The sequence below is a fragment of the Ornithinibacillus proteolyticus genome, assembly GCF_039581225.1.
Classification (GTDB): Bacteria; Bacillota; Bacilli; order Bacillales; family Amphibacillaceae; genus Ornithinibacillus; species Ornithinibacillus massiliensis.
Genome location: NZ_JBCPXV010000002.1, coordinates 1 through 57,671, shown reverse-complemented (window position 1 = coordinate 57,671; position 57,671 = coordinate 1). Strand labels below are relative to the sequence as shown.

Here is a 57,671-nt window from a genome sequence, read left to right as displayed (position 1 = left end):
GATGGTGTTTAGCCGCACTAAAACCAATAATATAGGTGCCATGATCAGTAAACATAGGTTGATTCCACTTCACTACTGGCATTAAATTGGGAAATGTCTTGATCACCCAATTCAAAACTTCCTCCATTCTTGCTCGATGTTCTAAATTATCGATGCGGCTTAAACATTCATTAAAAATTTCCATCTTATTTTTCCTCCATCTACTCTTATTTAACAAGCTATTCATATACATGCCGTATAACGTTTACTTTCTAAAATCATCCAGAAAGTCTTTTTGAAAGCTAGTTTTAGGTTGTTGATTCACTTCCTCCTTCACCTCAACGAAGGGGTTTTTACCAAACTTTTGTGTTAATTTATCAATAGCATCGTACAGCTTTTCTTTTTCAGCATCCTTCTTATACGTAAACAAATCCAATTGTTGAGCAATATTTTGTTTTTCTTCTATATCCTGAACGGTTACGCCAAGTAAGCGAATTGGTTCTAAATTCCAATGAAGGTCAAAAAGTTCAAAAGCTACCTTTAAAATATCCTCCTTCTTTTCAATATAATTCGGAAGCTTTTTACTTCTAGTAATAGTACTTCGATCATGATAACGAATGGTTAACTGGACAGATCGACCTGCTGCATGCTTCCGTTTCATTCTACTCTCTACATTTTGGGCCAGTGCCGTTAGTAAGCTTCGGATTTCGTTAGCATCGGTTGTATCCACCGGCAATGTCTCGGAGCTACCAATACTTTTAAATTCATTTACTGCATCCGGATCGACTGGCCTCAAGTCAATACCATTCGCACGATTCTTTAACCGTTCACCATTAATACCCAATAACTGTTTCAATTGATAAACATCCGCTTCAGCCAAGTCACCAATGGTATGAATATCCATTGTGTTTAATTTTTCCGCTGTCTTTTTCCCTACTCCATACATTTCACCGACTGGTAATGGCCACAGCTTCATAGGAATATCTCGTTTTCTTAGGATTGTAATTCCCATTGGCTTCTTCATATCCGATGCCATTTTTGCTAAGAATTTATTCGGAGCAATACCAATACTACATGGCAGATCGAGCTCTCTTTTTATTTTGTGCTGTAATTCCTCAGCTAATTGTAGCGTATTAGAAGGTGATGTGGCGTCCGTTACATCCATATACCCTTCATCAATTGATACGGGTTCTACAAAAGGCGTTATAGAATTTAGTATTTTAAATATTTCACTTGAGGCGTAGCGATACCGTTCAAAATTAGGGCGGAGGATAATTAATTCCGGGCATAATTTTCTTGCTTGCCAAATTGGCATCGTTGTCTTAACCCCTTTAGCCCTAGCTTCATAATTGCTTGTAATAATAATCCCTTTTCGCTCCTCTGGATTTCCAGCTACCGCTAATGGTTTTCCTTTATATGCTGGATGATAGGCCGTCTCCACCGAAGCATAAAAGCTATTCATGTCCAAATGAAAAATAATCCGTACCTTATTCGCTTTCATATCTCTTTACACCTTTCCGAACGGTTGTTTCTACTTTTATTATATCACAAAAACAAAAAAGCCCTTTATACTAGTAGAAAGGGTTAATTGGATTTAAAGAAAAAACATTAAAGATGCCAATAAAGGTATCTTTAATGTTCATGGAAAAATATAAAATGAATTAATTAGCAACTTCTTCAATGATTGCAGCTACTAATTCCGTTACTTTTACTAATTCCTCAACTGGTATACGCTCATTTGTCGTATGAATTTCTTCATATCCTACTGCTAAATTGACAGTCGGGATACCAAATCCTGCAATAACGTTCGCATCACTTCCACCACCGCTCTTCAGTAGCTGACTTTCTCTACCAATCGATGCGGCTGCCTTTCTAGCAACTTCAACAACTTCATCTCCAGCCTGTTGTTTGAATCCGGGATACATTACCTTAATATCCACAATTGCTTCTCCGCCCATTTCTTTAGCGGTTGTTTCATAAGCTTCCTTCATGGCCTTCACTTGAGCTTCCATTTTTTCCGGCACTAGGGAACGAGCTTCTGCTAGGATTTCCACATGATCCACTACGATGTTTGTTTGCTTTCCGCCTTCAAATCGACCAATGTTTGCTGTCGTTTCTTCATCAATTCTTCCTAATGGCATTTTAGCAATAGCTTTAGCAGCAATGGTAATAGCAGAAACTCCTTTTTCCGGTGCAACACCAGCATGGGCTGTTTTGCCTTTAATAATGGTATTGATTTTTGCTTGTGTTGGCGCAGCAACGATAATATCCCCAACTTTTCCATTACTATCTAACGCATATCCAAACTTTGCATGAATCATGGATGGATCTAGTGCTTTGGCACCAACCAACCCAGACTCCTCTCCCACTGTAATCACAAATTGTACATCACCATGTTGGATATTGTTCTCTTTTAGTACACGAATTGCTTCAAGCATAGCACTAAGCCCTGCTTTATCGTCTGAACCAAGAATCGTTGTACCGTCTGATACAATATATCCATCTTGAATAGATGGTTTAATACCTTTACCCGGTACTACGGTATCCATATGGGAAGTGAAATAAATCGGGTCAACACCATCCTTATTCCCTTTTAATGTACAAATAAGGTTATTCGCACCATGACCTGTTTTTTCTTTTGCCTCGTCTTCTAGTACTTCCAAACCTAGTTCACTAAACTTCTTTTTCAAAACCTCTGCAATGTCAGCTTCAAAGCCTGTCTCTGAATCTACTTGAACTAGCTCCATAAATTCACTAACTAATCTGTCCTTATTGACCATGTTGTTAACCTCCTAAAATTAAAGAGGGATATTCCCATGTTTTTTGCTTGGGCGATCCTCTTTTTTATATTGTAACATTTCTAACCCTTGAATAAGCTTTATCCGAGTTTCCCTAGGGTCGATAACATCATCGACCATGCCTAGCTTTGCCGCAATATATGGATTTGCGAACTTTTCTCGATATGTATTAATCTTTTCTTGACGTGTTTTTTCAGGGTCTGTACTTGCCGCAATCTCTTTAGCAAAGATAATATTTGCTGCACCTTCTGGTCCCATAACTGCAATTTCTGCATTTGGCCATGCATAAACTAAATCTGCACCAATTGATTTACTATTCAATGCTACATAGGCACCACCGTAAGCTTTTCTTACAATAACAGTTAGCTTAGGTACTATAGCTTCAGAATATGCATATAAGATTTTAGCTCCATGTCGTATGATACCACCATGTTCCTGTTTTATGCCAGGAAAGAAACCTGTCACATCTTCAAATGTAATAATTGGGATATTAAAACAATCACAAAAGCGAATAAATCGTGCTGCTTTATCACTTGAATCAATATCGAGTCCACCTGCCAAATGTTTCGGTTGATTACAAACTAATCCAACTGTTTGACCTTGTACTCTCGCAAAACCTACTACAATATTTTTAGCAAATTCTGCATGAATTTCATAAAAGCTATCCTCATCCACTACTTGTTCAATAACTCGTTTTATATCATATGGTCGTGTAGAATCAAATGGAACTATATCAACTAATCCTGGTCGATAATTTTGTAGGGCATCTTCTGTTACGGTCTTTACTGGTGGCTTATCGTTATTATTGTTCGGTAAATACGATAGCAATTTCTTCACATGATTTAATGCATCTGTCTCATTTTCTGCTTGGAAATGGGCATTGCCACTTTTACTATTATGAATATGTGCTCCACCTAAATCTTCAGAGGAAATTTTTTCTCCTGTTACTGTTTCAATAACTTTCGGCCCCGTAATAAACATTTGTGAGGTCTTCTCGACCATTATCACAAAATCCGTTATAGCTGGTGAATATACCGCACCACCTGCACTTGGTCCCATAATAACGGAAATCTGCGGTATATAGCCGGAATAAATGGCATTGCGGTAAAATACTTGACCATACCCATCTAGTGAGGATACCCCCTCTTGAATTCTAGCACCACCAGAGTCATTTAATCCAATAAATGGAACACCATTCTTTGCCGCAAGATCCATAACGGCAGCGATTTTCTTTCCATGCATTTCACCTAAAGCCCCACCATAGAGAGTAAAATCTTGTGCAAATAAATAGACTGGACGGCCATCGATTTTTCCATACCCAGTGATAACACCGTCCCCCATTCCACTGGACCCATTCATTTCAAAATCGGTTCCACGAGATTCAATAAACGTATTTAATTCAACGAAACTCCCGTCATCTAATAAGTAATCAATTCGTTCCCTAGCAGTCCATTTCCCTTTAGCATGCTGCTTTTCAATCCGTTCATCCCCACCACCTAATTCTGCCATTCTCCGTTTATCATAGAGCTCATTAATCCGATCAAACATATCCATCATGCTTCTTCTCCCCCTGCTTCTTCACATAGTTCAAACAGTACGCCATGTGCTGATTTAGGATGTAAGAAAGCGATTTGTGATTGATGACTGCCTTGTTTCGGTTCTGCATTAATTAATTGAACACCATTCTTAGACAAGCTGTTAATCCTTGCCTGAATATCATCCACATCTAAGGCTATATGATGGATGCCTTCTCCTTTTTTTTCAATAAATTTATGAATAGCAGAGGATTCCTCTAAAGGTTCTAGTAATTCAAAACGACTCTCCCCAATTTTAAGGAAGGCTACTTTTACTCCCTCAGACGCTACCTCTTCCATTCCCTCTAGTTCTAACCCTAATGTCTTCGTATAAAATGGTAGCACCTGATCGATTGATCTAACGGCAATACCAATATGGGATATTCTGTTAGAAATACTACCTTCCTGTACTCCTACGAGTTGATTAATATAATCTGCTAACGCTTCAATCGTAGAACCACTTGTAAAGATTTCCTTTACCCCTTTTTCTTTAAGGAATGGGATATCCTCTGAAGGTATGACACCGCCACCAATTACTGGAATATCTGCAGCATCTAACGCTTTTAATTCCTCAATTACTTTTGGAAAAAGGGTACGATGCGCACCTGATAAGGAAGATAATCCTACTACATCAACATCTTCCTGAATTGCTGCTTTGGCTATTTGAACTGGTGATTGTCTTAAGCCAGTATAGATTACTTCCATCCCATGATCTCTTAACCCTTGAGCGATTATTAATGCACCTCGATCATGTCCATCAAGACCAGGTTTTGCTATTAATACTCTTATCTTTGCCATACTATGTTCTCCTCCCCTTTTGTATTAGATGCTACCGTATTCTCCAAACTCTTGACGGAGTACATTACATATTTCCCCAACAGACGCATAAGCTTTTACGGCATTTAATATATATGGCATTAAATTCTCATCGGCTTGACTTGCTGCCCATTTCAGTTGTTTTAATGTACTTTCTACCATTTCACTATCACGTTTTTCCTTTATCGACTGGAGTTTAGCCTTCTGCTCCCGTTCTAATTCTTCATCTACCTTTAATAATTCTGGATTAACCTCTTCCTCGATTGTAAATTTGTTTAACCCAACAATTATTTCCTCATCCTTTTCAATTTTTCTTTGTGTTTCATAAGCTGTCCGATGAATTTCTCGTTGCATATAGCCTTCCTCTACAGCAGATACTGCTCCGCCAAGCTCGTTAATTCGCTTCAAGTAAATTTCTACCTCTGCTTCCATTTTGTCTGTCAATGCCTCCAAATAAAATGAGCCACCTAACGGATCAATCGTGTCTGCAACACCACTTTCATGGGCAATGATTTGTTGTGTTCGTAAAGCTATCCGTGCCGACTCCTCTGTTGGCAGAGCAAGAGCCTCATCACGAGAGTTTGTATGTAAACTTTGTGTACCACCAAGAACTGCTGCCAATGCTTGCAGAGTTACACGAACTATATTATTATCCGGCTGCTGGGCAGTTAAAGTAGAACCACCTGTTTGGGTATGAAAACGGAGCTTCCAACTCTTCGGATTTTTTGCTTGATAATGCTCTTTCATAATTTTAGCCCACACTCTTCTAGCTGCACGGAATTTCGCAATCTCTTCAAAGAAATTATTATGGGCGTTAAAAAAGAATGCTAGTCTAGGAGCGAATGAATCCACATCCATCCCTGACTCGATAGCTGCATCCACATAAGCCATTCCATTAGCAATCGTAAAGGCCGCCTCTTGAACTGCTGTAGATCCCGCTTCTCGAATGTGATAGCCCGAGATACTAATCGTATTAAATTTTGGAACAAACTTCTGGCAGTATTCAAAGATATTGGTTATTAATCTCATGGACGGCTTTGGAGGAAATATATACGTTCCACGAGCAATATATTCTTTTAAAATATCATTTTGAATTGTCCCTGTTAATTTTTCCATGGGAACGCCTTGTTTTTCTCCAACAGCAATATACATACAGAGCAAAATGGATGCAGGAGCATTAATCGTCATCGACGTACTAACTTGATCTAAAGGTATTTTCTCAAGTAGGTCTTCCATATCATAAAGGGTATCTATTGCCACTCCAACCTTTCCAACTTCCCCTTCAGCCATCGGATCATCTGAATCATAACCAATTTGTGTTGGGAGATCGAAAGCTACAGATAATCCAGTCTGACCTTGTTCCAATAAATATCGGAAGCGCTTATTTGTTTCTTTTGCCGATCCGAAACCAGCATATTGACGCATCGTCCAATATTTACTTCGATACATAGTCGGTTGTATTCCACGTGTATACGGGTATTCCCCTGGAAAACCTAGCTTATCCATATATGTACTATCTACTTCTGATGGGTAGTACAGCCTTTCTACTTCAATATCTGAACTAGTTAAAAAAGTTTCCTTCCGTTCAGGAAAGCGCTTTAATATTTCTGCAACCGAATCTTTCCACTTCTTTTGAACCTCTTTTTCATCGATATTCATACTTGTTCCCCCATTCTGTTAAACTCGAATCTTCCCATCTGTTAAAATAAGGAAAATATTAAGATAATTTATACTAAAAAAATAGGATTGAATTTATTACTTGTCCTATTACTATTTTAACGTTAAAATAAGTAGAGCATATGGATTGAAGGAGGGCTAACAAATGTCTGCAAACCAAACTACCAAACCTGTACCAAAACGAAAATCCAAACGCGAACGTCGTATGAAGCTAGCAGTATATATTATGATTATTGCCATGGTTGTTTCTACAATAACTTATGGTTTAGCTGTGTTTGTTGGTTTATAAAGGAATGGTAAGACTGGATTACAGATTCAAGTAATCACAGTCTTTTTTATTTTGCTACTTTTGGGTTCCTCCATAAGCTTACATCACTATCTTTATATCGCTTCTTGATGATAAGGTAACCCTCAATTTCATGTAATAATCGAAATAAATTTGCCCGTGTTTCAAATTCCTCTTGCGTTGTTGGTAAATCCTCGTTATGAAACTCATCACGTAATTCCTTCAATTGCTCGAGAAATACAATGGCCGTATTCTCAGGATGAACAGAATCAGCTAATCCCTCGAAGAAATCTGCAATTTTTAATGATATTTCATCGCGATTCGGTAGTTTTGTCACTAAAGGAAGCATCCTTCTAAGTAAATCTAATTGCTTATTACGCATGTAAAAATAGTCATAATAAGTATGCTGGGATCGTAACAAGTGATTTTCCCTATCAATTTCAACTAATCGAGTCGCTTGTTCGAGTAATTCCTCTGATTGTCTTATTTCTTTGCCATCCCATACAGTATTATTATCCCTTAAATATAGAGCGATTTCGGTTAGTACCATCCGAAAATTATGCTCCAATTTCATTTGAATTTGCTTTAATTTTTGGTCGTATCCAGGCATATATAAGTTTATTAATAGACCTGTTCCTATCCCTACCAAGATGATAATAAATTGTTGAAGCAATAGTGAAACGGGAATACCGTTAGTACTATAAAGATTGAGGATAATGACGGAACTAGTTATAATCCCTGGAGTAACTTTTAACCATACTGTAACCGGAATAAATACCATAAGCATCAATCCTAAAACAACCGGATGATAGCCAATAAACTCAAAAAACAAATACGAAAGTATACTTGCAACAATACAGGCTAATAATCGATGCCACGCACTGATAACGGACTGTTTACGTGAGGGCTTAATTGTCAAAATCGTTAGTATCCCAGCTGAAGTGAAATTGGTCAGTCCTAACGCTTGTGCTATAACGATTGAGATAGGTGTGCCTATTGCTGTTTTAATAGTTCTATACCCGATTTTCACCCGTTTTTCTCCTTTTAACAAGAAATAAGACTGACCTTATGGTATAGGACAGCCTTATTTGGTTCTTTCTTATACTTCTTCACAATGTTTGTCAAACATCTCTTGAAGCTTCGTCATTACTTCCATTGCACTATGGCCTTCAATGTCATGACGCTCAAGCATCGTTACAATTTTTCCATCTTTCAAAAATGCAAAAGAAGGTGATGAAGGCGGATAGCCTTCGAAATATGTACGAGCTTTCTCTGTAGCTTCACGATCTTGTCCAGCAAACACTGTTACTAAATGATCAGGACGTTTATCATAATGAATCGCATTAGCAGCAGCTGGACGAGCTACACCACCAGCACAACCACAGGTTGAGTTAATCATGACAAGTGTTGTACCCTCACGATTCAGTGCAGCATCTACATCTTCAGGTGTTCTTAGCTCCTCATATCCTGCTTCTGTTATATCTTTACGTGCAGCATCAACGATATCATTCATAAATAAATTAAAATCCATACAAGCCACCCCTTTATGTTAAGTTTCTTCTTTCCTAACATATAGGTTATCAATTTTGCAACTAAAATTCAATTTATAAAACTTGTTCTAATACACTTGAACGGTATTTTCATTCATATTTTCCAGTGTTTCTTTTACATAGGCTAAAAATTGACCACAAATCAATCCATCTAAAATTCGGTGATCCAGTGATAAACATAGGTTTACCATATCTCGAGCAGCAAACATGTTATTAATGATAACCGGTTTTTTCACAATCGATTCAACTTGTAAAATGGCAGCCTGGGGATGATTAATTACTCCCATAGACTGTACAGAGCCAAAGGAACCAGTATTGTTTACTGTAAATGTACCACCTTGCATGTCACCAGCAGTTAGTTTATTGGTACGCGCCTTTTGAGCTAATTCATTTATTTCTCTTGCTATCCCTTTTATACTCTTTTCATCCGCATGCTTAATAACTGGTACAAATAACTCTTGATCTTTCGCAACCGCGATTGATAGATTTATATCCTTACGTTGAATGATTTTATCCCCTGCCCATGTACTGTTTAACTGTGGGAATTTTTTCAAGCCTTGTGCGACAGCTTTTACAAAGAATGCAAAGTAAGTTAAATTATAACCCTCATTTTGTTTGAATTCAGATTTAATTTTATTTCGGTAACTAACTAGATCGGTAACATCTACTTCCACCATCATCCAGGCATGTGGTATTTCCGTTTTGGAGCGTACCATATTTTGCGCAATGACCTTACGTACTCCTGTTACAGGAATTTCAATATCCCCAACCTGGCTAGTAGGTTGTGAGACAGGTGGAACAGTAGCAGTGGATTGCGGTTGTGCTCCCTCTTTTTCTTTTGGAGCTTGTGTATTCACCGATTCGCTCACTGGTGCACTAGGAATATCACCTGAAGCAATAATCTTTTCGATATCTTTACGAGTGATTCTTCCACCACGACCAGTTCCTGTCAAGAGCTCTAAATCTATATTGTTCTCTTGTGCCATACGGAGTACAGCTGGAGAATAACGTTTTTTCATAGATTGGTCTAAAGCGACCTCCGTTGTAGAGGTAGAGGCTTCCTTCGTTACGTCCTTCTCAGCGTCATTGGATTCATTAGCTACACCAGCTTCTGTTTCGATATAGCAAATTAGTTCTCCAACAGCGACCGTTTCTCCCTCACCTGTAACGATTTCTTTGATTGTTCCAGTAAAGGAAGAAGGCACCTCTGCATTGACTTTATCTGTCATGACCTCAGCAATAGGATCATACTTGTTAATATGATCTCCTTCTTTAACAAGCCAAGAGCTTATGGTTCCTTCTGTAACACTCTCCCCTAATTGGGGCATCGTAATTTTTTCCAGTGCCATCGTTTTCCCTCCTAGTTAAAATTCAGCTAATTCACGCATTGCTTTTTCGATTTTATCAGGATTCATCATAAAGAATTTCTCCATTGTAGGTGCATATGGCATGGCAGGTACATCAGGTCCAGCAAGTCTTTGAATAGGAGCATCTAGGTCAAACAAACAATTTTCTGCAATGATTGCTGCAACTTCCCCAATAATACTACCTTCTTTATTGTCCTCTGTGACTAATAGAACCTTTCCAGTCTTTTTGGCAGCTTCAATAATGGCTTCCTTATCCAATGGATAGATTGTACGTAAATCTAAAATATGAGCATCAATACCTTCTTCTGCTAACTTTTCAGCAGCTTGTAAGGCAAAGTGAACACATAATCCGTATGTAATGATGGTAATATCGGATCCTTCACGTTTCACATCCGCTTTACCTATTGGTAATACATAATCATCTTCTGGCACTTCACCTTTTAGTAAACGATAAGCACGTTTATGCTCAAAGAATAAGACTGGGTCATTATCCCTAATTGCTGCTTTTAATAAACCTTTTACATCATAAGGTGTGGAAGGCATCACGATTTTTAATCCAGGTTGGTTAGCAAAAACAGCCTCAACCGATTGTGAATGATATAAAGCACCATGAACTCCACCGCCATAAGGTGCTCGAATGACAATCGGACAGTTCCAATCATTATTTGAACGATAACGAATTCTGGCTGCTTCTGAAATAATTTGGTTAACCGCAGGCATGATAAAATCTGCAAACTGCATCTCAGCAACTGGGCGCATTCCGTACATTGCTGCACCGATACCTACACCGGCAATAGCGGATTCTGCTAGTGGTGTATCTAGAACACGGTATTCACCGAACTCATCATATAATCCTTCTGTAGCCTTAAAAACGCCACCTTTTTTCCCAACGTCTTCCCCTAATACAAAAACCTTTTCATCACGTTGCATTTCTTCTCTTAAAGCAGTAGTAACAGCTTGTATATAAGACATGACTGGCATGGTTATCCCTCCCTACTTTTCTTCGTAAACATATTTTAATGCATCTTCTGGTGCAGCATACGGAGCATTCTCAGCATAGTCCGTTGCTTCATTGACAATTGAGTTGATTTCATTGGTCATATCTTTTTCTACCTCGTCCGTTAACACACCAACATCTTTTAGATACTGGGAAAATGTGAATATAGAATCAAGTTTTTTCGCTTCTTCTACTTCTTCACGACCACGATATGCACGGTCATCATCATCACTTGAGTGAGCAGTCAATCGATAAGATACTGCCTCAATCAGTGTTGGACCTTCACCACTAATTGCACGGTCACGAGCTTCTTTTACTACTTTATATACTTCTAATGGATCATTTCCATCAACAGTATAGCCTGGCATACCATAACCAATGGCTCTGTCCGATACCTTTTGGTTTCCTAGTTGTTTTTCCGCAGGTACGGAAATGGCATATTTATTATTTTCAACCATTGTAATTACTGGTAATTTATGAACTCCTGCAAAGTTCAACCCTTCATGGAAATCCCCCTGGTTAGACGAACCTTCACCTAATGTGACAAACGAAACAAATTGCTTCTCTTCCATTCTTGCAGCAAGCGCAACACCAACGGCATGTGGCAATTGCGTTGTAACAGGAGATGAACCCGTTAGAATTCGATTTTTCTTCTGACCAAAGTGACTTGGCATTTGTCTTCCACCTGAGTTTGGATCTTCTGCTTTAGCGAAGGCGGACAACATTAATTCTTTTGCTGTCATACCAAAAGCAAGTACAACTCCTAAATCACGATAATAAGGTGCTATATAATCTTCTTGACGATTTAAAGCAAACGCAGCTCCAATCTGTGCTGCCTCCTGACCTTGGCAAGAAATAACGAAAGGAATCTTCCCAGCACGATTCAATAACCACATTCTCTCATCTAGTTTCCTAGCAAGAAGCATTGTTTTGTACATTTCTAAAACTTGATCATTTGTTAGTCCAAGTTCTTCATGACGATTTGTTGCCATTTTTTAAGTCCCTCCCTTAACTAATTAAACATAAATATTATCCATGAATTTGTAAACCGTCAACCGCTAACGCTGCCTCGCCCATAACTTCAGAAAGGGTTGGATGTGGATGTACGGTTTGAGCAATTTCCCACGGTGTTGCATCCAATACTTTAGCTAGACCAGCCTCAGAGATCATATCTGTTACATGTGGACCGACCATATGCACACCAAGTAAGTCCTCATTTTCTTTATTCATAATGATTTTCACGAAGCCATCCGATTCACCGTATACTAAAGCTTTCCCAATCGCCTTAAACGGGAATTTTCCTACTTTTATATCATAGCCCTTTTCTTTTGCTTGTTTTTCTGTTAATCCGACACTTGCAGCCTCAGGACTAGAATAAATACATGCTGGGATATTATCATAGTTTAAACGATGTGGTTGCTTCCCTGCCATATGTTCGACTGCAACAATACCTTCATGAGATGCGACATGGGCTAATTGCATACCACCAATTACATCTCCTATTGCATAAATATGAGATTCTTTCGTTTGATAAAATGGTGATGTTTGAATAAATCCTTTCTCCATTACAATATCTGTATTTTCTAAGCCAATATTAGTTGTATTTGCCTGTCGTCCTACAGATACAAGGAGTTTATCCGCTGTATATACTTGATTAGATCCAGCAACTTCGGCTTCAATGGTTACACTGGCATCCTTTTTAACTGTTTCAGGTAATACTTTTGCCCCTTTAACAAAAGTTACCCCCTTACGCTTCAGTTGTTTTTCTACTTCTTTTGCAACATCAGCATCCTCAGTTGGTAAAATTTGATCTGTATATTCGATAACCGTTACGGCTACACCAAAGTCAGCTAACATAGACGCCCACTCAATACCGATTACACCACCACCGATAATGATGATAGACTCGGGCAAGCTCTCCATTTGTAATGCCTCATCTGAACTCATAATCATAGAACCATCTATCTCAAGGCCTGGTAATGATCTAGGAGAGGATCCTGTTGCAATTAAGACAAATTTTGGTACGATCATCGTGTTTTCATCACCATTTGCATATTCAATCGAAATCGTACCAGGTAGTGGAGAAAATATACTTGGCCCCAATATTCTCCCAAAACCATGAAGAACATCAATTTTCCCTTTCTTCATTAATGCCTGAACACCTTTATGTAGCGTATTGATAATCGAGTTTTTTCTCTCTTGAACACGATTAAAGTCTAGCGCTACATTATTGGCTTGAACACCAAACTCAAAAGCATTCTTCGTTTGCTTATACACTTCAGCGCTTCGTAAGAGTGACTTAGATGGAATACAGCCTCTGTGTAGGCATGTACCACCAAGTTCACCTTTTTCGACAACTGCAACTTTCATGCCAAGCTGTGAGGCGCGGATAGCAGCTACATAGCCACCCGTTCCGCCTCCAAGTACTACTAAATCATACTCCTCAGCCATACTATACGCCCCCTTACTTTCTTCTACTTAATGTATGAAGCCCATTTAATAAAAATTGACCTCTTGATTTTCTAACCGATTCGATTCGTTCTTCTGCCATTCTATCAGCAGCTAAGTAAGTAGGAATATTATCTCTTCTTGAGATTTCAAACACCTTTAATAAACTGTCGTAAATTCCTTCTACCTTTTTCATCGCTCTTGATTGATTATAGCCATTTAACTCATCGGCAACATTGATTACCCCACCAGCATTGATAACATAATCTGGTGCATATACAATTCCCTTCTCAAACAATATATCACCATGTTCGGTACTTTTTAATTGATTATTAGCAGAACCAGCGACAACTTTTGCCTTTATGCGAGAAATAGTATCATCATTAATCGTTGCGCCTAATGCACATGGTGCATAAATGTCACAGTCCACTTCATAAATATCATCAGGATCTACTGCTGTCGCTCCAAATGCCTCTACTGCGCGATGGGCTGCAGCTTTATTAATATCTGTAACAATTAATTTCGCACCCTCTTTATGTAAATACTCACATAAAGTAAAAGCAACACTTCCGATTCCTTGTACAGCTACTGTTTTCCCCTCTAAAGAATCATCACCATATGCTTCTAAAGCAGCAGCTTTCATTCCTTTATATACGCCATAAGCTGTTACAGGAGATGGGTCACCAGATGAACCGAACTCAGGTGAAATTCCAGTAACAAAGTCTGTTTCCATATGGATTAAATCCATATCCTCAACCGTAGTTCCTACATCTTCTGCAGTTATGTATCTGCCATTTAAACCTTGAATATATCTTCCAAACGCTCGAAACATCTCTGGATTCTTATCTTTTCTAGGATCACCAATGATGACAGTTTTTCCACCACCTAAGTTTAATCCAGCAGCAGCGTTTTTATATGTCATACCTTTTGCTAAACGCATTGCATCAACAATTGCATCTTCCTCTGAAGCATATGTCCACATTCTAGTCCCGCCAAGAGCTGGTCCTAACGTCGTATCGTGAATTGCAATGATTGCTTTTAAGCCAGAGTTCTTATCTTGGCAAAACACCAATTGCTCGTAATCATATACTTCCATGTCTTTAAAAATATCCATTTCTATTCCTCCTCATTTATAAAACGTTGCTATTTATAACTGCTTAAGCTATTAATAAATAAGCTTTCTTGACGTTAAATAAGCCATTGAAACTAACACTTTAAAAACACTACTTTTACATTATAATACAAAATCCCTATTCATAGGAAATGTAAGCGCTTTATTTTTATTCAAATAAAAAATATTTTTTAAATATTAAAAAATATTGAGGTTATATAGCTATATATTCCGGTGTTTTTTATGCGCTTTTCTCTATCATACGGTACATTTTCCATATTGGCAAATTAAAATTTTATCTATTTTTTATATTTTGGTATACTATGGGCTAAGTAGAATCTATCTATTGGGAGAAAGAAAAGGAGATATAATGGTCAGATTATTAGCAGTATTAGTTGTTTTTATACCCGGCATTATTGCAGCAATTGGGATTAAATTAATGCGAGACACATTATTTGATGATTTCCACCCTATTTTTTTCCACGCTTGGATCCAATTTGGGATTGGTTTATTCCTATTTCTTGCAGGACTAGCATTTTTAGGAGGATTTATCATTTATCGTGATCGTAAGAAGCAAGCAGAAAAGAAGGCAAAGGGCGTCTAGTAACTGTTTTATAGAAGCAGAAAAAATTTAGAGAAGAAATAGTTTTTAAAACTTACCAATAAAACAATAATGAAGCTATATAAACAAAATTTAATCCAAGCTAGGAAAGAATCTAGGAGATAAATGAAGAAATTTTAGACAAGTAGATCCATGGCTAGACAATTTTAAAAAACAGACACTAAAAATTATCTTGCACATACGTATAAACATTAACCAATTCATCGGTAACATAAAAAAGACACCATCCTTTATTGATTTTTTACAAACCAATAAAAAATGATATCTTTTATCAATTGCTAGGCTTTATCGGTAACTACTCCTTGTTTAGCAATATATGTAAAATTGCTATTAACCCATTAATACCAACGATTCATTAAGAAGCCTTGTGGTCAAGCCTTAAACGGTCCGCCACCATTGCGATAAATTCAGAATTTGTTGGTTTGGCTTTTGAAATACTTACCGTGTATCCAAATAAGGCGGATATCGAGTCGATGTTTCCACGGCTCCAGGCGACTTCGATTGCATGTCGAATAGCACGTTCGACACGTGATGAAGTCGTATTAAATTTCTTTGCGATATCTGGATATAACACTTTTGTAATGGAGCCAAGTAATTCAATATCATTATATACCATGGTAATGGCTTCTCGTAAGTACATATAACCTTTAATATGAGCAGGTACACCTATTTCATGAATAATATTGGTAATACTTGCTTCTAAATCTTTCTTCTTTCTTTCCTTCTTCATACCAAAGTTTGAACGGTTAGAAAGAACACTTCGTCCATTTACTTGGCGAATCTGTTCCGCAAGATTCTCTAAATCAAATGGTTTTAAAATAAAATAAGATGCTCCTAAATCAACAGCTTTTTTCATAACCTCCTCTTGTCCAAAAGCCGTTAACATAATAACATACGGATCATTACTTGACTTACCTTTTTCCCTAAGCATATTTAGAACGGCTAACCCATCTACATGAGGCATAATGATATCCAGCACCAAAACATCAGGTTTCTTTTCTTCAACTAATGCTAGACAATCTTTACCGTTGTATGCTGTGCCAACCACTTCAATATCTGGTTGTTCATCAAAAAACTCTTCCATTAAATTGATCAAATCCCTGTTGTCATCTACTAAACAAACTGAAATCTTATCCACAAAATGCTCCTCCTTTAAAGTATTTCCATAATGTCCACTCTATGTATTCGACAAAACTTCAAAATATCCTTCTTTTTTTAAAAAAACTTTGCGTTTTTTTATCTTTTCTTTAAATTACTTTATTTTGCTTTCATTTTCGGTATGATTCGATTTAATCCGACAGCTAATTCGATATTTTGTCGAAAAATATTTAATTCTATTCCTTCAGGTCGTATATTCCCGGTTATACACAAAATAAAACCTAAATCAAAATGAAAGAACCTATGCATCAATGCACAGGTTCTCTTTCCACACTATATTAACTTGCTTGTTTCTTCTCTTTATTGTAGATATCCACTCCAGCATCTTGGAGCATCCATTCAATATGGACACCATATCCACTTGTTGGATCGTTGACAAATACATGTGTTACTGCTCCAATAACCTTGTCATTTTGAATAATCGGGCTACCACTCATCCCCTGTACAATACCACCAGTTGCTTCTAATAATTTTGGGTCGGTAATTTGTATAACCATACCTTTTGTAGCAGGAGTTTTTTGCGGTACACTAGAAACAATTTCCACATCAAATTCCTCTACCTTCTCCCCATCGATAACCGTTAATATTTTTGCCGGTCCTTCTTTAACTTCATGAGATAACGCAATTGGCATTGGTTTATCATACTTACCATTCTCTATCGATTCATCTAACTTACCGAAGATCCCAAATGGACTATTCTTCGTAATAGTACCGATTTTATTTTCTCTGATTGAAAACTTAGCTTGCTTTTCACCAGGAGTACCGTTATTCCCCTTTTGAATCGAGGTCACAGTGGATCTAACAATTGTACCATCATGAATTTCAATCGGTTTTTTCGTATCCATGTCCGAGATAACATGTCCTAATGCACCGTATTTCTTCGATTCAGGTTCAAAGAACGTCATCGTTCCTATACCTGCGGCTGAATCACGAATATATAAGCCAATCCGGTATTCATTTTCCTTTTCATCCAATACAGGCTTTAATTCCGTATCAAAGGTTTCCTTACCACGTTTGACCTTCACTTTTAATGGTTCGGAGTTTTTACCGGACTCTTCGACAATTGGTTTAACGTCCTTCATTTCCTCTATCTTTTGACCATTTATTTCCATGATTACATCACCGACTTTAATCTCTGCCTCTTCACCAGGAGACATCGTACCATTTTCACCGTTTACAAGATGATGGCCAACTACTAATACTCCAAGGGTTTGTAGCTGTACACCAATAGATTGTCCACCTGGAATGACCTTAACGTCCTTTAGTATCGAAACGTCAACTTTCTTAATAGGTACTCCAGCAACGGAATAATATAATTGACTATCTCCCGGTTCAGTAACATGGAAACTTGACGCATTGACCGCTTCTGAATTATTGTCCGTAGATGCGTATACTTGAACAGCATTACCTAGGTTAGGAACCTCTAAGGGGAATTGATTTTGAAACGTTACAATCTTATTTGGAATGGTAAAATAATTTTGTATAGGGGGCGTAAAAGGAACAATTAGCAATGTGAGTAGTAGTAAAAATCCTGTTACGATTCGAATTTTGTCTATGTGCTTCACAAATGTCCACTCTCCTTGTTCCTAAACCCATACCATATTTTTATATCTGTACTTCTAATTTGACCTTTAATAGCTATTTTTAAACCGGGAAAAGATAAGAAAACCTGCTTATCTTTTCCTTTACAAATATTGTATGAAGAAAATTTAGGGAATCGAGACTAGACATCATGTTTCACACAAATATAAAAAATGCTGTCCCTTCGTTATACCTAATAAGGGACAGCATTTTAATATATATTAACTATTTACTGTAGTTCTTTTAAACCCTTGTGCTAATTTATGTAGCTCTTTGGCATGCTGCTTCGCTGTTTCTGTCACTTTTGTACCTGTCATCATTCTCGTTAACTCATTGATTTGTTCTGATTCCGTTAGTTCGCTAACTTGCGTGACAGTACGATTCTCTAATTCGTTTTTTTCAATAAATAGATGTGTATCTGCCATTGCTGCTACTTGTGGTAAGTGGGTAATACATAACACTTGAGAGTCATTAGATATTTGGAATATTTTCTCCGCAATAGCTTGTGCGACTCTTCCACTTACTCCAGTGTCTACCTCATCAAAAATGACACTAGTCACACCTTGATGCTTAGCAAACAATTTCTTTAATACTAACATAATTCTAGAAAGTTCTCCGCCTGATGCGACTTTGGAGATCTCTTTTAATGGTTCACCTAAATTGGTTGAAATAAGAAAACGAATTTGATCAAAACCATTTTTATGAAGGGGGACATTTTCTACAACATTCTCAGGTATGAATTGAACAGAGAACGATGCTTTTTCTAAATATAAATCCTTTAATTCTTCCTGTACCTCTCGGATTAAATTGCTCGCCGCCTGTTTTCGGATCGCATGTAATTGCTGTGCCTCGATAAATGCATCTTCCTCTAGCTCGTTTATTTCATTAGCTAAACGCTGGAGGTGGGAGTCTTTATTTTTTATTTGCTCAATTTCTTCCTCGATAGAACCCATATATTCAATCATTTCGCTAACGGACGTACCATATTTCTTTTTTAAACGACTAATTTCAGCTAATCTTCCTTCAATTTCATTTAAACGGTCCGGATCGTATTCTAAGGTTTCTAAGAAATTACTCAATTCGTATGTCAGATCTTCCATCATATAATAATGATTGGATAATGACTCCGATTTTTTGGCAATTACATCGTCATAGTGGTTTATTTCCTCTAGTGATCTTTGTGCAACACTTAACCATTCAAGTCCTTTTTGCTCACCATATAATGCATTATACGCCTCGTGAACACCTTTATATATTTTTTCATAATTAACCAGCTGGTTGCGTTCTTTCTCTAATTGAACATCTTCGTCTGGAACAAGATTTGCCTTTTCCAGTTCATTTAATTGGAATTCCAGTAGATCTAATCGTTGAGCCATCTCCTGCTCGTTTTCATTTAGCTCTTTATACCGTCTTTTTAATGTTTCAAGTCGCTGAAATAATTCGGTGTACTCTTCTTTAACTTGTTCGATCTCTTCTCGGTTATATAAATCCAATAATTCTATATGGTTCTCCGGTTCCATTAGGGATTGGGTTTCATGCTGACTATGAATATCAATTAGTGTTCTTCCAAATTCCTTTAAGATAGCCAGTGTAACCAATTTTCCATTAACACGGCAAATACTTTTACCAGAAGTCGTAATAACCCGTTGCAGTACGACTTCCCCATCGTTAATTTCTATCCCATATTGTTTACCAACTAAATAAATTTGATGTGAAGTGGATTCGATTAAAAATAACCCTTCTATTTCTGCTTTGTCTTCTCCATGCCTAATAAAATCGACAGAAGCTCGTCCACCTGCTAGTAATTGAATCGCATCAATTATAATGGACTTACCTGCCCCTGTTTCACCAGACAATACGGTTAGACCTTCTTTAAATGTTAAAGTAATCTGGTCAATAATCGCAAAGTTACGTATCGATAATTCAGTTAACATCTGGTCACCCCATTTTGCTTAAAGCATATTGATAAAACGGTCTTTAATTTCAACTGCATCTTCTTCCGTGCGGCAAATAATCAGAATTGTATCGTCTCCACAAATTGTCCCCATGATTTCTTCCCAATCTAAATTATCAATTAAAACACCAACTGCATGAGCATTACCTGGTAACGTTTTTAGTACGATGAAGTGGCTCGTATGATCGATTTTTACAAAAGCATCCATGATAAGTCGCTTTAATTTATCATGGGGATTAAAACGTTGGTCTGCAGGTAAGCTATATTTATATTTACCACCCGTGGTAGGAACCTTTACTAGGTGTAGTTCTTTTATATCTCTTGAAACCGTTGCTTGTGTCACGTTATAGCCTAAGCTTTTTAACCGGTCTACTAACTCATCTTGCGTGTCGATATCATTCTCTGTTATTAATTCTCTAATTTTTATATGTCTTTGAATCTTACTCATATTGCACCCCCAAATTAATTAAAAAGGACTACGATTGTAGTCCATTTACTCATGTATTCTGTGCTGATTTCAATTCTGAATGAGCTTCATCGACTACGACTCCAGGATTCAGTTCTTCGATGGATTTTCCAGGTTCGTCTTTATTCCAACCTAGATGAGCTAAAAATTCAACATTCCCATCTCCTCCCGTTATAGGAGAAAATGTTAAACCGTAAAGCTCAAACCCCTCTTCCTTAGCGAATGCCAGAATCGTTTGTAACACTTCCACATGCACTTTTTTATCACGTACAATGCCTTTTTTTCCAACTTGTTCTCTTCCGGCTTCAAATTGAGGCTTAATTAACGTGACAATATCACTATTTGGCAATAACAGCTTCTTTAATACAGGTAAAATTAATTTTAACGAAATAAAGGATACGTCTATCGTGGCAAAGTTAGGTAATCCTTTTCCTAACATATCTTCTGTTACATATCTAAAATTCGTTCTTTCCATCACTTCTACACGTGGATCGTTCCGGAGTTTCCAATCCAGTTGATTATACCCTACATCTATTGCATAACATAGTCTAGCCCCAGACTGTAATGCACAATCTGTAAATCCACCAGTTGATGATCCAATATCCATCATAATTTTATCATGAACATCTACAGAAAACACTTTCAAAGCCTTCTCCAGCTTCAGTCCACCTCTACCAACATACGGTATTAACTTACCCTTAATGGTTAAAGGGATGTCCTGATCAACCTTCATCCCTGGTTTATCTAGTCTTTCTTGTTCAGAATATACTAATCCAGCCATAACAGCTCGTTTAGCCTTTTCTCTCGTATCGATTAAATTTCGTTCTACAAGGAGAACATCAAGTCTAATTTTACTCATATACTTAAATCCTTTACTGGTTGGAGTTTAATGATCGCGCTCGCTAAAATAATCGGTTAAATCTGCGAGTCTCGATGTATCCGCATTTGCTTTTTTTAACAATTCTTTTGCTTTCTCTATATAGTGATTCTTCATCTCGATAGCACCGTCTAACCCTAATAACTTCGGGTATGTACTTTTATTATTGGATTCATCACTACCTACAGCCTTGCCTAATTTTTGTTCATCACCGGTAACATCTAAAATGTCATCTTGAACCTGGAAAATTAATCCTAAATAATGGGCAAAATCTTGTAAATAGCTGATTTGTTCCTTAGTAGCATTTCCTAAATATGCGCCGGCTGTTACGGCAAATCTTAACAACTCACCTGTTTTTAACGCATGGATTTTCTCCAGCATTTCTATGGTAACCGTTTGATTCTCCGCCTCCATATCAAGAATTTGACCTGCAACCATACCGGTTGGTCCACTTGCTTGAGCTAACAGCTGAATCAGGTACACTTTTTCGGAATTAGATAACAATGCATCGTTCGTAATCATTTCAAAACTAAAGGTTAATAATGCGTCCCCAGCTAGGATAGCAGTTGCTTCACCAAACACTTTATGGTTCGTGAGCAATCCTCGTCTATAATCATCATCATCCATTGCTGGTAAGTCATCATGTATTAAGGAATACGTATGAATCATTTCAAGTGCTGATGCTGTTCGGTATGTTTTTTCCACATTTGAAGCATATGCCTCAAAGCTTGCTAATAATAAAATCGGACGTAGCCTCTTACCGCCTGCTTCCAAGGAATAAAGCATAGACTTCTTTAGCGACTCAGGGATGTCTAATGGACTTAAATGCTTCGTTAATTCTTCATGAAATACTTTTTGGTTCGTCTCTATGTAGTTTTTTAATACCGTTCCCACTACTTTTCATCCTCCTGTATATCAAAAGGAACTAGTTCTCCCTGGTCATTCATAATTTGCACCATTTTATCTTGGATATGATTTAGTTTATCACTACAGATTTTAGACAGCATCATTCCATCCTGATAATAGGAGATTGCCTTTTCTAAAGGTACATCGCCTTCTTCTAATTTCCCAATGATATCCTCTAATTTCTCCATCGCTTCTTCAAATGTTAAATCTTTATATTTATCCATTATGGGTCTCCTTTACATCTAAAACTTCACAGTCCACCATACCATCGTGGAGATTGATACTAATCCGATCATGCTGCTTTACTTGTGATTTCGATTTAATAATATCACCTGTTGGTGTATAAGGAATTGCAAATCCGCGTTTCATGATTTCTAGTGGATTTAATAAACTAAGTTTATCCATTGATCGGGTTAACTGAATAGACTGCTTTTCGACATATTGATTCATCACTTGATTATTTTGTTTTATCAATAGACTTAATGCTTTTGTCGCTTGTTCTATTCGTCTTTTTGGATGTTGAGTAGAAAGCCTCGTCTTATAATTACTGAATCGCTCCATCTTTTTGTTAACTTCTAGTTGGAAGGATCGGTCCATTCGTTCCCTATTCTTATCTAGCTCCTGTTCCTTTTGTCTTATTAGCTGTTCAGGGTAACGAAATGCATAAGCATTTACCATTTGCTTCAATTTACTCTGCTGATGCTTAATGGAAATCGTAACTAAACTAGTTAACGTCTGTTTCATTTTAGTGATCCGGTCTAGTAATTCATATTGCGATGGAACCGCAAGCTCAGCTGCACCAGTCGGAGTTGGCGCTCGTAAATCTGCTACATAATCACTGATGGTAACATCTGTCTCATGTCCAACAGCAGATATAATAGGAATCTTAGAATGAAAAATAGCTTCAGCTACACTTTCCTCATTGAAACTCCACAATTCTTCTATAGAGCCACCACCTCTTCCAAGTATAATGACATCAAATTCCCCCATATCATTCGCTTTATATATCGCTTTCGTAATGGAGGACGCTGCATTAACACCTTGAACTAAAACCGGTAACACGGTCACTTGTGCGACTGGATACCGTCTTTTAATTGTTGTGATAATATCACGGACAGCTGCACCAGTCGGAGAGGTAATTACACCAATATGGTGAGGAATTGTAGGAATTTTCTTCTTATATTGTTCATCAAAGTAACCTTTTGTTCGTAATCGTTCCTTAAGTTGTTCAAAAGCTAAGTACAAGGAACCAAGACCATCAGGCTCCATTTGTTGAATATATAACTGATATTGTCCAGTTGCTTCGAATACACTAACCTCTCCACGAACTAAAACCTTCATTCCATTTTCAGGTTTAAACTTAAGAAATCGATTGTTTCCAGCAAACATCACCGCATTGATTCGTGCCTGGTCATCTTTGATGGTTAAATACATATGGCCTCTAGAGTGTAATTTAAAATTAGATATTTCCCCCTTGAGCCAAACGTCTCGTAGATGGGGGTCCATATCTAATTTTCGTTTCATATATTTAGTTAAAGCGGTAACTGTTAAGTACTTATTTGTCATTTTACCAAACCTTTTGCAGCTTTAATGGTATTATGTAATAACATCGTAATGGTCATCGGACCTACACCACGGGGAACTGGTGTTATATAGTTAGCCTGTTCAGAGGCACTTTCAAAGTCTACATCACCTGTTAATGATCCATCCTCTAGTCGATTAATACCGACATCTATCACTACAGCACCTTCTTTTATATATGCTTTGTCAATGACATTCGGTCTACCAACGGCAACGATAAGAATATCTGCTGTATTCGTTATCTCTTTTAAATTATTTGTTTTAGAATGGCAATACGTTACTGTTGCATTTTCATTGAGTAATAATTGTCCAACTGGTTTCCCTACAATATTACTTCTCCCAATGACAACAGCATGCTTCCCTTCTATTGTAATATTTTTGGACTTTAGCATCGTGATAATCCCATACGGCGTGCAAGGCAAAAAAGTGTCTTGTCCAGTCATCATTTTTCCAATGTTATAAGGATGAAAACCATCCACATCTTTTTTTGGATCAATGGATTCAATAATATGTTCTACATTAATATGATCTGGAAGTGGTAATTGAACTAGGATTCCGTGTACCCCGTTGTCACTGTTAAGCTGTTCGATTGTCTGTAATAATTCTTTTTCTGTTACAGTGTCAGGGAGTTCCACTATCTCTGAGCTTATTCCTACTTCCTCAGAAGCCCGCTTCTTTCCATTAACATAAGATCTAGATGCTGGATTATTCCCAACTAAAACAACTGTTAAATGGGGCAGGATATTTTGTTGCTTTAAATATTCCACCTCTTTTTTCATATCTAACTTTAGTTGCATAGACAATTCCTTACCATTGATAACCTCAGCTACCATTATTATCTTCCCCTTTATTACTTGATAATTTTAGATAACACGCCGTTTACAAACTTACCTGATTTCTCGTCTCCGTACATTTTTGCTAAATTAACTGCTTCATTAATCGATACGTTCTCAGGAATATCTTCCATATATTTTAATTCATACGTTGCAATTCGCAGTACTGTTTTCTCAACAGATGGAAGGCGTTGTAATGACCATTTTTCTAAATGTCTTGAAATGATTTCATCGATTGCTTGTTTTTCTTTCACTACACCTAATACAAGCATTTGCAGAAAATCATCCTTTTTCTCCTCATCTAATCTCTCTTGTATGGTAATTTCGATATCTTCTTCTAACATATCTAATTGAAATAATATTTGAAATGCTTTTTCTCTTGCTTCGTGACGTTTCATCATGCATTACTCCTTTAATAATCTCCTTCAAATCATAACATGATTACGAGGCAGACGCCACAAACTAACGAATTCTTTTTCATCATAATAAAGAAAGAAGAGGCTGGGACAAAAGAATTTATCTTAAAGGAAAAACCGAATGATGAGCAATGACCACGCTCCGGAAATATACTTGCGGTTGCTTCCAGCACAGGGGCGACATCTGCTCGATAAAACCTTCGCAGTGTCTACCTTGTACTTTATCACAGCATAAGTGCGACATCTGCTCGAAAAAACCTCGCAGTGTCTACTTTACCGCCGGGCGGCTGGTGAGCCTCCTCGTGCTACTTCTTTAGGGGTCTCAACCTTGCCCTTTCCTCCCGCAGGAGTCTACGTATATTTCCGGAGCTAGTATCGTGTATCATTCGGTTTTACATTTAATTCTTTTAGTTATGTCCCAGTCTCTTCTAATATTATTACACTTCGTCTGAACTTTCCTTTTCCATTTGTAATCCTACTACATGTACGTTTACTTCAGAGATATCTAATGATGTCATCGTTTTTAATGTCTGTCTTATATTCGACTGAATTTTTTGCGCTACTTCTGGGATCGATACGCCAAAATCTAAGACAACATATACGTCAATGACTATCCCATCTTCGGCAAGCTCCACCTTAACACCTTTACTATGGGACTTCTTGCCAAATTTTTCAACGACTCCCGTTGCAAAATTCCCGCGCATATTGGCAAGGCCATCAACTTCTGATGCTGCAATACCAGCGATTACCTCAATAACCTCTGGGGCTATTTCAACCCTACCAAGTCCTGTGTTTTCACTCATATTTACTAAAGACTGTTCTGCCATCCTCTCACTCCTTTTCAAATTGAGGTATGCCTAGCTGTTAGTTTTCACTTGACCCTAAAATCGGATGTTCCTCTAGGAAATTTGTATTGAAATCACCATCAATGAATACTTCATGCTCCATAATAAGACGATGAAATGGAATGGTTGTATGGATTCCTTCCACTAGAAACTCATCTAGTGCCCGTTTCATACGAGAAATTGCTTCCTCTCGTGTAGAACCATACGTGATTAGCTTAGCAATCATAGAATCATAATATGGTGGTATAGCATAACCAGGATATACAGCAGAATCTACTCGTACTCCTAACCCACCGGGAGGTAAGTACATATTAATTTTCCCGGGTGAAGGCATAAAATTCTTAAATGGTTGCTCTGCATTGATTCTACACTCAATTGCCCATCCATTAAAGGTAACATCCTCTTGTTTTACTGTTAATTCCTCACCGTTGGCAATCTTAATTTGCTCTTTAATCAGGTCAATACCGGTTACCATTTCTGTTACCGGATGCTCCACTTGAATTCTTGTGTTCATTTCCATGAAGTAGAAATCATTTGTTTTTCGATCAAAAATAAATTCAATTGTTCCGGCACCAACATAGTCTACTGCCTTAGCAGCTTTTACTGCTGCTTCTCCCATTTTAGCACGAATTTCTTCATTTAGGGCAGGGGAAGGCGTTTCTTCGATTAATTTTTGTAATCGGCGCTGAATACTACAGTCACGTTCCCCAAGATGGATAACATTTCCATGGGTATCCGCTAAGACTTGGATTTCAACATGTCGGAAATCTTCTATGAATTTTTCGATATAAACCCCTGGATTACCAAAGGCTGTTTCTGCTTCCTTCTGGGTAATACGAATTCCTTTAATTAAATCTTCTTCTGTTCTTGCAACTCGTATACCTTTTCCACCGCCACCAGCAGTAGCTTTAATAATTACTGGATAACCGATGGATTTTGCAATCTGAATTGCTTCTTCTTCACTTGCTATTATACCATCAGAACCGGGAACAATCGGTACATTTGCTTTTCGCATCGTATCACGAGCGACATCTTTAATCCCCATTTTTTGAATCGCTTCTGGTGTTGGTCCTACAAATGTAATATTACATGCTTTACAGATCTCGGCAAAGTCAGCATTTTCGGCTAGAAATCCATATCCTGGATGGATGGCATCTACATCTCTTAAATTAGCAATACTGATTATATTCGTGAAGTTTAAATAACTGTCCTTACTTGAATTGGGACCAATACAATATGCTTCATCCGCTAATTGAACATGTAACGCCTCTTGATCAGCTTCTGAGTATACTGCCACTGTTTCAATACCCATCTCTTTACATGCACGAATAATTCGGACAGCTATTTCTCCTCTGTTTGCAATTAGCAATTTCTTTATCATATTAGCTCGTCCCCTTATTTCCTTTTCACTCTAAATAATGGTTGCCCATATTCTACAAGCTCTCCATTTTCCACTAGAATTTCAACGATTTCACCATTTACTTCCGCTTCGATTTCATTAAATAATTTCATTGCTTCTACAATACAAACTACTGTATCCTTAGAAACCGAACTTCCAACACTTACAAATGGGTCACTATCTGGATTAGGAGCACTATAAAACGTTCCAACCATTGGTGATGTTATCTCATAGTCAAAGTTTGATTTTGCTTTCTTTACAGGAGCTTCTGTTTTCTCAACCGGCTCTTGTTTAACCTCTGGCGTAGCAGCTTGTTGAACTGGTACTGGTGTTACTTCTTTTTCTACTTGAACAACCGGTTTCGATTGCACTACGACATTTTCTCCTGCTTTTTTCATCGATACTTTTGTACCGTTTGTTTCATAAGTAAACTCATTGATTGAAGATTGATCTACTAATTTTATTATTTCACGTATTTCTTGTACTTTTAACATGATGAATTAGCACTCCCTTACCTTTTTATTATTAGGTACTAATAACTCCTCTTAATATTTTACGACAATTATAGGGATAACTTCAACAAATAAATGAATTATCGGTAGAACAATGCTTTTGCACTACCCCCATTATAACAATCTACCCTCTTCTGCGCGAATTAAATCAGATATCTCGTTTTATTGCATAACCTATCATCATGGTTATACACGAACTAAATAGCTTAAAAAAATAGACAAAAAAATAAAACATCAAGCCGATTAGACTTGATGCTAATTTAGGTATTGTTAGCTTTCAGTAGCAGGTTGTTGAATAACATTAACAGGAATTTCACCAAATTCATCTCGCACCATTTGCATAATGTTTACCACTTCTGTTGGAGTTAGTTCCTCCACTAATTGTACATGTACATGTACAACGTCACCATCAGTACGAACTAATACATCTTGGTATTCTGCTGAGTCTAATATCGTTTCCTCCAGAATCATTTCTTTGGAGTAGACTTTATCAATAGTATCTATTTCTTCATATGCTTGATTCTTTTCTTCTGCGGAAGCAGAACTACTTGCTACAATATCTTCTAATCTATCTTTTTTCTTACTTCTTTCTTCTTGTACTTCTAATCGAAGTGCTGCAAATAAGTCATTTGTTCCTGAAACAACATTAACATTTGACCCATTCGCTGGTGTGGATTCGTTAGTTGCCTCTTCTGTATCTGTATCATCATCTGTATTCATATAGGCCAAATCACCCGGATTAGACGTCATGTAATACACACTCAACACAATCATTAAACTTAACATTGTTAATAGCCAAACAGTTTGTTTTTTCAACATTACTTCATCCTCCCTTTAATTTTTAGGATTTACAGATACTTTATGTGTTGGAACATCAAGCACTCTAGAGATAGCTTCTACAACCCATTGTTTAACGGTGGCACTTTCTACACCCTTTGCTACAACAAGAACTCCTCTTACCTTAGGTTTTTTCGTTTGAACTAAGACAGGTATTTCTTGGTCACCTTGTCTTACAATGACCGTCTGGGTTTCTTCTGTTAGTTCTTCAATATTTCTCGTCCCACCATTTCGGTCGTTTTCCTCCGTTTGCTGCGTTCCTTTGATTAAGTTTTTTTCATAGACCTTGACATCCGTTGAGTCTAGATTAACCATTACTTCTACTTCTGAGACACCATCAATTTTATCTAGCATTTCTTTTAATTGCTTTTGATAATTTGCCTCCAATACACTGACATCAGATGTTGTACCTGAATCATGGGAACTTACTTCTTCAGATTGGGACTCAGATTCTAATTCCAATCTTGGCATATCTTGTCCCAAATCTTTCTGGGATGAGGAAGAAAATATGTTACCCATTAGGATTACAAGTAAGGCAACTAGTCCAATTAGGATGACATAGCCAGTTTTCTTAGACCCATTTAACTTATCCTTTAGAAATTCTTGTAATTTATTTATCAAGATGTCCCTCCCTCCCATATGACAGTTAATTTCTTATCTGTTAATTCCCAAGTCTCACGTAACAAGGATTCAACTTCCTGAAGATCTATATCGACTTCCTCCGTTGCAACCTCTTGTTTCCTTGCATCAATGACAACATCTTCTACTGCATTTACTGCTCCCTCCCCTGCTTCTGATTCTCCAAGATAAACCACCACTTCTTCTAGCCCCTCATAGGAGATTGCTGCTCCTTCTTTAAAATCGAAATCTAATTTTTTTATTTCTGCTTGATAGTTGTCCAATAGAGGAGCACTTGCTATATCTTTTAGTTGGACAGCCATTTGTTCTAAAATATATGCGCTAGTTGACGATTCTATTTCACTTTTTTGCAATTCAATCAAATTTTCTACCTTAGGATCACTAGAAGTTTCATTGATAAGAGTAGAGAAAGATTGCTCTACAGCTTCTTTTATATCAACCTTAAACAGATAAAATATAGGCTGTAAGAAAATTAAAATTAACACCAATCCAATCACAAATTTGATATACTTTTTCATTCCACCAGTGGGTACTAGCAAATCGATTATGGTTGCTAGCAAAATAAAAACAATAATTTGTGCAACCCAGTTAATTAAAAAATCCATTTCCATCATCCTATCGAAGCAATAGTGTGATATTACTTGCAGTGACTATAATGACAATTGCTAGAAAGAACATAAGAGATACAGCAAGCAAACAAGCTAAAATATAGACTATATATTTACTTATCGTGTTTAGACTAGTAATAATTGGTCCATCGGCCACTGGTTGTAGCACTGCTGCAGCAACTTTATAGATTAGTGCTATCGCAAATATTTTTATCGCTGGAAATAAAGCAATAAAGATTATGATGGCAACTCCGACAATTCCAACCGCATTTTTCAATATTAATGAGGCACTAAGAACGGTATCTGCTGCATCTGTAAAGGTTCTCCCTACCACCGGGATAAAGTTTCCTGTTACAAATTTAGCTGTTTTCATTGCTACACCATCCTGAATAGCACTTGCTGCACCTTGAACAGAAAGAACACCTAAAAATATCGTTAAAAAAATCCCTAACGTACCCATACCGATTGATCGAAACAAATCAGCAAGGTTGGTTACTTTATGGTTTTCATTTAAACTGCTCACAATAATTAGTAATGCCGATAGAAATAGTAATGGCATGATAAAGTTAGAAACTAAGACTCCACTGAAATTAATTAGAAATATAATGATTGGATGAAAAAAAGAAACGGAAATCAAACTGCCAAATGAAGCCATTAAACCTAGTACTAGCGGAATTAAAGCAATCATAAAGCTACTCATCATATTAATGGCATCCTTCGCATAAGAGACTGCCAAGTAAAAACTATTTAAAGCGATAAATATAAGAACAATGTAAACGACAAAATAAGCGATTTTACTAACGGAAGTTCTTTCAAAGGCTGTATGCATCGTTTGAAGAAGTACAGAAAATAATGTTAATAAAAGAAGTGATCCTAATAATTTTCCATTCAATATCACTTCATGTAATAAATATTCAAGTCCACCTATCAGAATATTGCTAATCGAGAACTCATCATTTCCTTTAATAAAATCATAGAGACTTGTTTTTTGTAATTCCGGAATATACCCGCCATACTCATCCACTACCACATTCCAATATTCTTGCATCCCATCAAATGAGACTTCATTTAATAGAGCATCCTCAACGGGAGCTTCAGCATTATCGTCTGCATACACAACGGATTGTCCTAGAAACAGAAATAACATTAATATACAACCAATCTTACTAGCTTGCTTCATCCGCTTCGATTGCTCCCTTCCTTTCTAACATTTCTCCTTTACACAGAAGGTAAGAAATTTAGAATTGCTTCTACTACTGCTGTTATAATTGGTATTGCAAGTAATAAAATAAATATCTTTCCAGCAAGCTCTATTTTGGAAGCTACCGCACTAAGTCCTGCATCTTTTGTAATACTGGCTCCTAATTCTGTAATATAAGCAATACCGATTATTTTTAGGATAGTCTCAATGTACATGGAGTTAATAGCTGCTTTTTGACCTAATGACTCGATTAGTCGAATAATGGAACCAATTTGGCTAATAACCGCTATGAATAATGCAATACCCGTAACAAGTATGATAAGAAATGCAAAGGGGCCACGCATATCCTTTAAAATGATGTAAAGAATACTAGCTATAATGCCTAGTGTGACGATTTGAATAATATCCATTTGACTTACCCTTGAAAAAGAAATACAGATCGGATTTGTTGAAATAAATCAGATAACCCGTTTATGACGACAACAAGGACTATAATAAATCCGACCAACGTGACAAATTGCGCGATTTCTTCCTTCCCCATTTGCTTTAAGATGGTGTGAATCAAAGCGACAATAATTCCAATTCCTGCAATTTGAAATAATACCGATGCATCTGATAGCATAATGCAGCCCCTTCCTCCCTAAATAAGCAATAATACGATGAACAGGCCAGTTAAAAATCCTAGATTTTTGGCCATCTTTCCATACTTATCCTGTTCATCCCTTGCATCATCTAATTCTCTTTCCAAATGCTTAATCGTTAGCTGTATATGTTTTTGTTGCTGGTCAAAATCATGTTGCCCAAGTGTTCTTCCAAACTGAAGAAGAATTTCTTTTTCATGTGATGTTAAACTAGAATTGTCCATATAATTTGCAACACATTCTTCCCATACTAAGTCAAAATAGCTATTCGTTCCCATCATCTTATTAGCCACTGATTGGAAAAAAGATGCACATGGTTCTGGGATTTGTTTGGCAATGGATAGAAATGCATCGTGGAGTGGCATCTGACTATATAAAATTTCTGCCTCTAGTACTTGAAGGGCATTGATGAGCTGACGGATTTGCTTTGGCCGCCGAGCCAATTTATTACTCCATTCGAATCCTAGCCATGTTGTTACTCCGATGAAGAGTAGTGCCCCGATCCACTTCATTTGGATAGCACCCCGTTTTCTTATAGATATTTTTTTCATTTTCATCAAAGATTGACTGAATCGTTCCGGGAGCCGACTGTCCTTTCAGCAGTACAACTCGTCTAAAGACCTTTTTTTCTAGTAGTGGCAGAATGGAAGGCCTTTTCTTTAATTCTTCTAGGGTTTGTCCATGAATCGTACATATTACGGTAACACCAGCATTAATCGCATTTGTTAAGGCTTGTACATCTTTATCGCTGCCAATCTCATCCACCACTAATATTTCCGGTGACATTGATCGAATGAGCATCATCATGCCCTCTGCTTTTGGACAAGCATCCAAGACATCTGTTCGTCTTCCAAGGTCATGTTGTGGTACACCTTTTAAACATGCCGCAATTTCCGAGCGTTCATCAACAACTCCTACCTTTTTAGGTAGTATATGGTTCCATCCTGATGAAATAATCCGAATGACATCTCGAATGAGCGTTGTTTTCCCCGACTGTGGAGAGCCAACAAATAACGTATTGAGAAATCCATTCTCATAAAGATAAGGCATGACTTGTTTCCCGACACCGATTTTCTGTTTTGCAATACGAATATTGAAAAAGGTAATATATTGAATGGCCTTTACCATACCGTGTACCGTATTTACTTTGCCTGCAAGACCTACTCGGTGACCCCCTTCAATGGTGATATAGCCCTCCCTTAATTCATCCTCCATCCTATATAAAGAAAACTCACTCAACTGATTCACGATGAATACATTATCAGTTTTATTCGGTCTAGCTTGTGTTACCCATTCCACTCCTTGGTCAAAGATAAGTTCGATCGGTTGGTTCAAACGAACACGAATCTCTTGTACCATATTCCAACGCTTCCCAATTTTGCTTCTTAAGACCGTTTGTATTTCAGTCGGAAATAAACGTAGTATCTCCTCCATAGCTTGTCCCCACTTTGTATCGGTTTTTAATTGTTTTCATTTTCTATAAATAAATGTATGTTGGAATGGAGATTTTATGACTGATAGAACGAACTTAATAGTTTTGCTACAAATAACATTGATAGAGTAGAAAGAGTGTATACCATCATTAATTAAGCAACGAGGTTGGGACATAACTAATAGAATTAAATGCGAAACCAATTGATACACGATACTAGCTCCGGAAATATACGTAGACTTCTGCGGAAGTTAGGGCAAGGTTGAGACTCCTAAAGAAGTAGCACGAGGAAGCTAAGGCAGCCAGCAAGCGGTAAATGGACACTGCGAGGTTCTTTCGAGCAGATGCCCCCCTGAACTGGAAGCAATCGCATGTATATTTCCGGAGCGAAGTCCTTGCTCATCATTCGATTTTTCCATTAAGATAAGTTCTTTTGTACCACCCTCGTTTAAAAACCATTCACTCTTCATTTTGATAAAACAGCTTATAGAACGCTCCTTTTTGATTCCATAATTCATCAGGTATTCCCATTTCAATTATCTGACCATTCGCTAACACGATCACTTTATCTGCCATTTTTGCTAATTCATACTCATGTGTACTCGTAATCCTTGTAGTTTTATCCATGTTTTTTAACAACGTATATAGCAATTCTCGATTAGTTTTATCCAGACCGGAAGTTGGTTCATCTAGAATCAGTAAATCTGGGTTTATTAGGATGGAACGTAATAAGGCTATTCTTCTCTTTTGACCACTAGATACATTACGACCATTATCAGATATAATGGTATGTAATTTATGAGGTAAACTTTCCACAACCTCCAAAAGATTGAATGCCTTTAATTTTTCATGTATCTGGTCTTCCTTAAATTCTTGATTAAATGTTATATTTTCTCCTAAAGAAACATTAAATAAATATGGCTCCTGCCATAATACAGCTGTTTGTCCATTATTCTTCCATTCATCATATTCTATGCTTCCCTTTGAAGGTTGATAGACTCCGGAAATTAATTTTAGTAACGTGGATTTACCAGAACCACTTGGACCAACAATTGCGATAAATTCGCCACGCTCTACTTGGAAAGTTATATCGGTTAGTCCTTTCTTTCCATTCTTATAAACAAACTCAAGATTTTTGCATTTAAAACTTGGTGTCGGAGTAACGGTAACCTGGTCAGCTTCCTTATCAAGGAATTCCCACACTCGTGTTGCAGCACCAATCGAATACTGAATCGAACTGTATAAATCCCCCGCACTTCTTACAGGATAGAATAGTAGCTCAATAGTTGCTAAAACCGTAATAAGCTCCGCAACCATTATTTCCCCCTGTAATATAAATATCGAGCCAACCACCATAATAACCATATAAGCTGCCGTTTCAGCTATAGAACCAGAAACTCTTAATAGACTAGTGACTAGATTTTGTCTTAATTCATTTTTCAAAATTCTCTCCGTCGAATTTTGAAATACCCGTTTCCCCCATTGCACTTGCCTTAAACTGATTAAGTCTTGAATTCCGGCAATCATTCCTGTTAACCTTTGAAACATATATGCCTTACTCTGTTGTGTATCAAAACTGATTTTCCGCAGTCTATTTCTTATAAACCATGGAATCGTTAAACAGAAAATTAAAAAAGGGATCATCAGAATGGTTAATTTAGTATTAACATTGCTAATTGCTATCAAGGCACCAATTAATTGCGCGAAGGAATGAACTACTTGTGCCAATACAGTTCCGTATATTTTAGTCCATTCTGGAAGGTCAGACATCACGATAGATTCTATTTTCCCTTGTTTAATACTTTCAATTTCGATGAAAGGTAACGATAAATATTGATTAAATACTTGGTTTCGTAATTCTTTTAATATATTTTGACTGACTATACCACTTAAATACTCCACTAATATGGACAAGCCCCAGGTAAACACCCATGAAATAGCATAGAGAAGGATTAAGTTCCATAATCTTGCTTGATTTGATTGGATAAGACTATCCACGATAAGACCGAGTAATAATGGACGAGTCAGATTTAACAAAGCCGATAGTATACCTGCAAAAACGGATAATATAGTTAAAAATTTCTCATGAACAAGCGGTATTAAAATTCTTTTATAAACCGACATGATGAGCCTCCTTGTTTTTATATTTTCAAACCATGTACAGCTAAACGAGTAGGTATATTTCGATCCAATTAAAAGAACAGCAAAAAGAGATGCCCACCAAAAAGGTGACCATCTCTTTTCTTTGCGTTTTACTAAAGTTAAAATCGTATTTTTTTCATCTCGCTCTTTTCAACATCTATATCTAAATACCCGAATGAATCAAAGCGTTTATATCTTTCTACTGCTAAAATCCCCTTCCAATAGATACTTGCCATTTCAAATTCCTTCGGATAATTCCCCCACTCCCAAGAAATATCCCATGTACCACCTTCAGAAAGCTGGTTTACATAAAACATAAAATTTTGATCAATTAATGATCCAAGTTTACTACATAGCGTATCGGATGGACTTTGTACAAAATCCAATGGTAGTGACTCATAGCCAGTATCCCATTGCGTTACATCTTGATTGATACATTCCAATGCTAAGTCAATTACTTTCTCTTCAACTTGTTCAAAGGAAAACGGTATATGAGATTCAAAGGTAGATAGATGTGGTTTTAATAGCTTGATACACTGTTGGAAATTATTAATTTCGTGCTTGTCCATTTCAGTTTGATTCATTAAATGCGTAACAGCCTTGCCCACTGAATCCCAGCCTATTTTTGAGCCGCTACTCGTTGATTCTGACCAATGTATAAGGGTCGCTGCAAGTTCTACACTCGGGTTAAATGACCAATTATCTTGTACTCCTTCTTCCCAGTGCCACCATGGCGCATGTGGATAATCATTATTTTCTGGTAACACAGATGTCCACTGACCCGATTCTTCATTGTATGTATCAATCAAATAAGAAATAAGTTTCTGAACAATTGGTTCCTCCTTATCTGCACCTATTTCGATTAAAACTTGAGCTGCTGCCCAAGAAGCCATAGGAGAGGACTTCGGTAACCAAAAATCCGGTTCAATCCCATGGCCGAATCCACCATCCTCATTTTGAAATTCCTTGAGACTTTTTAGGACCTTATCCTTACTACCATTACCAAATACATAATCAAAACGGTCGATTTCTAGATCCCTGCAATGACGTAATAAAAATTCTCGCGTACGATTAAATTGTTCGCTAGTTATTTTTTTCAAGGTTTGCCTTCCTTTCCCGTTTTCATGGATTAATTTACCCATATTTTATCATAATATTTATAAAAATATAAAATATCATAAAATTAATCATATAAAAAAATGACCATCGTAAATGATGATCATTCTTCAACTTATTATTTATGAAATATTATGCTCTAGAAACGTATTTACCATCAGAGGTATTGATAATTAGCTTATCGCCTACGTTAATAAAGAATGGAACTTGCACGACTAATCCAGTTTCTACTGTAGCTGGTTTTGAACCACCGCTAGCTGTATCACCTTTAATACCTGGTTCTGTCTCAATTACTTCAAGTTCAACATTGTTTGGTAAATCGATACCTAACATTTGACCTTGATAAGAAATAATCGATACTTCCATATTTTCCTTAATAAATTTTAATTCATACTCAATTTGGTCAGAGCTAAGCTCGATTTGTTCATACGTAGCTGTATCCATAAATGCATGTGAATCACCAGATGCATATAGATATTGCATCTTTTTATGTTCAACATGTGCTTTACCTACTTTTTCTCCAGCACGGAATGTTTTTTCTTGAATGTTACCATTACGAAGGTTACGAAGCTTTGATCTTACAAAAGCTGCACCTTTACCTGGCTTAACATGTTGGAAATCAACAACTTGCCATACATCATTATCTAATTCAATTGTTAATCCTGTCTTAAAATCGTTTACTGAAATCATTCTATTTCCTCCTCATTGAAACACAGCTTATAGCTGAATAAGTTCTTTCGTTGATGTTGTTAAACGTTCATTACCAGTTTCTGTAATGACAATATCATCTTCTATGCGACATCCGCCAATATTTGGAATATAAATACCTGGTTCAACGGTAACAACCATACCGGGTTCTAATTTTAATCCACTACGGAAAGAAAGTCCAGGACCTTCGTGCACTTCTAACCCAATTCCATGTCCAGTAGAATGGCCGAAATAGTCGCCATAGCCTTGTTCTTTAATATAATCTCTTGTTAAAGCATCTGCTTCAATTCCAGTCATACCTGGCTTAATTCCATTCACTCCACGAAGTTGTGCTTCAAGTACAGTGTCGTAAATTTTTCGTAATTCATCACTAATCTCACCAACTGCGACTGTTCTCGTGATATCTGAAACATATCCTTCATATAGAGCCCCGTAGTCTAGTGTTACTAGCTCACCTGCTTGGATTTCTTTAGTAGAAGCAACTCCATGTGGCATAGCGGAACGTAAGCCTGATGCAACAATCGTATCAAAGCTCGATTGTGTAGCGCCTTGTCTACGCATAAAAAATTCAAGCTCATTAGAAACATCAATTTCTTTTACACCTGGTTTAATGTAACCTTGAATATGTTCAAAAGCAGCATCTGCAATTTCTGCCGCCTTCTTTAGAATAGTTAGCTCTTCTGGTGTTTTGATTAAACGAATTTTTTCCACAATTTCACTAGTTGGGACTAATTCAGCATCAATAAGCTCATTATAGCGGTCATATGTAGCATATGTGATATGATTTTTTTCAAAACCTAATCGTTTCACATGTAGTCGTGTTAATTGTGCATTCACTTCTTCTTCAATTAACGTCTTATGCTCGATAATAGTAAAGCCCTTTGCTTGTTCTGCAGCTTGTTCTGTATAACGGAAATCAGTAATAAAGATAGCTTCTTCTGCACTAATAATCGCAATACCAGCAGTACCAGTAAATCCTGTTACATATCGACGGTTAATAGGACTTGTAATCATTAATGCATCAAGATTCAATTCTTGAAGTGATTGTCTAATCTTATTTAATTTTTCCATCTCTTCATCCCTTTCCTTTTTGCTCACCAGCTATAATGAACAAAACCACGTCTCTTTTTAGTAGCTTCGACTTTAACAGTTTACCATAAATAGACAAGTTTGAATATTGATTTTGCTGTGTAATAGGAGTTCCTTAGTTTGATGATGACTTTTGTTCATCATTTGTGTGACTTAACATAGAATCATGATAATCAAACGAAATGGAATAACCGATAAAGGTTCCATATAAGATATACAAACAAATAGTGGAGATAATCGACTTTACTTCCATCTCTTGTACACTTGGAACGTTAGTAAATATAGGCTGTAAAACAAAAAACACAATGAGCCATAGCATAATACCGTATGCCACCCCAACCCATAAGGAGTAGATTTTCCTTAAAAGCCCATAATAAACTAGTGCAACCACAATGGATAAAATGGCTATGATAACTATTGTTACTAATTCCCCTAACCATGTATCTGTCCAATGAGCGGTGGTCCATGGTCGAAGTACATAAGATTTTGCAGAGACCTCCGTAAAATTAAAATAATACATAAACAGTCCTAATAAACTTGCGAGAATCCCACCAATGAAACCAGTAAGTAACGATCTCCCTAGTATGGTTGAAGAATCCTCTTGTTTATTTTGTTCTAATTTTTTATCTTCCACTGTATCCACCTCCAACATTAGTATTACCTATTGGCGAAAATGAATTACATGAAATGCGTTTATGATAAAATGGATACAGCATCATATTTTAAAAGCCTGAATATTTTATGGTAAGAAGGAAACAATTATACTAGAATAAGAAGAACGATTATCTATTAGAATGACGATAATAGGAAACAAATCATATATACATATATAGATGAAAGGAAGATTCATATGAGAAAAAACTCGATGATGAAATATATTATTTACGGAATTGTGGGATTAGCAGTATTTGGACTACTGATGCAGCTATTTCGTAATACGGTAGGATTTTTAACTCACTTATTCGTTGTTGCAATCGTTGGATTAGCTATTTTTGGATTGTTCTACTATTTCATTCTAGGTGGGCGCAACAAATCATCCGATGCTAAGAAATATAAGCAAGCAGTACGACAATCAAAGTCGAAATACACACATCATCAACAAACACCAAATGTAAAGCATTCACAACCGGCTTCATTGAAAAAGAAATCGAAGAAACGACCAGCTCATTTACGCGTGATTGATGGAAATAAATCAAAACGTAAAAAAGCAGGCTTCTAATAAATAGAAGCTTGCTTTTATTAAGCGGGCCAATATTTTAGAAACTTTCTTGCTTCCTCACGCCCGCTCTGCATTAAGCTTTCTTTCACATGTTGATCAATCTTAAAATCGACAGTTTGCACATCTTTTACTGGAATAAAAATGATACTATCTTTTTGTGATTTAGCAATATATCTTGCGTCGTGGGCTTGTTTCATAGTGGAAAATAAAGCATGTAGCATATCAAGAGCATTTTTAATTTTTTTGGGGGAGATATGTTGTGGGGAATCACTAAGCTTTAACCCTAATATCGGTCGCATGCGTTTATTCGTTTCACTTTCTATTACCCAAATCGGAAAATTACTTAACAGTCCACCATCAACGATTATGCTTTTTTCCTTATGCTTTCCGGCCATTTTTTTAGGCATAAAAAAGTATGGGAATCCTGCACTCATCCTAACAGCTTTTGCTACAGGAAAATCATTAGGATTAATTCCATACACCCGTTCTAAATCATCTGGTATGACAATTAATTTGCCTAAAGTCAAATCACTAACGACTACCTTTAAATAACCTTCCTTTATATCTCCGAACGTAAAAATTCCTTTTTTTGCCAGGTGATAGTATATCCATTTTTCAAATTTATCGCCTTTATTAAGACCCATTTGAAAATATAAGAAAAACCACTTACTACCTGGTAATATCTTGGTAAGTCCTGGAGGGTCTAGAAATTCCTCTAAATTCAATTCATCTAATAATGATTCAATTTCACCGACTTTATAGCCTGAAGCGATAAATGCTGCTAATATTGCGCCTGCGGAAGTTCCAGCAACCCGTTCAAATTCCAGTTTTTTCTCTTGTATACCTTCAAGTGCTCCAATGAAAGCATAGGCTTTCACACCACCACCGGAGAAGACACCATCTATTTTCATACCCTATCTCCTTATCGCGTTTTATATAATATGTAAGCAATAAGAGTATGAAATAGAACATTGTCCTTCACAGTTAATCATTATTTCTCTTTTGAACATTTCGTAAATCATCTATTCGCTTTTGATCTTCTTTAAAATATTGTACTAAGTCCCCTAATCGATCAATCGAATTCCAGCTTAAATGATGCTCTATTCCTTCTACATCATTGTAGATATTTTCTGCATCTACACCAATGATTTCTAAGAAATTCTCTAATAATTCATGGCGAAACACTAATCGCTCTCCAACTTTCTTACCTTTTTCAGTGAGAACAAATCCTCTATATTTTTCATACAGTAAATAATCATCTTTATCTAGCTTTTGAACCATCTTGGTAACAGAGGACGGATGAACTTCTAATGTTTCAGCAATATCAGAAACTCTAGCATATCCTTTGGTTTCAATTAAGTTATATATAATTTCAATATAGTCTTCCATACTTGGGGTTGGCATCCAATTCTCCTCGTTTCATCGAATAATTTTTATCTTATGCAACATTGTTTCTATATATTGAGGATACAGGAAAATTAGATGGTGTACAAGCTTTTATGTAAAATCGAATAGTCTCCATACAGCTCGTAATAACCAGAACAATAAACGAAATGGTAATAAAAGCAACTCTGGAATCCACCATAATGCATCCATGATTCCATCCCAGAATGTATAGCGTCCTTCCTTCTTCTTTTGATGCCTTTTTTTTGATTTTTTTACTTGCCACCATTCTCTCATTTCTTAACTCTCCTTATTGTAAGTATCGTACGTTTATATGTAATGTAAACTGAGTGTATTTGCTTCACGATTATGAACAACTAATTTCGGTGGACTATAGTAGCTTTTAAATACAGGTTGATCAAAATCAGCTCATTCCCCACAACTTATATTAAATCAGAAAACCCCGTTTTAAAAATAGGAATGATTAAAACGGGATTTTCTATTTAGAATTTATCACTTTTTTTATGAACGGTTAAAATAAATCGACTTCCATTCCTCAGTTAATACTTTCAATTCTCCATCGGCAATAAGATACACCTTATCACAAAGCTCTTCTATATCTTCAAAGTGATGACTAGTTAGTAAAATGGTTCTATCATCCGCTTGGAGTGTTTTAATAATATCCTTGATATCATTATACGTTTTATAATCTAATGCATTGAAAGGTTCATCCAGAATTAGAATGTCCTGTTCTTCCATAATGGCTTGTGCAATACCAAGCTTTTGCCTCATACCAAAGCGAATAATCTTTTACTTTTGTCTTATTATCTGGATTTAATCCAACTAGACTCATTGTCTCTTTTATTTTGTCATCTGATATTTTCCCATTAATAGCAGCTAAGTATTGAAGATTCTTGAAGCCACTATAGATTTCAATGTATCCAGGCGAATTAATAAATACTCCAACATTTTCAGGGAAGTCTACTCCTTCACCTAGTACTTTTCCGCGGATTTTCACTTGTCCATCCATTGGGATCCAGTTCCCTTATAGAACTTAGTAAAAATTGTTGTATTTTATCATCATCTTCTATTATTAAGATTTTTGTCATGTTTAAATGCTCCCCTATTTAACCAGCAAATCTTACCCCATTAATTTATGTAAACATTTAATCTATGATTATATTTGGAAATCCATGTACCATCATCCTTATATGTTGAGAAATGTAAAATAACCCCTTACGGCTATCATACCGAAGAGGTTATTTCTTATCAAACTTTATTTCTTACTTATCAAAAAACATTCAAAACCATCACGATTATAGACCACACTTCAATTGCGCTCCGCAGCTTGTACAAGTGTTACAACCACCAATATCCTCAACACTACCTTCACGACAAACTGGACATGTGTCACCTACTTCTGAACCAATCGTAACATCTGTTGATTTAAGCTCTTGGATAGTATCCATCAACACCACTTTTTTAGGTTCAGTAGTTTCCTCGAATAACTCGGTTTGTTCAAAATTATTTTCTTCTGCCTTCAGTGTTAGTACTTGAGAGTCACGGCTTCCATCTACATACACCGTACCACCTTTAGCACCACCACGATAAAGTCTTCTATAGACACTTTCAACTTGACTTACTGTATACCCTTTAGGTGCATTCACTGTTTTAGAAATTGAACTATCTACCCAGCGTTGAATCACACATTGTGTATCCGCATGAGCCTCTGGGGATAATTCCATAGCAGTAACGAACCAATTAGGTAGGTTATTAGCATCAGCTTCTGGGTTAGCATCTAAATATTCTTGGACGATGTCCGCTTTTACTTCAATAAACTTACCAAGTCTTCCGCTTCTGAAATAAGAGAAGGAGAAGTATGGTTCAAGCCCAGTAGAAACCCCCACCATCGTACCAGTACTACCGGTTGGTGCTACCGTTAATAAATGTGAATTTCTGATACCATACTTCAGAATATCTTGACGAATATCTTCTGGCATTTTCTTCATATAGCCAGTATTGATAAACGCTTCACGAAGGTTCATCGTTTCTTCTTCATTTTCTCCTACTAAGAACGGGAAGCTTCCCTTTTCTTTAGCAAGTTCAATAGACTCACGGTATGCAGTTGTAGCAATCGTTTCAAAAATCTTATCGACTAGTTCATTACCTTCTTTTGAACCATATTCTGTTTCACAATAGATAAGTAAATCGTGTAATCCCATTACGCCTAAACCAATTCGGCGTTCTCCTAGAGCTTGTTTTTTATTTTCATCTAGGAAATATGGCGTCGCGTCAATAACATTGTCTTGCATACGAACACCGGTTTTTACCGTTTCTTGTAATTTCTTAAAGTCTACTGTTTTAGAATCTTTATTAGCCATTTCACCAAGATTTACCGCTGCTAAGTTACATACAGAGAATGGCGCAAGTGGTTGTTCCCCACAAGGGTTAGTTGCAACTACTTGTTGCCCATATGCTTTGGCATTCGTCATGTCATTGGCATTATCAATAAAGAAAATCCCCGGTTCAGCAGAATACGTAGCACAAATATTAATTAAGTTCCATAGCTCTTTAGCTTTAATTCGACGATATACACGAACACCATAGCCCATTTCTTCCCACTTACGTACATCCCCAACATTGTGCCAGTTTTCATTATAATCTTTCATTTCTTCTTCCGTATAATTTTCCACATCAGGGAATTTTAATTCGTAGAACGTATCGTTCTCAACAGCTTCCATGAACTCCTTCGTAATACATACGGAAATATTAGCTCCAGTTAAGAATTCTGGATTGTGAACAGAGTACGTACCACCTGTTCGAAGCTTTTCTTCTGCTTCTTTTAATACTTGGTTCGTAAATCCGCCTTGTCCTGGAATGCTTTTATAATTAAGAATTCCTTGGTAGAGATCTACTTCTGTTTCGGTTAATGGGGTGAATTTAAGCTTTTCCTGTGCGAGCTTTCTAATTTGTTCATCCTCGGTATTCTCAATCAAATATCGGAGAATTCTAGGATTTTGCATCTTCGAAATGATGAATTCAATAATGTCAGGGTGATTGTCAACTAGCATAATCATTTGCGCACCCCTACGTGATCCACCTTGCTCAACGAGGTGAGTCAATTTAGCAATATCATCCAACCATGATACCGATCCAGATGATTTACCATTAACCCCTCTTGCTAGTGCATTGCGTGGTCGTAATGTCGAGCCGTTCGTTCCGACACCCCCACCTCTACTCATGATTTCCATAACTTGTTTACGGTGTTCTGATATACCTTCGCGAGAGTCTCGAACATATGGCATTACATAACAGTTAAAGTAAGTTACTTCTGTATCTGAACCAGCACCGTACAACACTCTTCCTGCAGGGATAAAGTTTAAATTCGCTAGTTCCTTGTAAAATTTTTCAAAGGATTGTTGACGAAGTTCTTCCGTTGGCTCCACACCTGCTAGCCCTGTAGCATTACGCTTAGCAATTTGTTCATAGAACACTTCTAGAGGCTTATCAATACTATCTAGTCCTCTCTTTACTACCCCTGTCTCTGCTTCTTCCCCGTCTAATACAGAGGTGTAATCTGGTTCTACCTGTACCAATGCCTCATTGTTTACACGATCGATTGATTTAATAAATCCTAATCCTCTAGCTGGGAATTTGGGATCGGCTTTAACCGTTAAAACGACAAAATCCCCTTCTTTTAATGTCTTTTTTTCTATATCTTTAAAGGAATATCGGTCTAGCATAACAAGTCTAGACACACCTTTATGTAACAATTTCATATCTGGCGTGATTGGGTGCACTTGTGGAAATTGCTTAATATCCTCATTTAGCAAATCCACATTAATGTTTGTTCTTGATTCAACAACCGTAGACATTCTATCTCTCCTTTTGACATATATGAAATTCTAGTAATCTAGAATTTAATTAGTAATACCATACCATATTTAGTAACAGAATTACAATATCTTGTATCTGTATTTTAACATAACACAATATATGGTAAATTGAGCATATTGTATTAAATTTGTCAACAAACAATAAAAAGCAAAAATCTAAGAAAAACAAAGCTATTGCAAGCAATATTTGTGTAAATCTCCATACACTAACATTTTTTCATATTGCATAAAATAATAGGCTTGTGATAGTGATATATTTTCACTATTTTTCGACATAATAAACATGTAAACCTTCATAGAAAAACTTTGAAAAAAACATCGTTTCCGCCTATAATAAGATAGTACACTTGGAAAGACGGGGGATTAATAGATGAAGTATCTTTTATTAGCACTAATCATTATTATCGTAATAGCAGTATTTCGTTACTTTAGACAACGTACTTATTTAAAAACGTTAACAGAAGATCAATTCCGTGAAGGCTATCGTAAAGCACAGCTTATAGATGTAAGAGAGCCTCAAGAATTTAAAAATGGACATATTCTAGGTTCTAGAAATATTCCAGTTACGCAAATGAAGCAGCGTTTGATTGAGATTCGTAAAGATAAGCCAGTATACCTATATTGTCAAAGTGGCGCACGATCAGCAAGAGCCGCACAGCTTCTTCATAAAAAGGGCTATGAGCATATCTACCAATTAAAAGGTGGATTTAAAAAATGGACTGGTAAAGTAAAACAAGGATAAATTTTAACTTAATAGCAATAGAATCACAAATAAAGAAGCTTGGGAACTCCAAGCTTCTTTATTTTTTGGCCATCTCATACAAGTGTCAGACAATAGCTTTTAGCTACATTGAAAAAGGCATCACTGAAGTATCTCTCGGTGATGCCTTATACTATTATTTCTCTTTATAATAACGTAGTACTGGTTTTCTTGCTGCTGTTGTTTCATCCATACGCTTTACTACAGTATTATGCGGAGCTTCTTGAACAATCTCAGGATTATTTTCCGCTTCGTCTGCAATTTGTAGCATCGTTTCTATAAATCCATCCAATGTTTCTTTAGACTCTGTTTCTGTAGGCTCTATCATTAAAGCTTCTTCAACATTTAATGGGAAGTAGATGGTTGGCGGATGATAACCAAAGTCTAACAGACGTTTGGCAATATCTAATGTACGTACACCTAGCTTCTTCTGTTTTCTTCCAGAAAGTACAAATTCATGCTTACAATGTTGTGTATATGGTAAATCATAAGCCTTCTCTAATTTACGCATCATATAATTCGCATTTAATACCGCATACTCACTAACCTTCTTAAGACCCTCTCCACCCATCGTACGGATATACGTATAGGCACGAAGATTGATTCCGAAGTTACCATAGTAAGGTTTTACACGACCAATTGACTGTGGTCGATCATACTCGAACGTGAAGAAATCATCTTGCTTTACAATTAAAGGTTTTGGTAAGAAAGGCTCCAGTTCAGCCGATACCCCAACTGGACCTGAACCAGGACCACCACCGCCATGTGGACCAGTGAATGTTTTGTGTAAATTTAGATGTACAACATCAAATCCCATATCTCCAGGACGAGCATAGCCCATAATGGCATTTAAGTTTGCTCCATCATAATAAAGCTTACCCCCTGCTGAATGAACAATCTCAGCCATTTCAAGAATTTCCGTCTCAAATAATCCAAGTGTATTCGGATTTGTTAGCATTAATGCCGCTGTGTCTTCCCCGACTACACGCTTTAAGTCCTCTAAATCAACCAGCCCATTCTCATTTGATTTAACTGTAATCGCATCAAATCCTGCGACAGTTGCCGAAGCTGGATTTGTACCATGTGCTGAGTCTGGAACTATTACCTTTGTACGTTGAAAATCGCCATTAGCTTCATGGAATGCACGAATCATCATTAGCCCTGTCCACTCACCATGTGCACCTGCTGCTGATTGTAGTGATACACCAGCCATACCAGTAATTTCTTTTAATGATTCTTGTAAATCATACATCATCTCCAGGGCACCTTGAACAGTTTTAGGGTCCTGATAAGGGTGAATATGACTGAACCCATCTAATCGTGCAACATCTTCATTAATTTTCGGATTATACTTCATCGTACATGATCCAAGCGGATAAAAGCCAGAATCAACCCCATAATTGCGATTCGATAATCCTGTATAGTGACGAATGATATCTAATTCACTTACTTCAGGTAAATCTGGAGCATCTGCTCTTACATACGTATCCGTTAGTTCCGCTTCTAAATCTACTTCTGGTACATCTATTTCTGGTAAATTATAGCTAACTCTACCTTCTTTACTACGTTCAAAGATTAAGGCAAAATCTTGATTACTCATGGATATCCCCCAATTCTTTTACAAAAGTATCAATTTCTTCTTTTGTACGAATTTCTGTTACAGCAATTAGCATATGACCTTCTAGTTCTGGATAATAAGTTGCTAAATCATAACCACCTATGATTCCCTTTTCGAGTAATTTATCATTCGCATCTTTAACAGAAACTGGAAGCTTCACGATAAATTCATTAAAGAAGGAACCATGACCTACTACTTCAAACCCTGCAATCTCAAGCTGCTTTTTCGCATAACGTGCCTTTTGCATATTAAGCTCTGCCATTTTTCTTATCCCATGCTTACCAATAGAACTCATTGCAACAGCACTTGCAAGCGCATTTAATGCCTGGTTAGAACAAATATTAGAAGTAGCTTTATCACGACGAATATGTTGTTCACGAGCTTGTAAGGTTAATACAAATCCACGGACGCCATTTTCATCCTTTGTTTGTCCTACTAATCGTCCTGGAATTTTACGCATAAGCTTTTCAGTAGTTGCGAAATAACCGCAATGCGGACCGCCAAATTGAGCAGGAATACCAAACACTTGTGTATCGCCAATCACAATATCTGCTCCAAACTTACCAGGAGGTGTTAAATAACCTAATGCTAAAGGATTACTAGATACGATAAACATTGTTTTTGGTTGTGTATCTAATAATGCTCGAACCTCTGCTAAAGGCTCAATTTGTCCGAAAAAGTTCGGGTATTGTAAGACAACACTTGCAGTATGTTCATCTAATTCACTAGCTAATTGCTCTAAATCTGTACGACCATCGCTATGATCAATATATACGATATCCAGATTTTGGCCTTTACCATATGTTTCAATTACCGCTTGAGATTCTGGGTGAATCGCTTTCGATACTAGAACTTTTTTCTTTCGCGTTTGACCAGCACTTAAGTTCACTGCTTCAGCTAAAGAGGTTCCGCCATCGTACATAGATGAATTGGCAACCGGCATCCCGGTAAGCTCTGAAATCATCGTTTGAAATTCAAAAATCGCTTGTAATTCCCCTTGTGAAATTTCTGGCTGATACGGTGTATACGCCGTATAGAATTCTGACCTTGATATAATATGATCCACTACAGAAGGAATAAAGTGATCATATACCCCTGCTCCTAAGAAAGAGGTATACTCCCTTAGGTTATAGTTTTTGTTTGCCATTAGGACAAGTTCTTTTTTTAACTCAGCTTCACTTTTTGGTGTTTTTAAGTTTAATCCATCCTTTAGGCGAACCTTCTCTGGAATATCTGAAAATAATTCATCAGTTGAAGCGACGCCAATCGCACTTAACATTTCTTGTTTATCTGTTTCTGTCATTGGTAAATAACGAAAATCCATTTCCATTCCCCCCTATTAATCTTGCTTTAAGAATTTTCTCGAAATGATTTTTGCCCGTAGTCTACGTTTTCTTACCTGTATTTCTAGTTCCATTCCAGCTTCAGCAAATTCTGACTGCACTAAAGCTAAGCCAATATTTTTTTGTAGTGTAGGAGATTGTGTACCAGAGGTGACAACACCTACTTCTTCCTCTCCGTGAAACACTTCATATCCATGACGTGGGATACCTTTATCGATCATTTCTATACCAACTATTTTCCGTTTAGTTCCATGTTCTACTTGCTCTTTTAACACCGATTTTCCAATAAAGTCAGCTTCTTTATTGACTTTAACTGCAAAACCTAAACCAGCTTCTATCGGTGTAATAGTAGAAGAGAGCTCCTGTCCATATAATGGGAGGTTAGCTTCAAATCGAAGTGTATCCCTTGCTCCAAGACCAACCGGTAAAATTCCTATTTCTTTTCCAGCCTCAAGTAGTACATTCCATAATTTTGGACCATCTGCACTAGCAATATATAATTCAAATCCATCCTCACCAGTGTAGCCTGTTCTCGAAACTAAAACTGGGGTTTGTACTCCTTTAATGGCTACTTCCTTCTCAAATCGAAAGAATTTAATCTCGCTTACGTTTGTACTTGTAACAGATTGTAAGATTTCTTCCGCCTTTGGACCTTGTAATGCTAGTTGTGCATATTCAGCGGAAACATTTTTAATGGTAACGTCTTCTTCTGTAAATTGATTATTCTTAACCATCCATTCATAATCTTTTTCCGTATTTGCCGCATTTACAACGACTAAGTATTCATTATTATTGATCATATAAATTAGAAAATCATCAACAGTGCCACCATCTTCATAACACATGAGTGCATATTGTGCTTTATTTGGCACTAATTTGGATACATCATTTGTCGTAACGTATTGTAAAAAGTCAAGCGCTTTCGGACCTGTTACTAAAATTTCACCCATATGGGATACATCAAATAAACCTGCTTTCTTTCTTGTCGCCTCATGCTCTTCTTTGATGCTGGAGAATTGGACTGGTAAATCCCATCCACCAAAGTCAATTGTCTTTGCCCCAAGCTTTGCATACTCAGGAAAAATTGGGGTTCTTTTCAGTTCACTCACAATTTCCACTCCCTTTTAAATTTTCTAATTATTAACCATAAAAATAGAGACAGTATAATATGGAGATTCTATTATCCCCTTTTATACTGTCTCTGTCCTGTAACCAGAAAGTTTAACATTTCCTATTAGAAAATGCGTGCTTCGTGGGTGGTTTACCGAAGTAAACACTCTCCAGAGGTGCGTCCTACAAGAGTTCTTTTGCCTGAGAGATTCGCAAAATTGCTTGCTCCTTCGGCGTTACTAATCATACATAGAAGAGTAATCTCTCCCCCTGTAATCATCCGCTTCTTATGAAATTCTAACTTTTGGTTATACTATGTATCAAAACTCATTTTACTAACTAGATTTTTCGCTTTTATTATACCATAGAACAGTTAAAATGTATCGTTAATATTCATCCATGATGAAACTATTGATAAAGGACGTATCGTATGAAACATATAGACATTATCCATGATTCAAACTTTATTGAGACGTTAGATGAAAAGTTAGAGCAGGATGGACCCTTTTCCTCTTGGGAGCTATTCCAGATGGCTTATAAAGCAGAGCTTACTACAATAACGAAAGACTTTCATGGTTTACGAGCTCTTGAATTTTTACCAGATATGGAGTTTTTACCACATCAAATTGAGACAGCCAAACAAGCAATTGAAGAAATGAATGGACGGGCTATTTTAGCAGATGAAGTTGGCCTAGGGAAAACAATAGAAGCCGGATTAATATTAAAGGAATATATGATTCGTGGACTAGTGAAGAAAGTACTTATTCTTGTTCCAGCTTCCCTAGTGAATCAATGGGTAAAGGAACTTAATGAAAAATTTTATATTCCGGCTGCTACCTTTCGTAAGCATTTCCCATGGGATCAATACGATATAATTGTGACATCGATTGATACAGCAAAACGTTCGCCTCACCGGGAAGCGATATTAGATATTGATTATGATTTTATCCTCATTGATGAAGCACATAAACTAAAGAATCATAAAACAAAAAACTATGAATTTGTACGGGCATTAAGGAAGAAATATTGTTTACTATTAACCGCGACACCGGTACAAAATCAATTAATCGAGATCTTCAACCTAGTATCGATATTAAAGCCTGGCCACTTAGGAAATTATGAATCATTCTTAGAAAAGTATGGTAGAGATCGTAAAAAGTTAAATCAGGATGTTTACTTAAAGCAGCTCGTTCAAAAAGTGATGGTACGAAATACTAGAAAGGATACGAAATTAGATCATGCAAAACGGCATATCGAAACCATTTGGGTCGATTTTACACCGGAAGAATATGACGTATATAACGAGTTGGATCATACCTTTCAACCTTTCTCATCTTTTTCAAAGATTACATTTCTACGAGAGCTTTGTTCTTCTCGTGAGGCTTGCTATCTATCTCTCCAAAAGTATGTAAATGATGAAGAAAGTCAAGGAAGAGAGATATTAAAGCCGATTATCGATAAAATTGGCCAACTTCCGCATCATGCCAAAGCGCATAAAGTGGTTGAGCTAATGAAACAAATTGGTGATGAAAAAGTGATTATCTTCACCGAATACCGAGCTTCACAGCTTTATTTGCAGTGGTTTTTACAGCAGCATGGAATTACTTCGGTTCCTTTCCGTGGTGGTTTTAAACGAGGAAAGAAGGACTGGATGAAACAACTCTTCCAAGATAAAGCACAAGTGTTAATTGCCACAGAAGCCGGTGGTGAAGGAATTAATTTACAGTTTTGTCATTATATGATTAATTATGACCTTCCTTGGAATCCGATGCGCTTAGAACAACGAATCGGTAGAATTCATCGTTATGGTCAAGAGAAGGATGTGCATATTTATAATTTTGCGATTCGTAATACATTGGAAGAGCATATAATGAAATTACTCTATGAAAAAATTGCTCTTTTTGAAAAAGTAGTTGGACATTTAGACGACATATTAGCCGAGCTTAATATTGATAGCTTTGAAGGAGAAGTAAAAACGATTATGAACGAGTCCTCATCTACTGGAGAGGTAAAAATTAAATTAGATAATTTAGCTTCTATTATTCATCATACACATCAGAATACATTCCAAGAGGAGTCTCAATATGGCAATTAATCTCCATTCATTTTTAGAAGACTATTTCACTGCTCATCATTGTGACATACTTTCTAATCGTGAAGGTGTACTTAAGGTACAGTTAAATGAGAAAATGGACCGTGCTCTAATGAATAGGCCATTTTATTGGCATTACATTAAAAAAATGGGACGAGAGGGTGACCCAATGCAACTCACCTTGATTACAAACCCCTCGTCATTAGAAGAAAAGGGTGAGCGAATTCATTTCGGTAGTCCTCGACTTCAACAAATATTGAATCATTTAAAAGAAAATGAACGCTATACTAGACTATTTGAAGTGGTATACACGAATCAAAATACCGCCCTACATCCATGGCTCGTCATCAACTTAAAATTAAGCTACATTGGAAAACTTAAAAAAGATGAAGTATTTTCCATTGGGTTAAACTTACTAAATGGCATGATGAAAACGGAAATAATGGATACCTTAATGAAGAAGGAGTTTCTCATGCAGATTTCGGATTACTGCTATACCATTACACCGTTAATTAAACCAAAGAGTGGATATAACAGAATATTAGCAGTCATCAACCAATACATCCAGGACCTTGAGCACGATTGGGCAAAAGAATCCCTTGAAGAATTGGACAAGGAAATAGAATTACTAAAGCATTTCTATGAAGGGGATCAAGAGGAAGATGTTGAACAAATGGAGAAAGAATTACAGGGCTTAAAAGAACGTTATCAGCCAAAAATTGAGCTTACTGTCATTAATGGTGGAATTTTTTATTTAAATGCTTCTAATACGTAAAAAAGCCTCCATAGGGTCTGATAAATGACTTCATGATCAGACCCTATCCCAATAGAGGCATTCATTCCGCCTTTTTAAACATAGACTTAATTGCCACTGGTAACACACCAAACCATTTGTTGCCTATCGTGACTTGCGTTCTCTGTGCCTTTTGTTCTAATCGCTTTTTTCTACGTTCTTCTTTTGGAAGATCAATATACGATACAACTTGCTCGGTCATAAATTTCACATAATCGTTTCCTTTTATGATAACCACCCCTTATATATAGGATTATGTTTAGTCTTCACTATCCAAAATCCCTTTATACCTGTACAGGCTTACAATTTCTTCTAGTATCTCCTTTGTCGATCGGTTATCACAATGAACGATATAATCCGCAGCATGTTCATAGATTTTATTTCTTTTGTCAAATAAAGCTTTATTCTGTTTTTCATCCTTCCATAATGGACGGGATTGATCGCGTGTTAATCTTAATTTAATGGTATTAAAGGAAGTCTTTAAGTAAATAATGATCCCATTTTCTTTCATATACGAAATATTTTCACTTCGTTCTATAATTCCCCCACCGGTTGCAATAATTGGTGTGGTCTTTAATGCTTTTAAAGTCTCGGTTTCATACGTACGAAATGCTCCTTCTCCCTCTTCTTTAAAAATATCGACAATACGTTTATGTAATCTACTCTCAATCGCCTCATCCAGATCGATATAATCGATTCCATACTGTTCCTTAATCGAGCGACCAACAGTAGTTTTACCGCTTCCCATGAAGCCAATTAAATATAGCTGTTTCAACTTATTTACTCCTCTTTCAAAAAATTTTAAGAAAAAAGAAGGATTTACCCGTTTTATGTCGAATCAAAATAAATATAGAACCAAAAATGGAGGTGTTGCCTATTGACTACTGCTGAAAGACTATCCCGTCATATCATTACAAATGCCATTGAAAACCAAGCCACGGATATCCACTTCTACCCCTTTGAAACGACGACAAATATTTACTTCCGCGTATATGGTAAACGAATACTTTATCAATCGATCTCAATTAATCGTTATGAATCCCTTCTTACTTATTATAAGTTTACATCAGGCATGGATATCGGTGAAAATAGAAAGCCCCAAAATGGGACACTTTTTCACTCCACAACATCCGATAAATACTCCCTTCGGCTGTCTACTTTACCAGTTAACCAATTAGAAAGCCTAGCTATTCGACTCCTTCCACAACAGCAAAACTTATCTCTGGAACAACTTTTTCTCTTTAAACAACAACTTCATACAATCAAAACGTGGATGAATTCCCCAGCAGGTTTAATATTGTTTTCTGGACCAACCGGGAGTGATATATAAAGAAGATTAAATTTAGAAGAAAATATATAATATTGATTTTTTAAGAGGGGGTTAAATAAACAAAACTTTTGCAGTTCTGTTTCTTATAAAAAATAACCCCCTCTTAAAATAGTATATACTATATATAAATATAATAAATAATATAATTATAATTATATTTATTATATTTATATTATTAATAGTATTATTATTTATTAATAATAAGGATTGGTTTATCTGAGATATACGTCTGTAATAATCCAACCATCTTTATAGTCATCTCCATCCCAATAGATGCCTTCTTCCACTGTAATTTCTGCTTTTTTAAATAACTTCTCGCCTTTTCCATTAGCTATCTCAACGTTATACAGCAATGTATAAACATCGTAATAACTTTTTCCATCCCACAAGATCAGCTCGTCATCGTTATCCTCAAGAATCTCATAACCGTCATATAGTTCCTTATAGTAATCTTTGTAATCCAGGAAGCTGTCGTAGTATTCTGTTTCATAATCCTTCCAAAAATCATAATCAATAGTCCTGGTATCTTGGATCTCTTGTTTATCTACAACCTGTAGAAACTCGTAATCAAATACGTCAATAAAACCTTCACTAGCTTTAAACGCATCAAATTTATCCCCTACTTTTACGGCATCCATATACCCTTCTGCAGCTTTTTTAGCTCCGTTTTCACTTCCACAGGCGGTTAAGAGTAATAATACTATTGCAATAAAAATTAGTCGTTTCAACATGAGTCCTCCTAGTATTTTTGTACTATACTTATTCTACATTTTTTGTCGAATTCCTTCTTTTGTATGAATATCTGGTTTCTTTGAATAATAATGTTGGTGGAATATAAGGATGACGTGAATAGCTATGCTGCAATATTTTATTTTCTAAATCATCCATTGTTTTAGATCCATCAAGCATGGTGATTAATTGATCTAGTTCCTTTTCGTCTCTTTTGTTCAACCTCACTGACTGAACGCCAACGCATAATTCATAAGCAATATATGAGATTAGAAACAACATCACTCTATAGCCTCGACTAGTTCATCCATACAACTCTGATGGATGCTCTTTAATTCTTTAACTACCCCTATCAAACGCAGTTTTCTTTCATGGTTTTGCTCCTCGTCAATCACTTTTATTAATGTTTCAGTTACCTTCCAGATTTTCTCCATACCTATCTCCTCCTAATAAATTTCAAATTTTATATTTGCCTTCTTACAAGCAATCTTTAACTTCTCTTTTCTGATTGGGGATAAAGAGTACCAAATCAATACAGGTTTATGGTGGAATTGTTTTTCCATATCAGAAAAGAGGTCTTTATACTTTTTAACTTTTTCTAAGTTGGTTTTCATCGTTTGCACATTATCAATTTCAACAAAGTGGAAAATCCCACTCTCTGTATACAATGCATCTGGAATAATATACAATTCTCCATTACGATTAACCGGAAATTCTTTTCGCCAGTCCTTTGGTTGCCCTAATTGGATAAATAGATCATTAAGCATTAAAGTATGTTTGATTTTATCCCTTTTCAATTCTCCAGGACTAATTCCTATTCTATCTCTCCCCTTATTCGATAAATAATATATTTTCTGTTCCTGCCTTACACTTTTTATTGATTTATCCTTTTCCATTTGATAAAGAATTCTTCTTGCGTTACGTTCCCCTCCTAAGTTTTCAATGACCTGTAATTGTTTACGAGTAGCAAAATTCAAATCAGCCAAACGTAACAGTATCCGTTCCTCCCTCTGTGATCTCTTTTCTTGATGAATCATTCTGTTGTTCATACCTCCTTAGACGTTTCCACATTTCAGCATTGCTTATATAAGGTGTTTGCACGATATGATTTTCAACTGTTTTGTAGATGGCTCTACCAGGGTACTCTAATTTTTCCGCACCCGTTTCATCAATAGCAACTTTAGACTGTACACCTGTTTGTAATCTGAATGTTATTTTTGCTGAAGCATTAGCCTTTATTTGGTTATCCATAATTTTTGCAGTAGGGTATTGGGTTGCGTAAATACATCTATAACCAAGCCCACCAGAAACTCTTAGAATATGAGTTATAATTTGCTGGCATTTTTTTAAATATTGTTTATCCTGGTCACTCATACTATTGTTGGGAGTAAGTTCTCCAGCTTCATCAATGATGATAAATTTACGTGTCTTAATATTCGTTTCAACAATATTTTCATAGTACTTCGGTTTGAACTCGTTCATTGTTTTTTTAATATCTTTTTCAACTTTTTTCAGTGCAACTGCTGAAGTTTTATAATCATCAGCGACTATTTTTACCTGCTTCAGATTGGAATACCTGTGGAAAGATAAACCTCCTTTTAAATCCAAGATATAGAACTCTACATCATCAGGGTGATTTTCTATTAAGTGGGTAATCATAGACTTCATAAATATTGTTTTTCCCCAACGAGTTGCTCCAGCAACAGTCATGTGTGGTATTTCATCAAAATCATGATATAGAATATTTTCCTGTGTCTTACCAACTGGAATACTCCATGTGTTTTCTAATGCTGGGAAATCTTTGTACTGAACTTTCTTTTGAAGTTGATCATTGTACACTCGGATAAATAATTTTTGTTTGAAATTTACCTTAACGGGTTTACCCAAAGTCTTTTCAAGAATTGGTTGTGTGTCTTCATCATCAACCTTTCCATAAGGAACATTAAAGATATAATCGTTCCAGTTATCATCTTTAATTGTTTTAAATAACTTTGGTTCCTGGTCCTTTGCAGTAAATCCAATATTAATTAATGTCTGAAGGATCTTCTTCTTTTCACTTACAGTTGGATTCCACCTTGCAGCTGCATACATAGTAACGGCTGCTATTCCACCACCTAAAATAACGTCCATCTTCCATCCTCCCTTCCTAGGTATATTCCGAAGTTTGTGCCTCGGTATAGTCCTCTATGGAACACTGTTTGGTATATTCCGATGTCTTGGTTTCAGTGGTTAACAGCTATAAATCAATTAAAATTTCTTGGTCATATTAATGAACACGATAGAGTGAAACGATGAGTTGTGAATTGCGTTTTTGAGCGACTTTGATATAAAAATATGCAGATGTACTTGTACCTATTACAAATGACTAAAAAAAATATTAAAAAGTTAATAAAGGATTATGAGGAATATTATAGAATTATTAAATTAGGTGATTATTATGAGGCTGAGGATTAATGAAATGATATTAAATAGTGGTCTTAAAAAAGGGCACATAGCAAAGAGGCTGGAAATAAACCCAGTTACATTGTCAAAATACATTTCTGGAGAAAGAAAAATATCTTTAGAAATGGCCGTGGAATTGGCTGATATACTTGATTGTGAAGTAACTGATTTATACGAAAAGGAGAATCAAAATGAACAAGGAAAAAATATTTAAAGAGGAACAAAAGCTGATGAAGAAATTAACTAAAACTAAGTCGCCAGGAAAACAAGAGGAGATTAGACAAAAAATTGAGAGGTTAAATCAAGGGTTGAGGTTTGTTGATAAGGATGAATGAACTAATCAAAAAATACATCGCCTACCCACTTGCAGTAACTGTGTTTAAACAAGACTTGGAACGCTTTAAAAGTTTTGAAGTCGGCAATTTATACATGGATATGGTGGAATCAATAATTGAACGAATGCATAAAGATTACTATGAATTAAAAGCGGATCTAATATCTAATCATCATATTGACATTAGACGTCTCGAAGTTGGGAAGTACCAAATTAATAAAGAAGTGGTTGAGTTTACATCAGATGAACTAAAGAAAATGACGGAAGAATTAATGAGCGAATATCTTTATAGGGATAAGGCAAGTGGATTTGAACGACAAGAAAGAGTGTGGAAGCCTGATGAATAAGTATTCTTCGGGCTTATTTTTTATTAAAAAAACTAAAAAACTTCATACATTTACTTGCATATACGCAAGTAAGGTGATATAATATAATTAACAAAGAACAAGGAGGTGA

Annotated in this window: 65 protein-coding genes and 2 riboswitches (1 of these 67 running past the window's edge); of the genes, 10 read left to right on the top strand and 55 right to left on the bottom strand. The window is 36.5% G+C overall.

Going from position 1 to position 57,671, the window contains the following annotated elements; genetic code table 11:
• The 6 genes from AAIB49_RS01730 to AAIB49_RS01705 form a co-directional block, all read right to left on the bottom strand.
• Positions 1-184, bottom strand: partial view of an iron chaperone gene (locus AAIB49_RS01730; RefSeq protein ID WP_339214757.1) — the 5' end (the start) only. Its footprint begins 188 nt before the window's first position; only the first 184 of its 372 coding nucleotides appear in the window; it begins with the start codon at positions 182-184; the stop codon falls past the left edge of the window.
• A gap of 60 nt (positions 185-244) precedes the next feature.
• Entirely contained in the window at positions 245-1,480 is a 1,236-nt protein-coding gene (locus tag AAIB49_RS01725; RefSeq protein WP_343457013.1) for a DNA polymerase IV, read from the bottom strand.
• A 160-nt stretch (positions 1,481-1,640) separates the two neighbouring features.
• Complete coding sequence (locus tag AAIB49_RS01720) at positions 1,641-2,759, bottom strand: M20/M25/M40 family metallo-hydrolase (RefSeq protein ID WP_339214753.1); 1,119 nt, start codon at positions 2,757-2,759, stop codon at positions 1,641-1,643.
• A gap of 18 nt (positions 2,760-2,777) precedes the next feature.
• Entirely contained in the window at positions 2,778-4,331 is a 1,554-nt protein-coding gene (locus AAIB49_RS01715; RefSeq protein ID WP_339217964.1) for an acyl-CoA carboxylase subunit beta, read from the bottom strand.
• Complete coding sequence (mce, locus tag AAIB49_RS01710; protein ID WP_339214751.1) at positions 4,331-5,149, bottom strand: methylmalonyl-CoA epimerase; 819 nt, start codon at positions 5,147-5,149, stop codon at positions 4,331-4,333. Before mce ends, AAIB49_RS01715 begins: the two co-directional genes overlap by 1 nt.
• A gap of 24 nt (positions 5,150-5,173) precedes the next feature.
• Positions 5,174-6,826, bottom strand: a complete 1,653-nt coding sequence (locus tag AAIB49_RS01705; RefSeq protein ID WP_343457012.1) for an acyl-CoA mutase large subunit family protein — start codon at positions 6,824-6,826, stop codon at positions 5,174-5,176.
• Positions 6,827-6,989: 163 nt separating this feature from the next.
• Here AAIB49_RS01705 and prli42 point away from each other — a divergent pair, with 163 nt between their 5' ends.
• Positions 6,990-7,133, top strand: coding sequence for a stressosome-associated protein Prli42 (gene prli42, locus AAIB49_RS01700; protein WP_186869858.1), 144 nt, complete (start codon positions 6,990-6,992; stop codon positions 7,131-7,133).
• Between the two features lie 46 nt (positions 7,134-7,179).
• Here the strand turns inward: prli42 and AAIB49_RS01695 are convergent, their stop codons facing one another.
• The 7 genes from AAIB49_RS01695 to AAIB49_RS01665 all read right to left on the bottom strand — a co-directional run bounded on the left by AAIB49_RS01695 (position 7,180) and on the right by AAIB49_RS01665 (position 14,606).
• A complete protein-coding gene (locus AAIB49_RS01695) occupies positions 7,180-8,160 on the bottom strand; it encodes an aromatic acid exporter family protein (RefSeq protein ID WP_343457010.1) in 981 nt (326 codons plus the stop codon).
• 69 nt (positions 8,161-8,229) lie between these two features.
• Positions 8,230-8,661 carry a BrxA/BrxB family bacilliredoxin gene (locus AAIB49_RS01690; protein ID WP_186869860.1) on the bottom strand — a complete coding sequence of 144 codons (432 nt, stop codon included), beginning with the start codon at positions 8,659-8,661 and terminating at the stop codon, positions 8,230-8,232.
• An 87-nt stretch (positions 8,662-8,748) separates the two neighbouring features.
• Positions 8,749-10,029, bottom strand: coding sequence for a dihydrolipoamide acetyltransferase family protein (locus tag AAIB49_RS01685; protein ID WP_343457009.1), 1,281 nt, complete (start codon positions 10,027-10,029; stop codon positions 8,749-8,751).
• 15 nt (positions 10,030-10,044) lie between these two features.
• Positions 10,045-11,028 (bottom strand): alpha-ketoacid dehydrogenase subunit beta, encoded by a 984-nt coding sequence (locus AAIB49_RS01680; protein ID WP_343457008.1) that lies wholly within the window; start codon positions 11,026-11,028, stop codon positions 10,045-10,047.
• Positions 11,029-11,040: 12 nt separating this feature from the next.
• Positions 11,041-12,036 carry a thiamine pyrophosphate-dependent dehydrogenase E1 component subunit alpha gene (locus AAIB49_RS01675; RefSeq protein WP_339214743.1) on the bottom strand — a complete coding sequence of 332 codons (996 nt, stop codon included), beginning with the start codon at positions 12,034-12,036 and terminating at the stop codon, positions 11,041-11,043.
• A 37-nt stretch (positions 12,037-12,073) separates the two neighbouring features.
• A complete protein-coding gene (gene lpdA, locus AAIB49_RS01670; RefSeq protein WP_339214741.1) occupies positions 12,074-13,495 on the bottom strand; it encodes a dihydrolipoyl dehydrogenase in 1,422 nt (473 codons plus the stop codon).
• Positions 13,496-13,508: 13 nt separating this feature from the next.
• Positions 13,509-14,606 carry a Glu/Leu/Phe/Val family dehydrogenase gene (locus tag AAIB49_RS01665; protein ID WP_211741309.1) on the bottom strand — a complete coding sequence of 366 codons (1,098 nt, stop codon included), beginning with the start codon at positions 14,604-14,606 and terminating at the stop codon, positions 13,509-13,511.
• Positions 14,607-14,973: 367 nt separating this feature from the next.
• On the opposite strand from AAIB49_RS01665, the gene AAIB49_RS01660 reads away from it, so the two are divergent.
• Positions 14,974-15,207: a DUF2627 family protein gene (locus AAIB49_RS01660; RefSeq protein WP_343457007.1), complete on the top strand. Its 234-nt coding sequence runs from the start codon at positions 14,974-14,976 to the stop codon at positions 15,205-15,207.
• 373 nt (positions 15,208-15,580) lie between these two features.
• On the opposite strand, the gene spo0A is transcribed toward AAIB49_RS01660, so the two are convergent.
• The 26 genes from spo0A to AAIB49_RS01530 form a co-directional block, all read right to left on the bottom strand.
• Positions 15,581-16,363 (bottom strand): sporulation transcription factor Spo0A, encoded by a 783-nt coding sequence (gene spo0A, locus AAIB49_RS01655; RefSeq protein WP_186869867.1) that lies wholly within the window; start codon positions 16,361-16,363, stop codon positions 15,581-15,583.
• 298 nt (positions 16,364-16,661) lie between these two features.
• Positions 16,662-17,948, bottom strand: a complete 1,287-nt coding sequence (spoIVB, locus tag AAIB49_RS01650; protein WP_339214736.1) for a SpoIVB peptidase — start codon at positions 17,946-17,948, stop codon at positions 16,662-16,664.
• Positions 17,949-18,185: 237 nt separating this feature from the next.
• Entirely contained in the window at positions 18,186-19,898 is a 1,713-nt protein-coding gene (recN, locus tag AAIB49_RS01645) for a DNA repair protein RecN (RefSeq protein ID WP_343457006.1), read from the bottom strand.
• An 18-nt stretch (positions 19,899-19,916) separates the two neighbouring features.
• Positions 19,917-20,366 carry a transcriptional regulator AhrC/ArgR gene (ahrC, locus tag AAIB49_RS01640; protein ID WP_186869870.1) on the bottom strand — a complete coding sequence of 150 codons (450 nt, stop codon included), beginning with the start codon at positions 20,364-20,366 and terminating at the stop codon, positions 19,917-19,919.
• Between the two features lie 49 nt (positions 20,367-20,415).
• Positions 20,416-21,243, bottom strand: a complete 828-nt coding sequence (locus tag AAIB49_RS01635; RefSeq protein ID WP_339214732.1) for a TlyA family RNA methyltransferase — start codon at positions 21,241-21,243, stop codon at positions 20,416-20,418.
• A gap of 27 nt (positions 21,244-21,270) precedes the next feature.
• Positions 21,271-22,155 carry a polyprenyl synthetase family protein gene (locus AAIB49_RS01630; protein WP_339214730.1) on the bottom strand — a complete coding sequence of 295 codons (885 nt, stop codon included), beginning with the start codon at positions 22,153-22,155 and terminating at the stop codon, positions 21,271-21,273.
• The gene (locus tag AAIB49_RS01625) at positions 22,155-22,391 is read right to left on the bottom strand and encodes an exodeoxyribonuclease VII small subunit (RefSeq protein ID WP_186869873.1); all 237 of its coding nucleotides are present in this window, start codon (positions 22,389-22,391) and stop codon (positions 22,155-22,157) included. The genes AAIB49_RS01630 and AAIB49_RS01625 overlap by 1 nt, the downstream gene beginning before the upstream one ends.
• Positions 22,384-23,733 carry an exodeoxyribonuclease VII large subunit gene (xseA, locus tag AAIB49_RS01620; protein WP_339214728.1) on the bottom strand — a complete coding sequence of 450 codons (1,350 nt, stop codon included), beginning with the start codon at positions 23,731-23,733 and terminating at the stop codon, positions 22,384-22,386. Before xseA ends, AAIB49_RS01625 begins: the two co-directional genes overlap by 8 nt.
• On the bottom strand, positions 23,730-24,581 hold the full coding sequence (gene folD, locus AAIB49_RS01615; RefSeq protein ID WP_186869875.1) for a bifunctional methylenetetrahydrofolate dehydrogenase/methenyltetrahydrofolate cyclohydrolase FolD: 852 nt from the start codon (positions 24,579-24,581) through the stop codon (positions 23,730-23,732). The genes xseA and folD overlap by 4 nt, the downstream gene beginning before the upstream one ends.
• 17 nt (positions 24,582-24,598) lie before the next feature.
• A complete protein-coding gene (gene nusB, locus AAIB49_RS01610) occupies positions 24,599-24,979 on the bottom strand; it encodes a transcription antitermination factor NusB (protein ID WP_339217963.1) in 381 nt (126 codons plus the stop codon).
• A 455-nt stretch (positions 24,980-25,434) separates the two neighbouring features.
• The gene (locus AAIB49_RS01605) at positions 25,435-25,824 is read right to left on the bottom strand and encodes an Asp23/Gls24 family envelope stress response protein (RefSeq protein ID WP_339214725.1); all 390 of its coding nucleotides are present in this window, start codon (positions 25,822-25,824) and stop codon (positions 25,435-25,437) included.
• 37 nt (positions 25,825-25,861) lie between these two features.
• Positions 25,862-27,223, bottom strand: coding sequence for an acetyl-CoA carboxylase biotin carboxylase subunit (gene accC, locus AAIB49_RS01600; RefSeq protein WP_339214723.1), 1,362 nt, complete (start codon positions 27,221-27,223; stop codon positions 25,862-25,864).
• Between the two features lie 14 nt (positions 27,224-27,237).
• The gene (gene accB, locus AAIB49_RS01595; RefSeq protein ID WP_343457005.1) at positions 27,238-27,735 is read right to left on the bottom strand and encodes an acetyl-CoA carboxylase biotin carboxyl carrier protein; all 498 of its coding nucleotides are present in this window, start codon (positions 27,733-27,735) and stop codon (positions 27,238-27,240) included.
• A gap of 288 nt (positions 27,736-28,023) precedes the next feature.
• Entirely contained in the window at positions 28,024-28,572 is a 549-nt protein-coding gene (locus tag AAIB49_RS01590; RefSeq protein WP_339214719.1) for a SpoIIIAH-like family protein, read from the bottom strand.
• 15 nt (positions 28,573-28,587) lie between these two features.
• The gene (gene spoIIIAG / locus AAIB49_RS01585) at positions 28,588-29,211 is read right to left on the bottom strand and encodes a stage III sporulation protein AG (RefSeq protein WP_343457003.1); all 624 of its coding nucleotides are present in this window, start codon (positions 29,209-29,211) and stop codon (positions 28,588-28,590) included.
• The gene (gene spoIIIAF, locus AAIB49_RS01580; protein ID WP_339214715.1) at positions 29,208-29,834 is read right to left on the bottom strand and encodes a stage III sporulation protein AF; all 627 of its coding nucleotides are present in this window, start codon (positions 29,832-29,834) and stop codon (positions 29,208-29,210) included. Before spoIIIAF ends, spoIIIAG begins: the two co-directional genes overlap by 4 nt.
• Before the next feature lie 10 nt (positions 29,835-29,844).
• Positions 29,845-31,017 (bottom strand): stage III sporulation protein AE, encoded by a 1,173-nt coding sequence (gene spoIIIAE, locus AAIB49_RS01575; RefSeq protein WP_343457002.1) that lies wholly within the window; start codon positions 31,015-31,017, stop codon positions 29,845-29,847.
• 38 nt (positions 31,018-31,055) lie between these two features.
• Positions 31,056-31,448, bottom strand: coding sequence for a stage III sporulation protein AD (gene spoIIIAD, locus AAIB49_RS01570; RefSeq protein WP_339214712.1), 393 nt, complete (start codon positions 31,446-31,448; stop codon positions 31,056-31,058).
• Between the two features lie 5 nt (positions 31,449-31,453).
• Positions 31,454-31,660 (bottom strand): stage III sporulation protein AC, encoded by a 207-nt coding sequence (gene spoIIIAC, locus AAIB49_RS01565; protein WP_339214711.1) that lies wholly within the window; start codon positions 31,658-31,660, stop codon positions 31,454-31,456.
• A gap of 18 nt (positions 31,661-31,678) precedes the next feature.
• Entirely contained in the window at positions 31,679-32,191 is a 513-nt protein-coding gene (gene spoIIIAB, locus AAIB49_RS01560) for a stage III sporulation protein SpoIIIAB (protein WP_339214710.1), read from the bottom strand.
• Complete coding sequence (gene spoIIIAA / locus AAIB49_RS01555; protein WP_343457001.1) at positions 32,127-33,113, bottom strand: stage III sporulation protein AA; 987 nt, start codon at positions 33,111-33,113, stop codon at positions 32,127-32,129. The genes spoIIIAB and spoIIIAA overlap by 65 nt, the downstream gene beginning before the upstream one ends.
• A 457-nt stretch (positions 33,114-33,570) precedes the next feature.
• Positions 33,571-35,235 carry an ABC transporter ATP-binding protein gene (locus tag AAIB49_RS01550; RefSeq protein WP_343457000.1) on the bottom strand — a complete coding sequence of 555 codons (1,665 nt, stop codon included), beginning with the start codon at positions 35,233-35,235 and terminating at the stop codon, positions 33,571-33,573.
• Positions 35,236-35,372: 137 nt separating this feature from the next.
• Positions 35,373-36,353, bottom strand: coding sequence for a prenyltransferase/squalene oxidase repeat-containing protein (locus tag AAIB49_RS01545; RefSeq protein WP_339214707.1), 981 nt, complete (start codon positions 36,351-36,353; stop codon positions 35,373-35,375).
• 148 nt (positions 36,354-36,501) lie between these two features.
• On the bottom strand, positions 36,502-37,059 hold the full coding sequence (efp, locus tag AAIB49_RS01540; protein WP_186869888.1) for an elongation factor P: 558 nt from the start codon (positions 37,057-37,059) through the stop codon (positions 36,502-36,504).
• Between the two features lie 27 nt (positions 37,060-37,086).
• The gene (locus tag AAIB49_RS01535) at positions 37,087-38,148 is read right to left on the bottom strand and encodes a M24 family metallopeptidase (RefSeq protein WP_343456999.1); all 1,062 of its coding nucleotides are present in this window, start codon (positions 38,146-38,148) and stop codon (positions 37,087-37,089) included.
• Between the two features lie 133 nt (positions 38,149-38,281).
• The gene (locus tag AAIB49_RS01530) at positions 38,282-38,800 is read right to left on the bottom strand and encodes a YqhR family membrane protein (RefSeq protein ID WP_339214705.1); all 519 of its coding nucleotides are present in this window, start codon (positions 38,798-38,800) and stop codon (positions 38,282-38,284) included.
• A 216-nt stretch (positions 38,801-39,016) separates the two neighbouring features.
• On the opposite strand from AAIB49_RS01530, the gene AAIB49_RS01525 reads away from it, so the two are divergent.
• On the top strand, positions 39,017-39,385 hold the full coding sequence (locus AAIB49_RS01525; protein ID WP_343456997.1) for an SA1362 family protein: 369 nt from the start codon (positions 39,017-39,019) through the stop codon (positions 39,383-39,385).
• A gap of 20 nt (positions 39,386-39,405) precedes the next feature.
• Here AAIB49_RS01525 and AAIB49_RS01520 read toward each other — a convergent pair whose 3' ends face one another.
• The 6 genes from AAIB49_RS01520 to AAIB49_RS01495 all read right to left on the bottom strand — a co-directional run bounded on the left by AAIB49_RS01520 (position 39,406) and on the right by AAIB49_RS01495 (position 44,643).
• Positions 39,406-40,296 carry a patatin-like phospholipase family protein gene (locus AAIB49_RS01520; protein ID WP_343456996.1) on the bottom strand — a complete coding sequence of 297 codons (891 nt, stop codon included), beginning with the start codon at positions 40,294-40,296 and terminating at the stop codon, positions 39,406-39,408.
• Between the two features lie 73 nt (positions 40,297-40,369).
• Positions 40,370-40,789: a transcriptional regulator MntR gene (gene mntR, locus AAIB49_RS01515; protein WP_186869892.1), complete on the bottom strand. Its 420-nt coding sequence runs from the start codon at positions 40,787-40,789 to the stop codon at positions 40,370-40,372.
• Between the two features lie 93 nt (positions 40,790-40,882).
• Positions 40,883-41,065, bottom strand: coding sequence for a hypothetical protein (locus tag AAIB49_RS01510; protein WP_343456995.1), 183 nt, complete (start codon positions 41,063-41,065; stop codon positions 40,883-40,885).
• 225 nt (positions 41,066-41,290) lie between these two features.
• Entirely contained in the window at positions 41,291-41,527 is a 237-nt protein-coding gene (locus AAIB49_RS01505; protein WP_343456994.1) for a P-loop NTPase family protein, read from the bottom strand.
• The gene (locus tag AAIB49_RS01500; protein ID WP_343456993.1) at positions 41,496-41,786 is read right to left on the bottom strand and encodes a P-loop NTPase family protein; all 291 of its coding nucleotides are present in this window, start codon (positions 41,784-41,786) and stop codon (positions 41,496-41,498) included. Before AAIB49_RS01500 ends, AAIB49_RS01505 begins: the two co-directional genes overlap by 32 nt.
• 298 nt (positions 41,787-42,084) lie before the next feature.
• Positions 42,085-44,643, bottom strand: coding sequence for a vitamin B12-dependent ribonucleotide reductase (locus tag AAIB49_RS01495; protein WP_343456992.1), 2,559 nt, complete (start codon positions 44,641-44,643; stop codon positions 42,085-42,087).
• A gap of 391 nt (positions 44,644-45,034) precedes the next feature.
• On the opposite strand from AAIB49_RS01495, the gene AAIB49_RS01490 reads away from it, so the two are divergent.
• The gene (locus AAIB49_RS01490; RefSeq protein WP_186869895.1) at positions 45,035-45,406 is read left to right on the top strand and encodes a rhodanese-like domain-containing protein; all 372 of its coding nucleotides are present in this window, start codon (positions 45,035-45,037) and stop codon (positions 45,404-45,406) included.
• A 154-nt stretch (positions 45,407-45,560) separates the two neighbouring features.
• Here the strand turns inward: AAIB49_RS01490 and gcvPB are convergent, their stop codons facing one another.
• The 3 genes from gcvPB to gcvT are packed head-to-tail and all read right to left on the bottom strand — an operon-like array spanning position 45,561 to position 49,494.
• Positions 45,561-47,024, bottom strand: a complete 1,464-nt coding sequence (gcvPB, locus tag AAIB49_RS01485) for an aminomethyl-transferring glycine dehydrogenase subunit GcvPB (RefSeq protein ID WP_339214691.1) — start codon at positions 47,022-47,024, stop codon at positions 45,561-45,563.
• Positions 47,017-48,366 carry an aminomethyl-transferring glycine dehydrogenase subunit GcvPA gene (gene gcvPA / locus AAIB49_RS01480; protein ID WP_339214689.1) on the bottom strand — a complete coding sequence of 450 codons (1,350 nt, stop codon included), beginning with the start codon at positions 48,364-48,366 and terminating at the stop codon, positions 47,017-47,019. The genes gcvPB and gcvPA overlap by 8 nt, the downstream gene beginning before the upstream one ends.
• A 15-nt stretch (positions 48,367-48,381) precedes the next feature.
• Positions 48,382-49,494 carry a glycine cleavage system aminomethyltransferase GcvT gene (gcvT, locus tag AAIB49_RS01475; RefSeq protein WP_339214687.1) on the bottom strand — a complete coding sequence of 371 codons (1,113 nt, stop codon included), beginning with the start codon at positions 49,492-49,494 and terminating at the stop codon, positions 48,382-48,384.
• Between the two features lie 90 nt (positions 49,495-49,584).
• Positions 49,585-49,671: riboswitch (glycine riboswitch) on the bottom strand.
• Between the two features lie 3 nt (positions 49,672-49,674).
• Positions 49,675-49,775: riboswitch (glycine riboswitch) on the bottom strand.
• A gap of 150 nt (positions 49,776-49,925) precedes the next feature.
• On the opposite strand from gcvT, the gene AAIB49_RS01470 reads away from it, so the two are divergent.
• Together AAIB49_RS01470 and AAIB49_RS01465 are read left to right on the top strand one after the other, a co-directional pair.
• Positions 49,926-51,590, top strand: a complete 1,665-nt coding sequence (locus AAIB49_RS01470; protein WP_339214685.1) for a DEAD/DEAH box helicase — start codon at positions 49,926-49,928, stop codon at positions 51,588-51,590.
• The gene (locus AAIB49_RS01465) at positions 51,580-52,362 is read left to right on the top strand and encodes a YqhG family protein (protein ID WP_339214683.1); all 783 of its coding nucleotides are present in this window, start codon (positions 51,580-51,582) and stop codon (positions 52,360-52,362) included. The genes AAIB49_RS01470 and AAIB49_RS01465 overlap by 11 nt, the downstream gene beginning before the upstream one ends.
• A gap of 61 nt (positions 52,363-52,423) precedes the next feature.
• Here AAIB49_RS01465 and AAIB49_RS01460 read toward each other — a convergent pair whose 3' ends face one another.
• On the bottom strand, positions 52,424-52,609 hold the full coding sequence (locus AAIB49_RS01460) for a YqzE family protein (RefSeq protein WP_339217962.1): 186 nt from the start codon (positions 52,607-52,609) through the stop codon (positions 52,424-52,426).
• 30 nt (positions 52,610-52,639) lie between these two features.
• On the bottom strand, positions 52,640-53,155 hold the full coding sequence (locus tag AAIB49_RS01455) for a shikimate kinase (RefSeq protein WP_339214682.1): 516 nt from the start codon (positions 53,153-53,155) through the stop codon (positions 52,640-52,642).
• A gap of 102 nt (positions 53,156-53,257) precedes the next feature.
• Between AAIB49_RS01455 and AAIB49_RS01450 the strand changes: the two genes are divergently transcribed.
• Entirely contained in the window at positions 53,258-53,710 is a 453-nt protein-coding gene (locus AAIB49_RS01450) for an ATPase, T2SS/T4P/T4SS family (protein ID WP_343456990.1), read from the top strand.
• Between the two features lie 212 nt (positions 53,711-53,922).
• On the opposite strand, the gene AAIB49_RS01445 is transcribed toward AAIB49_RS01450, so the two are convergent.
• From AAIB49_RS01445 to AAIB49_RS01425, 5 genes are read right to left on the bottom strand one after another with little or no spacing between them, the layout of a single operon-like run.
• Entirely contained in the window at positions 53,923-54,438 is a 516-nt protein-coding gene (locus AAIB49_RS01445) for a hypothetical protein (protein ID WP_343456989.1), read from the bottom strand.
• A gap of 31 nt (positions 54,439-54,469) precedes the next feature.
• Positions 54,470-54,667, bottom strand: a complete 198-nt coding sequence (locus AAIB49_RS01440; RefSeq protein ID WP_343456988.1) for a hypothetical protein — start codon at positions 54,665-54,667, stop codon at positions 54,470-54,472.
• Positions 54,668-54,720: 53 nt separating this feature from the next.
• Positions 54,721-54,873, bottom strand: coding sequence for a hypothetical protein (locus tag AAIB49_RS01435; RefSeq protein WP_343456987.1), 153 nt, complete (start codon positions 54,871-54,873; stop codon positions 54,721-54,723).
• A gap of 12 nt (positions 54,874-54,885) precedes the next feature.
• Positions 54,886-55,476, bottom strand: a complete 591-nt coding sequence (locus AAIB49_RS01430) for a replication-relaxation family protein (protein ID WP_343456986.1) — start codon at positions 55,474-55,476, stop codon at positions 54,886-54,888.
• Positions 55,418-56,569, bottom strand: a complete 1,152-nt coding sequence (locus tag AAIB49_RS01425; RefSeq protein WP_343456985.1) for an FtsK/SpoIIIE domain-containing protein — start codon at positions 56,567-56,569, stop codon at positions 55,418-55,420. The genes AAIB49_RS01430 and AAIB49_RS01425 overlap by 59 nt, the downstream gene beginning before the upstream one ends.
• Before the next feature lie 307 nt (positions 56,570-56,876).
• Here AAIB49_RS01425 and AAIB49_RS01420 point away from each other — a divergent pair, with 307 nt between their 5' ends.
• Genes AAIB49_RS01420 through AAIB49_RS01410 form a run of 3 tightly spaced genes read left to right on the top strand, consistent with a single transcriptional unit; the run spans position 56,877 to position 57,562 of the window.
• A complete protein-coding gene (locus AAIB49_RS01420; protein ID WP_343456984.1) occupies positions 56,877-57,095 on the top strand; it encodes a helix-turn-helix domain-containing protein in 219 nt (72 codons plus the stop codon).
• Positions 57,073-57,216, top strand: coding sequence for a hypothetical protein (locus tag AAIB49_RS01415; RefSeq protein WP_343456983.1), 144 nt, complete (start codon positions 57,073-57,075; stop codon positions 57,214-57,216). The genes AAIB49_RS01420 and AAIB49_RS01415 overlap by 23 nt, the downstream gene beginning before the upstream one ends.
• Positions 57,209-57,562 carry a YhjD family protein gene (locus AAIB49_RS01410; protein WP_343456982.1) on the top strand — a complete coding sequence of 118 codons (354 nt, stop codon included), beginning with the start codon at positions 57,209-57,211 and terminating at the stop codon, positions 57,560-57,562. Before AAIB49_RS01415 ends, AAIB49_RS01410 begins: the two co-directional genes overlap by 8 nt.
• The last annotated feature ends 109 nt before the right edge of the window (positions 57,563-57,671 follow it).

Bases quoted from the DNA above. Each gene is read 5' to 3' on its own strand.
- AAIB49_RS01725 (WP_343457013.1), bottom strand. From the start codon at position 1,480: ATGAAAGCGAATAAGGTACGGATTATTTTTCATTTGGACATGAATAGC.
- AAIB49_RS01720 (WP_339214753.1), bottom strand. From the start codon at position 2,759: ATGGTCAATAAGGACAGATTAGTTAGTGAATTTATGGAGCTAGTTCAA.
- AAIB49_RS01715 (WP_339217964.1), bottom strand. From the start codon at position 4,331: ATGGATATGTTTGATCGGATTAATGAGCTCTATGATAAACGGAGAATG.
- mce (WP_339214751.1), bottom strand. From the start codon at position 5,149: ATGGCAAAGATAAGAGTATTAATAGCAAAACCTGGTCTTGATGGACAT.
- AAIB49_RS01705 (WP_343457012.1), bottom strand. From the start codon at position 6,826: ATGAATATCGATGAAAAAGAGGTTCAAAAGAAGTGGAAAGATTCGGTT.
- prli42 (WP_186869858.1), top strand. From the start codon at position 6,990: ATGTCTGCAAACCAAACTACCAAACCTGTACCAAAACGAAAATCCAAA.
- AAIB49_RS01690 (WP_186869860.1), bottom strand. From the start codon at position 8,661: ATGGATTTTAATTTATTTATGAATGATATCGTTGATGCTGCACGTAAA.
- AAIB49_RS01685 (WP_343457009.1), bottom strand. From the start codon at position 10,029: ATGGCACTGGAAAAAATTACGATGCCCCAATTAGGGGAGAGTGTTACA.
- AAIB49_RS01680 (WP_343457008.1), bottom strand. From the start codon at position 11,028: ATGCCAGTCATGTCTTATATACAAGCTGTTACTACTGCTTTAAGAGAA.
- AAIB49_RS01675 (WP_339214743.1), bottom strand. From the start codon at position 12,036: ATGGCAACAAATCGTCATGAAGAACTTGGACTAACAAATGATCAAGTT.
- lpdA (WP_339214741.1), bottom strand. From the start codon at position 13,495: ATGGCTGAGGAGTATGATTTAGTAGTACTTGGAGGCGGAACGGGTGGC.
- AAIB49_RS01665 (WP_211741309.1), bottom strand. From the start codon at position 14,606: ATGGATATTTTTAAAGACATGGAAGTATATGATTACGAGCAATTGGTG.
- AAIB49_RS01660 (WP_343457007.1), top strand. From the start codon at position 14,974: ATGGTCAGATTATTAGCAGTATTAGTTGTTTTTATACCCGGCATTATT.
- recN (WP_343457006.1), bottom strand. From the start codon at position 19,898: ATGTTAACTGAATTATCGATACGTAACTTTGCGATTATTGACCAGATT.
- ahrC (WP_186869870.1), bottom strand. From the start codon at position 20,366: ATGAGTAAGATTCAAAGACATATAAAAATTAGAGAATTAATAACAGAG.
- AAIB49_RS01635 (WP_339214732.1), bottom strand. From the start codon at position 21,243: ATGAGTAAAATTAGACTTGATGTTCTCCTTGTAGAACGAAATTTAATC.
- AAIB49_RS01625 (WP_186869873.1), bottom strand. From the start codon at position 22,391: ATGGATAAATATAAAGATTTAACATTTGAAGAAGCGATGGAGAAATTA.
- xseA (WP_339214728.1), bottom strand. From the start codon at position 23,733: ATGACAAATAAGTACTTAACAGTTACCGCTTTAACTAAATATATGAAA.
- folD (WP_186869875.1), bottom strand. From the start codon at position 24,581: ATGGTAGCTGAGGTTATCAATGGTAAGGAATTGTCTATGCAACTAAAG.
- nusB (WP_339217963.1), bottom strand. From the start codon at position 24,979: ATGAAACGTCACGAAGCAAGAGAAAAAGCATTTCAAATATTATTTCAA.
- AAIB49_RS01605 (WP_339214725.1), bottom strand. From the start codon at position 25,824: ATGGCAGAACAGTCTTTAGTAAATATGAGTGAAAACACAGGACTTGGT.
- accC (WP_339214723.1), bottom strand. From the start codon at position 27,223: ATGATAAAGAAATTGCTAATTGCAAACAGAGGAGAAATAGCTGTCCGA.
- accB (WP_343457005.1), bottom strand. From the start codon at position 27,735: ATGTTAAAAGTACAAGAAATACGTGAAATAATAAAATTAGTAGATCAA.
- AAIB49_RS01590 (WP_339214719.1), bottom strand. From the start codon at position 28,572: ATGTTGAAAAAACAAACTGTTTGGCTATTAACAATGTTAAGTTTAATG.
- spoIIIAF (WP_339214715.1), bottom strand. From the start codon at position 29,834: ATGGATTTTTTAATTAACTGGGTTGCACAAATTATTGTTTTTATTTTG.
- spoIIIAE (WP_343457002.1), bottom strand. From the start codon at position 31,017: ATGAAGCAAGCTAGTAAGATTGGTTGTATATTAATGTTATTTCTGTTT.
- spoIIIAD (WP_339214712.1), bottom strand. From the start codon at position 31,448: ATGGATATTATTCAAATCGTCACACTAGGCATTATAGCTAGTATTCTT.
- spoIIIAC (WP_339214711.1), bottom strand. From the start codon at position 31,660: ATGCTATCAGATGCATCGGTATTATTTCAAATTGCAGGAATTGGAATT.
- spoIIIAB (WP_339214710.1), bottom strand. From the start codon at position 32,191: ATGAAGTGGATCGGGGCACTACTCTTCATCGGAGTAACAACATGGCTA.
- spoIIIAA (WP_343457001.1), bottom strand. From the start codon at position 33,113: ATGGAGGAGATACTACGTTTATTTCCGACTGAAATACAAACGGTCTTA.
- AAIB49_RS01550 (WP_343457000.1), bottom strand. From the start codon at position 35,235: ATGTCGGTTTATAAAAGAATTTTAATACCGCTTGTTCATGAGAAATTT.
- efp (WP_186869888.1), bottom strand. From the start codon at position 37,059: ATGATTTCAGTAAACGATTTTAAGACAGGATTAACAATTGAATTAGAT.
- AAIB49_RS01535 (WP_343456999.1), bottom strand. From the start codon at position 38,148: ATGGAAAAATTAAATAAGATTAGACAATCACTTCAAGAATTGAATCTT.
- AAIB49_RS01525 (WP_343456997.1), top strand. From the start codon at position 39,017: ATGAGAAAAAACTCGATGATGAAATATATTATTTACGGAATTGTGGGA.
- AAIB49_RS01520 (WP_343456996.1), bottom strand. From the start codon at position 40,296: ATGAAAATAGATGGTGTCTTCTCCGGTGGTGGTGTGAAAGCCTATGCT.
- mntR (WP_186869892.1), bottom strand. From the start codon at position 40,789: ATGCCAACCCCAAGTATGGAAGACTATATTGAAATTATATATAACTTA.
- AAIB49_RS01510 (WP_343456995.1), bottom strand. From the start codon at position 41,065: ATGAGAGAATGGTGGCAAGTAAAAAAATCAAAAAAAAGGCATCAAAAG.
- AAIB49_RS01505 (WP_343456994.1), bottom strand. From the start codon at position 41,527: ATGGAAGAACAGGACATTCTAATTCTGGATGAACCTTTCAATGCATTA.
- AAIB49_RS01495 (WP_343456992.1), bottom strand. From the start codon at position 44,643: ATGTCTACGGTTGTTGAATCAAGAACAAACATTAATGTGGATTTGCTA.
- AAIB49_RS01490 (WP_186869895.1), top strand. From the start codon at position 45,035: ATGAAGTATCTTTTATTAGCACTAATCATTATTATCGTAATAGCAGTA.
- gcvPB (WP_339214691.1), bottom strand. From the start codon at position 47,024: ATGAGTAATCAAGATTTTGCCTTAATCTTTGAACGTAGTAAAGAAGGT.
- gcvPA (WP_339214689.1), bottom strand. From the start codon at position 48,366: ATGGATTTTCGTTATTTACCAATGACAGAAACAGATAAACAAGAAATG.
- AAIB49_RS01470 (WP_339214685.1), top strand. From the start codon at position 49,926: ATGAAACATATAGACATTATCCATGATTCAAACTTTATTGAGACGTTA.
- AAIB49_RS01465 (WP_339214683.1), top strand. From the start codon at position 51,580: ATGGCAATTAATCTCCATTCATTTTTAGAAGACTATTTCACTGCTCAT.
- AAIB49_RS01435 (WP_343456987.1), bottom strand. From the start codon at position 54,873: ATGGAGAAAATCTGGAAGGTAACTGAAACATTAATAAAAGTGATTGAC.
- AAIB49_RS01430 (WP_343456986.1), bottom strand. From the start codon at position 55,476: ATGATTCATCAAGAAAAGAGATCACAGAGGGAGGAACGGATACTGTTA.
- AAIB49_RS01425 (WP_343456985.1), bottom strand. From the start codon at position 56,569: ATGGACGTTATTTTAGGTGGTGGAATAGCAGCCGTTACTATGTATGCA.
- AAIB49_RS01420 (WP_343456984.1), top strand. From the start codon at position 56,877: ATGAGGCTGAGGATTAATGAAATGATATTAAATAGTGGTCTTAAAAAA.
- AAIB49_RS01415 (WP_343456983.1), top strand. From the start codon at position 57,073: ATGAACAAGGAAAAAATATTTAAAGAGGAACAAAAGCTGATGAAGAAA.
- AAIB49_RS01410 (WP_343456982.1), top strand. From the start codon at position 57,209: ATGAATGAACTAATCAAAAAATACATCGCCTACCCACTTGCAGTAACT.